This window comes from Vibrio sp. Vb0888 (assembly GCF_033338835.1).
In the GTDB taxonomy this organism is placed as follows: Bacteria; Pseudomonadota; Gammaproteobacteria; order Enterobacterales; family Vibrionaceae; genus Vibrio; species Vibrio alginolyticus.
In genome coordinates, this window is record NZ_JAWOTL010000024.1 from 1 (window position 1) to 51,764 (window position 51,764).

47 protein-coding genes and 1 pseudogene are annotated in these 51,764 nt (G+C 45.0%); 12 read left to right on the forward strand and 36 right to left on the reverse strand.

Annotation, left to right across the window (positions count from 1 at the left end; all coding sequences use genetic code 11):
- Window positions 1–656: 656 nt before the first annotated feature.
- The 7 genes from R7P72_RS21170 to dusA all read right to left on the reverse strand — a co-directional run bounded on the left by R7P72_RS21170 (window position 657) and on the right by dusA (window position 7,659).
- On the reverse strand, window positions 657–1,436 hold the full coding sequence (locus R7P72_RS21170; protein WP_213907452.1) for a phosphoadenylyl-sulfate reductase: 780 nt from the start codon (window positions 1,434–1,436) through the stop codon (window positions 657–659).
- Entirely contained in the window at window positions 1,429–3,165 is a 1,737-nt protein-coding gene (gene cysI, locus R7P72_RS21175) for an assimilatory sulfite reductase (NADPH) hemoprotein subunit (RefSeq protein ID WP_318110758.1), read from the reverse strand. The genes R7P72_RS21170 and cysI overlap by 8 nt, the downstream gene beginning before the upstream one ends.
- Window positions 3,165–5,036, reverse strand: a complete 1,872-nt coding sequence (locus R7P72_RS21180; protein WP_213900089.1) for an assimilatory sulfite reductase (NADPH) flavoprotein subunit — start codon at window positions 5,034–5,036, stop codon at window positions 3,165–3,167. The genes cysI and R7P72_RS21180 overlap by 1 nt, the downstream gene beginning before the upstream one ends.
- A gap of 117 nt (window positions 5,037–5,153) precedes the next feature.
- Window positions 5,154–5,384 (reverse strand): hypothetical protein, encoded by a 231-nt coding sequence (locus R7P72_RS21185; RefSeq protein ID WP_005381264.1) that lies wholly within the window; start codon window positions 5,382–5,384, stop codon window positions 5,154–5,156.
- 157 nt (window positions 5,385–5,541) lie between these two features.
- Window positions 5,542–6,201, reverse strand: coding sequence for a TIGR04219 family outer membrane beta-barrel protein (locus R7P72_RS21190; protein WP_005381265.1), 660 nt, complete (start codon window positions 6,199–6,201; stop codon window positions 5,542–5,544).
- 98 nt (window positions 6,202–6,299) lie between these two features.
- A complete protein-coding gene (gene pspG, locus R7P72_RS21195; protein WP_005381266.1) occupies window positions 6,300–6,515 on the reverse strand; it encodes an envelope stress response protein PspG in 216 nt (71 codons plus the stop codon).
- A gap of 163 nt (window positions 6,516–6,678) precedes the next feature.
- Window positions 6,679–7,659, reverse strand: a complete 981-nt coding sequence (gene dusA, locus R7P72_RS21200; protein ID WP_017821727.1) for a tRNA dihydrouridine(20/20a) synthase DusA — start codon at window positions 7,657–7,659, stop codon at window positions 6,679–6,681.
- A 321-nt stretch (window positions 7,660–7,980) separates the two neighbouring features.
- Here dusA and zur point away from each other — a divergent pair, with 321 nt between their 5' ends.
- Both zur and R7P72_RS21210 read left to right on the forward strand, forming a co-directional pair.
- On the forward strand, window positions 7,981–8,445 hold the full coding sequence (zur, locus tag R7P72_RS21205) for a zinc uptake transcriptional repressor Zur (RefSeq protein ID WP_005381268.1): 465 nt from the start codon (window positions 7,981–7,983) through the stop codon (window positions 8,443–8,445).
- Window positions 8,446–8,454: 9 nt separating this feature from the next.
- Entirely contained in the window at window positions 8,455–8,916 is a 462-nt protein-coding gene (locus R7P72_RS21210; RefSeq protein ID WP_005381269.1) for a chemotaxis protein CheX, read from the forward strand.
- A gap of 99 nt (window positions 8,917–9,015) precedes the next feature.
- Here the strand turns inward: R7P72_RS21210 and pgi are convergent, their stop codons facing one another.
- Window positions 9,016–10,668: a glucose-6-phosphate isomerase gene (gene pgi / locus R7P72_RS21215; RefSeq protein WP_005381270.1), complete on the reverse strand. Its 1,653-nt coding sequence runs from the start codon at window positions 10,666–10,668 to the stop codon at window positions 9,016–9,018.
- Window positions 10,669–10,973: 305 nt separating this feature from the next.
- On the opposite strand from pgi, the gene R7P72_RS21220 reads away from it, so the two are divergent.
- Window positions 10,974–11,393 carry a secondary thiamine-phosphate synthase enzyme YjbQ gene (locus tag R7P72_RS21220; protein ID WP_005381271.1) on the forward strand — a complete coding sequence of 140 codons (420 nt, stop codon included), beginning with the start codon at window positions 10,974–10,976 and terminating at the stop codon, window positions 11,391–11,393.
- A gap of 38 nt (window positions 11,394–11,431) precedes the next feature.
- Here the strand turns inward: R7P72_RS21220 and alr are convergent, their stop codons facing one another.
- Together alr and R7P72_RS21230 are read right to left on the reverse strand one after the other, a co-directional pair.
- Complete coding sequence (alr, locus tag R7P72_RS21225; RefSeq protein ID WP_005381272.1) at window positions 11,432–12,508, reverse strand: alanine racemase; 1,077 nt, start codon at window positions 12,506–12,508, stop codon at window positions 11,432–11,434.
- Between the two features lie 13 nt (window positions 12,509–12,521).
- Complete coding sequence (locus R7P72_RS21230) at window positions 12,522–13,922, reverse strand: replicative DNA helicase (RefSeq protein ID WP_005382759.1); 1,401 nt, start codon at window positions 13,920–13,922, stop codon at window positions 12,522–12,524.
- Between the two features lie 221 nt (window positions 13,923–14,143).
- On the opposite strand from R7P72_RS21230, the gene R7P72_RS21235 reads away from it, so the two are divergent.
- Window positions 14,144–14,908 carry a DUF481 domain-containing protein gene (locus R7P72_RS21235; protein WP_005381276.1) on the forward strand — a complete coding sequence of 255 codons (765 nt, stop codon included), beginning with the start codon at window positions 14,144–14,146 and terminating at the stop codon, window positions 14,906–14,908.
- Between the two features lie 77 nt (window positions 14,909–14,985).
- Here R7P72_RS21235 and rplI read toward each other — a convergent pair whose 3' ends face one another.
- From rplI to pilM, 14 genes are all read right to left on the reverse strand, one after another.
- Entirely contained in the window at window positions 14,986–15,438 is a 453-nt protein-coding gene (rplI, locus tag R7P72_RS21240; protein WP_005381278.1) for a 50S ribosomal protein L9, read from the reverse strand.
- A gap of 33 nt (window positions 15,439–15,471) precedes the next feature.
- Window positions 15,472–15,699 (reverse strand): 30S ribosomal protein S18, encoded by a 228-nt coding sequence (gene rpsR, locus R7P72_RS21245; protein WP_000090472.1) that lies wholly within the window; start codon window positions 15,697–15,699, stop codon window positions 15,472–15,474.
- 16 nt (window positions 15,700–15,715) lie between these two features.
- Window positions 15,716–16,018, reverse strand: coding sequence for a primosomal replication protein N (priB, locus tag R7P72_RS21250; RefSeq protein WP_005381298.1), 303 nt, complete (start codon window positions 16,016–16,018; stop codon window positions 15,716–15,718).
- Window positions 16,019–16,026: 8 nt separating this feature from the next.
- Window positions 16,027–16,416, reverse strand: a complete 390-nt coding sequence (rpsF, locus tag R7P72_RS21255) for a 30S ribosomal protein S6 (RefSeq protein ID WP_005381299.1) — start codon at window positions 16,414–16,416, stop codon at window positions 16,027–16,029.
- Between the two features lie 244 nt (window positions 16,417–16,660).
- Window positions 16,661–17,332, reverse strand: coding sequence for a ribulose-phosphate 3-epimerase (gene rpe / locus R7P72_RS21260; protein ID WP_005381300.1), 672 nt, complete (start codon window positions 17,330–17,332; stop codon window positions 16,661–16,663).
- Window positions 17,333–17,424: 92 nt separating this feature from the next.
- Window positions 17,425–18,264, reverse strand: coding sequence for a Dam family site-specific DNA-(adenine-N6)-methyltransferase (locus R7P72_RS21265; RefSeq protein WP_005381301.1), 840 nt, complete (start codon window positions 18,262–18,264; stop codon window positions 17,425–17,427).
- A gap of 69 nt (window positions 18,265–18,333) precedes the next feature.
- Window positions 18,334–19,845, reverse strand: a complete 1,512-nt coding sequence (locus R7P72_RS21270) for an SPOR domain-containing protein (RefSeq protein ID WP_053307552.1) — start codon at window positions 19,843–19,845, stop codon at window positions 18,334–18,336.
- Between the two features lie 52 nt (window positions 19,846–19,897).
- The gene (gene aroB, locus R7P72_RS21275) at window positions 19,898–20,998 is read right to left on the reverse strand and encodes a 3-dehydroquinate synthase (protein ID WP_005381318.1); all 1,101 of its coding nucleotides are present in this window, start codon (window positions 20,996–20,998) and stop codon (window positions 19,898–19,900) included.
- Window positions 20,999–21,030: 32 nt separating this feature from the next.
- Entirely contained in the window at window positions 21,031–21,549 is a 519-nt protein-coding gene (gene aroK, locus R7P72_RS21280) for a shikimate kinase AroK (protein WP_005381319.1), read from the reverse strand.
- 187 nt (window positions 21,550–21,736) lie between these two features.
- Window positions 21,737–23,482: a type IV pilus secretin PilQ gene (locus R7P72_RS21285; RefSeq protein ID WP_031779065.1), complete on the reverse strand. Its 1,746-nt coding sequence runs from the start codon at window positions 23,480–23,482 to the stop codon at window positions 21,737–21,739.
- 25 nt (window positions 23,483–23,507) lie between these two features.
- On the reverse strand, window positions 23,508–24,023 hold the full coding sequence (locus R7P72_RS21290; protein ID WP_005381321.1) for a pilus assembly protein PilP: 516 nt from the start codon (window positions 24,021–24,023) through the stop codon (window positions 23,508–23,510).
- A complete protein-coding gene (locus R7P72_RS21295) occupies window positions 24,013–24,606 on the reverse strand; it encodes a type 4a pilus biogenesis protein PilO (RefSeq protein ID WP_005381322.1) in 594 nt (197 codons plus the stop codon). The genes R7P72_RS21290 and R7P72_RS21295 overlap by 11 nt, the downstream gene beginning before the upstream one ends.
- The gene (locus R7P72_RS21300) at window positions 24,599–25,174 is read right to left on the reverse strand and encodes a PilN domain-containing protein (RefSeq protein ID WP_005381323.1); all 576 of its coding nucleotides are present in this window, start codon (window positions 25,172–25,174) and stop codon (window positions 24,599–24,601) included. The genes R7P72_RS21295 and R7P72_RS21300 overlap by 8 nt, the downstream gene beginning before the upstream one ends.
- Window positions 25,158–26,174, reverse strand: coding sequence for a type IV pilus biogenesis protein PilM (gene pilM, locus R7P72_RS21305; RefSeq protein WP_005381324.1), 1,017 nt, complete (start codon window positions 26,172–26,174; stop codon window positions 25,158–25,160). The genes R7P72_RS21300 and pilM overlap by 17 nt, the downstream gene beginning before the upstream one ends.
- A gap of 144 nt (window positions 26,175–26,318) precedes the next feature.
- Here pilM and R7P72_RS21310 point away from each other — a divergent pair, with 144 nt between their 5' ends.
- Window positions 26,319–28,880, forward strand: a complete 2,562-nt coding sequence (locus tag R7P72_RS21310) for a penicillin-binding protein 1A (RefSeq protein ID WP_005381325.1) — start codon at window positions 26,319–26,321, stop codon at window positions 28,878–28,880.
- Window positions 28,881–28,933: 53 nt separating this feature from the next.
- On the opposite strand, the gene oxyR is transcribed toward R7P72_RS21310, so the two are convergent.
- The gene (gene oxyR, locus R7P72_RS21315) at window positions 28,934–29,845 is read right to left on the reverse strand and encodes a DNA-binding transcriptional regulator OxyR (protein ID WP_005381326.1); all 912 of its coding nucleotides are present in this window, start codon (window positions 29,843–29,845) and stop codon (window positions 28,934–28,936) included.
- 169 nt (window positions 29,846–30,014) lie between these two features.
- Here oxyR and R7P72_RS21320 point away from each other — a divergent pair, with 169 nt between their 5' ends.
- The 3 genes from R7P72_RS21320 (at window position 30,015) to R7P72_RS21330 (ending at window position 33,061) form a co-directional block, all read left to right on the forward strand.
- The gene (locus tag R7P72_RS21320; RefSeq protein WP_005382781.1) at window positions 30,015–30,743 is read left to right on the forward strand and encodes a redoxin family protein; all 729 of its coding nucleotides are present in this window, start codon (window positions 30,015–30,017) and stop codon (window positions 30,741–30,743) included.
- A 191-nt stretch (window positions 30,744–30,934) separates the two neighbouring features.
- On the forward strand, window positions 30,935–32,407 hold the full coding sequence (locus R7P72_RS21325; RefSeq protein WP_005381328.1) for a dihydrolipoyl dehydrogenase: 1,473 nt from the start codon (window positions 30,935–30,937) through the stop codon (window positions 32,405–32,407).
- Between the two features lie 372 nt (window positions 32,408–32,779).
- The gene (locus R7P72_RS21330; RefSeq protein ID WP_005381330.1) at window positions 32,780–33,061 is read left to right on the forward strand and encodes a DUF3624 domain-containing protein; all 282 of its coding nucleotides are present in this window, start codon (window positions 32,780–32,782) and stop codon (window positions 33,059–33,061) included.
- 194 nt (window positions 33,062–33,255) lie between these two features.
- On the opposite strand, the gene argH is transcribed toward R7P72_RS21330, so the two are convergent.
- The 4 genes from argH to argC form a co-directional block, all read right to left on the reverse strand.
- Window positions 33,256–35,130, reverse strand: coding sequence for an argininosuccinate lyase (gene argH, locus R7P72_RS21335; RefSeq protein WP_005381331.1), 1,875 nt, complete (start codon window positions 35,128–35,130; stop codon window positions 33,256–33,258).
- A 242-nt stretch (window positions 35,131–35,372) separates the two neighbouring features.
- Complete coding sequence (locus R7P72_RS21340; protein WP_005381332.1) at window positions 35,373–36,587, reverse strand: argininosuccinate synthase; 1,215 nt, start codon at window positions 36,585–36,587, stop codon at window positions 35,373–35,375.
- An 84-nt stretch (window positions 36,588–36,671) separates the two neighbouring features.
- Window positions 36,672–37,463 carry an acetylglutamate kinase gene (gene argB / locus R7P72_RS21345; RefSeq protein WP_005381333.1) on the reverse strand — a complete coding sequence of 264 codons (792 nt, stop codon included), beginning with the start codon at window positions 37,461–37,463 and terminating at the stop codon, window positions 36,672–36,674.
- A 21-nt stretch (window positions 37,464–37,484) separates the two neighbouring features.
- Entirely contained in the window at window positions 37,485–38,489 is a 1,005-nt protein-coding gene (gene argC, locus R7P72_RS21350) for an N-acetyl-gamma-glutamyl-phosphate reductase (RefSeq protein ID WP_017633525.1), read from the reverse strand.
- A 144-nt stretch (window positions 38,490–38,633) separates the two neighbouring features.
- Here argC and argE point away from each other — a divergent pair, with 144 nt between their 5' ends.
- From argE to R7P72_RS21365, 3 genes are all read left to right on the forward strand, one after another.
- Window positions 38,634–39,770, forward strand: coding sequence for an acetylornithine deacetylase (gene argE / locus R7P72_RS21355; RefSeq protein WP_017821739.1), 1,137 nt, complete (start codon window positions 38,634–38,636; stop codon window positions 39,768–39,770).
- Between the two features lie 272 nt (window positions 39,771–40,042).
- Window positions 40,043–42,676, forward strand: coding sequence for a phosphoenolpyruvate carboxylase (gene ppc / locus R7P72_RS21360; protein ID WP_005381336.1), 2,634 nt, complete (start codon window positions 40,043–40,045; stop codon window positions 42,674–42,676).
- Window positions 42,677–43,101: 425 nt separating this feature from the next.
- A complete protein-coding gene (locus tag R7P72_RS21365; RefSeq protein ID WP_005382791.1) occupies window positions 43,102–43,641 on the forward strand; it encodes a PadR family transcriptional regulator in 540 nt (179 codons plus the stop codon).
- Between the two features lie 70 nt (window positions 43,642–43,711).
- On the opposite strand, the gene metF is transcribed toward R7P72_RS21365, so the two are convergent.
- The 3 genes from metF to R7P72_RS21380 all read right to left on the reverse strand — a co-directional run bounded on the left by metF (window position 43,712) and on the right by R7P72_RS21380 (window position 48,461).
- Window positions 43,712–44,614, reverse strand: coding sequence for a methylenetetrahydrofolate reductase (gene metF / locus R7P72_RS21370; protein WP_005381345.1), 903 nt, complete (start codon window positions 44,612–44,614; stop codon window positions 43,712–43,714).
- 262 nt (window positions 44,615–44,876) lie between these two features.
- Window positions 44,877–47,285, reverse strand: a complete 2,409-nt coding sequence (locus R7P72_RS21375) for a bifunctional aspartate kinase/homoserine dehydrogenase II (protein WP_005381348.1) — start codon at window positions 47,283–47,285, stop codon at window positions 44,877–44,879.
- A gap of 15 nt (window positions 47,286–47,300) precedes the next feature.
- Window positions 47,301–48,461 carry an O-succinylhomoserine (thiol)-lyase gene (locus tag R7P72_RS21380; RefSeq protein ID WP_005381350.1) on the reverse strand — a complete coding sequence of 387 codons (1,161 nt, stop codon included), beginning with the start codon at window positions 48,459–48,461 and terminating at the stop codon, window positions 47,301–47,303.
- Between the two features lie 225 nt (window positions 48,462–48,686).
- On the opposite strand from R7P72_RS21380, the gene metJ reads away from it, so the two are divergent.
- Entirely contained in the window at window positions 48,687–49,007 is a 321-nt protein-coding gene (metJ, locus tag R7P72_RS21385; protein ID WP_005381353.1) for a met regulon transcriptional regulator MetJ, read from the forward strand.
- Window positions 49,008–49,119: 112 nt separating this feature from the next.
- On the opposite strand, the gene R7P72_RS21390 is transcribed toward metJ, so the two are convergent.
- The 4 genes and pseudogenes from R7P72_RS21390 to R7P72_RS21405 all read right to left on the reverse strand — a co-directional run.
- Complete coding sequence (locus R7P72_RS21390; protein WP_005381358.1) at window positions 49,120–50,397, reverse strand: malic enzyme-like NAD(P)-binding protein; 1,278 nt, start codon at window positions 50,395–50,397, stop codon at window positions 49,120–49,122.
- Window positions 50,398–50,603: 206 nt separating this feature from the next.
- A complete protein-coding gene (gene bfr / locus R7P72_RS21395) occupies window positions 50,604–51,080 on the reverse strand; it encodes a bacterioferritin (RefSeq protein WP_005381359.1) in 477 nt (158 codons plus the stop codon).
- A 93-nt stretch (window positions 51,081–51,173) separates the two neighbouring features.
- Window positions 51,174–51,362, reverse strand: a complete 189-nt coding sequence (locus R7P72_RS21400) for a (2Fe-2S)-binding protein (protein WP_005381360.1) — start codon at window positions 51,360–51,362, stop codon at window positions 51,174–51,176.
- Between the two features lie 331 nt (window positions 51,363–51,693).
- Window positions 51,694–51,764, reverse strand: a pseudogene (locus tag R7P72_RS21405) (elongation factor Tu); the annotation flags it as partial.

Sequence of the window (51,764 nt, forward strand, 5' to 3'; positions counted from 1 at the left end):
GCATGTGTTAGGCCTGCCGCCAGCGTTCAATCTGAGCCATGATCAAACTCTTCAATTTAAGATTTTGTTCGGCTCAACGAATACTGAACATTCCTTTCGCTAATAAATAGCAGAAGTAATGTTTGAATTGACTGTGCTGAATCCGAAAATTCAATGGTCACTTCGTATCATTGAAACCTAATTTGATACCGAGGTATCCAATTGGATTATCATCAACGAGTGCCCACACAGATTGATAGGTCTATATTGTTAAAGAGCAACTCTTCTTTGTGATTGACATCACTTCGGAAGAGGCGGCCATTCTAGCGAGATAATTTATTGTGTCAAACACTTTCTTCAAATTATTTCGTTTTTCTTTTCAGCCTTATCAACTTCGCTTAAACCCTTGTGAGCCCTTGCCCTGTCGACGAGGAGGCATTATAGAGATCGCGCTCACATTGGCAAGTGTTATTTTTCAAAAATTGCAAAAATAATGGTTAAACGATGAGTTTTCGATCAAACCTTTATTTATTCAACTTTACCCCAAACTCTCACACAACTTATCCACAGAGTTGTTCTTTGAGACGTATTTTTCAAGTACCATAAATAAAGAAAGCTGCTTTATTGCAGCTATCTTTATTAATCTTAACCTAAACTCTATTTAAAGAGCATTATGGCTATATGCCAGACCCATCTTGTTCAGAGCCATCATCTTCGTGTAGGCCACATTCTCGCTTTAAGCCAAAGAATCGAGTTTCTTCCTCTGACATTCCCGGCTCCCATTTACGAGTGGTATGTGTATCACCAACTGAAAGGTAACCTTCATCCCATAATGGGTGGTATTTAAGGCCGTGTTGTTCTAAGTAGTAATGAACGTCTTTATTAGTCCAATCAATTACTGGTAGAAATTTAAACACACCGTTCTGAATGGATAGAATCGGTAAACCTGCACGAGATTTACTTTGCTCTCGACGCAATCCAGAGAACCACGTTCCAACATTAAGATCTTTTAACGCTCGACGCATCGGCTCAACTTTATTGAGCTTGTTGTATTTTTCAATTCCCTCTACGCCCTGCTCCCATAATTTTCCATATCGAGCTTCTTGCCAATTCGCACTTTCTTTGGCTCGATAAACTTTTAAATTTAGGTTGAGAGCATCTGTCAGCTCATCGATAAATCGGTACGTCTCAGCAAACAGGTAACCAGTATCGGTTAGAATGACGGGGATGTCCGTTTTGGCGCGAGTAACTAAATGAAGCATAACCGCGGCTTGAATACCAAAACTAGAAGAAACCGCGAACTCGCCTTCTAGATTATCTAAAGCCCACGCAACTCTCTCTTGTGCTGAAAGCTTTTCGAGCTCGACATTAATTTGAGCAAGACGGAGGATTTGCTCCGTCTTTGTTAATGTCAGTAACTCTGTGAGCTCCAGCTTGGATGCTACAGAATCAAGCATGAAAGTCCCTCTTTGATACGAGCACTTCTTGGATAATGCCAGCACGAATAGTGAAATCGCCAAAGGCTTCGCCTTCTTCACGCTCTTTCGACCATCGAGCCACCAGCAGATCAATCTCTTCTAAGATTTGCTTATCCGTGATGTTCTCTTTATACATTTTTGGTACTCGAGTACCGGCACGGTTACCACCTAGGTGCAAGTTGTAACGACCCGGCGCTTTGCCAACTAGACCAATTTCAGCCAACATTGCGCGACCACAACCATTTGGACACCCAGTTACACGCAAAATGATGTTGTCATTTTCTGGTAGGTTGTGCTTCTCCAGAATCCCCTCCACATCAGTAACAAACTGAGGAAGGAAACGTTCAGCTTCTGCCATCGCTAGCGGACAAGTCGGAAAAGCAACACAAGCCATTGAGTTCTTACGCTGTTCACTAACGCCGTCATCCATTAAGCCATGTTCACGAGCGATCTTTTCAATCTTCGCTTTTTCGTTTTTAGGTACACCCGCAACAATTAGGTTTTGGTTTGCTGTCATGCGGAAATCGCCTTTGTGGATTTTGGCAATTTCAGCAACACCCGTCTTAAGTGGTTTACCTGGAAAGTCTAATAAGCGACCGTTTTCGATGAAAAGCGCTAAATGATATTTACCATCAATTCCTTCTACCCAGCCAATACGGTCACCACGTTCTGTTAATTCATATGGACGGCTTTGCTCAAACTTAACACCAGCACGTTTCTCGACTTCCGCTTTAAAGACATCGCTACCTACACGATCCAATGTGTATTTGGTTTTTGCGTTCTTACGGTTTGAACGGTTACCCCAGTCGCGCTGAGTTGTTACTACAGCTGCGGCAACATCAAGTGTCTTGTCCAGCGGAATAAAGCCAAAGTCGTCAGCGCGGCGCGGATAAGTTGATGTATCGCCATGCGTCATCGCTAAGCCGCCGCCGACCAGGACGTTAAAGCCTACCAGCTTACCGTTATCTGCAATCGCTACGAAGTTGAGATCGTTAGCGTGTACATCTACGTCATTTTGCGGTGGGATAACCACTGTGGTTTTAAACTTACGTGGTAAGTAGTTCTTGCCTAGAATCGGTTCGTCTTCTTCCGTGCTTTCTACTTTTTCACCGTCTAGCCAAATCTCTGCATAAGCGCGTGTTTTCGGAAGCAGGTGTTCACTGATTCTCTTCGCCCATTCGTAAGCTTCTTGGTGTAACTCTGACTCCACTGGATTAGTGGTACACAACACGTTACGGTTTACATCACCCGCGGTTGCAATCGAATCAATGCCAATACTGTTGAGCGTTTGATGCATCAACTTAATATTCGGTTTTAATACCCCATGAAACTGGAACGTTTGGCGAGTCGTCAGACGAATACTTCCATATAAAGAGTGCTCCGTTGCGAACTTGTCGATCGCTAACCATTGCGTTGGCGTGATGATGCCTCCAGGCATACGAGCACGAAGCATCACATTATGTAATGGTTCCAGTTTTTGCTTTGTGCGTTCATTACGGATATCACGATCGTCTTGTTGATACATACCGTGGAAACGAATTAACTGGAAGTTGTCGGCAGTAAAGCCACCTGTAATACGGTCCTGTAAATCTTGCTCAATAGTGCCACGTAATAAGTTGCTTTCTCGCTTCAGGCGCTCGTTATCAGATAGCGGCCCTAACTCTTCACCTAATACAACCTGCTTATTATTGTCCGTAGAAAAAGTCATTAGTACACATCCCTCTGATAACGTTTCGCTTTACGTAGATCATTAATAAATTGTTCTGCATCGTCACGCGGCATCTTGCCTTCTTGTTCAGCAACGATAACCAATGCGTCGTGCACATCTTTTGCCATACGCGTTGCATCACCGCAGACATAGATATAAGCGCCTTCTTGGATCCACTGCCACACTTGAGTTGCGTTTTCTAAGATGCGATGTTGTACGTAAACCTTTTCTACTTGGTCACGACTAAAGGCAACATCCAATCGGCTTAGTACTCCTGACTTGAGATACTTTTGCCATTCCACTTGGTACAAGAAGTCTTGAGTGAACGTGCGATCACCAAAGAACAACCAGTTTTTGCCTTCAGCATCGCGGTTTTCACGTTCCTGAATAAAGCTACGGAATGGTGCGATCCCTGTGCCAGGACCAACCATGATAATTGGAGTGCTATCATCTTCCGGCAGTTTGAAGTTGTTGTTATGCTCAACAAATACTTTAACTTCATCCCCCTCTTCGAGACGCTGTGCTAAGAAACTAGACGCACCACCATATCGTTTTTCGTCGTTTTGTTCGTACTCAACCAAAGCAACCGTTAGGTGTACTTCTTCATCGACCTCTTCTTGGCTTGATGCAATAGAGTAAAGGCGTGGAGTCAGACGACGAAGCAAACCAATCAATTCATCTGCGGTTAACTTGGTTTTCTTTTCTGCCAGTACATCAACGATTTGAGTATTTGCAGAGTACTCGCGAAGCTTATCTTTATCTTCAACTAACTTTTGTAGCTTCTTGCTACCGGATAACTCGGCAAACTTTGTGATGAGCTGTGGGTTAGATGTTGTGATTTCATATTTACTCACAAGAGCACTGTGGATTGACAAGCTTTCACCATCAACGTCAACAGTCTCAACCCCAGACAAACCGACCTTACCAAGAATGGCATTTGCAAGTTCCGAGCTATTTTCAAACCACACACCTAGTGCATCACCAGGCTGATACGTTAAGCCCGAGCCTTCTAAGTCGATTTCTATATGACGAACGTCTTTTCCAGAGTCACGGCCCGTGATTTTTTGACTGGTCAGTAACGTCGCAGTGTACGGATTTTGTTTATTGTAAGGAGAGTGCGCAGTCGCAGCTTGACCCACAGGAAGTTGAACCACATCCGCTTCAGAGCCAGAAGACAGTGTATCTTTTACCTTGTCTAACGCATTCTTACGCCATTCAGTTGCAGGAGCCTCATAATCCACATCGCAATCAAGACGCTCGATAAATGGAGTCGCGCCTAGCTTTGATAGGTAAGTGTCGAAGTCTTTACCGGTCTGACAGAAGAATTCGTAGCTAGAATCTCCCAATGCAATAACACCATATTGCAGGTTTGGCAGCTTAGGGGCCTTCTTCGATTGCAAAAACTCATGTAGCTCAATGGCATTGTCTGGCGCTTCGCCTTCGCCGTTAGTCGATGCCACAATAATGACATGCGTTTCTTTGGCTAAGTTTTTACCTTTGTAATCGCTTGCATCAAAAAGTTCGACTGCAATTCCTTCTGCTTTTGCTTCCTGCTCCAGAGCTTCAGCAACACCTTTAGCATTGCCCGTTTGGGAAGCAAAAATAATACTCAACTTACCTGCTGGCTTCGCTGATACGGCTGCCGTTGCTTGTGCAATTGGCGTTACCGCTGTGTTTGGTTGATTTTGAGCTAATCCCCAAAAATACCCACTGACCCAAGCAAGTTGCTGTGAAGACAACTCAGAGACAGTTTGTTGGAGTGAGCTAATTTGTTGGTCATTCAGAGGGCTTGCGATTGGAGGATTTCCTCCTTGCCCATTATTATCTTCAGACACATTCTTGTGAGAATACTCATTCTTTTGAAAAGACATTATCACGACATCCCTATTCATTGCGTGACGATAGAGTACCCACTCTCCTTAATAACAAGAAAGAATAGAAGTGAATGTTTTATAACTTTTTGGAAGTAAGAACGGCTTACTTTTTGCTCATCGATCTTCAATGCGGACTTGTTGAAAGCCTACTGCCATTGCCGATTTTGACGCAGTATCCAAATCTTCATAAAGACATTCTTCGCCGTGACTGTCCGTTAGAAAAACAAAACCACCGCGCGCATGTCTGAACTCTACAACCCAACCACCCTCTTGGATTGCAGGCTCAATAATCGCTTCGATAAGCTGATTTTCACGGAATAGATGTCTTAGTTCATTTATTGTCATCGCTATCCCTGCTTTAACTTTCACATTGCTCCTAGGTAAGCATGGTCTAAGTCAGCCAAATAGGGAGAAATTTCGATTGGATATAATGAAGTGATATAAAAAAACGCCGCTTATAAAGCGACGTTTTAAGTAAATCGAATATCTAATATGGCTGAGTTTAGAACGCGTATTCCGCACTCACAAAGAAGCCGTTAGCAAAAATAAACTCTTTCCCTAGATCCGACATGAATTTATCGGACTCTAAATCAATCACACGGTAACCTCCACGAAAAGCCAGTCGAGCTTTTTCGAGCGGTACATTGTATTGAACACCTGCCATGAAATCGGTGCTTTTGATGCCTTTGTTGTCACCAAAGTTTATCTCACCAATCACATCAAAGTTTGTATCCGGAACTTGAATTTCTGCGTAACCATACCAAGCCCAAATCAGCTCATCAAATTCTTCTACACGCCTGCTTGAGCCAGCATCAATGTATTTAGTGTCACTTAAATTACTGAACGTGAGACCCGCATCAAAGTGCAATAAATCATGCTCTAGAACGTGGTAATACAAGGTTAAATCGAGCTTATCGAACCCCATGTAATCCGCATCAACACTTGAGTAACGAAGGCGCGCATTAGGGACATATTTAACATCATGTTCAATCGCCGCGTAAAAAGTGCCTGCGGTACTGCTATCTCGTCTCACTTCATTAACTTTAGTGTCGGCAGCCCATACCTCTGCGCCGACTTTTGTCGATACAGAGTACTCTGCAAAAACAGGAAAAGATACTGCCAACGATAATGCCGTTAAAGCGATGTTCGCTTTATTTGTCATGTAGTATTTACTCCGAGATAGCTGATATTCACGTAGAGGACGTGAGAGGAAATATACCATATTCTCACGCCTCTCCATCAACTAAATGATGTTACTCATTATTTATAGCGGGGCTGAGCAACGTAATTCTTGAAGAACCAAATACCCAATGCAATCACGATTAACCATGGTAATAGTTTGAGTACCGCTCCAACCATTCCCAGTAAAAACATCACAACTAACGCAATACCAGTTGCTGCGAATACGGTCATCATTGTGATACCCGTAACCAACAAGGTCGCCGCAAATACTAAAATAAAGATTAGCTCCAACATAATCACTTCTCCATTTGTTTTCAATAAACAGAGCAGTTTCCATACCAACTTACAGAAACGAAGTTAAGATTATGATTTTTAATAAAAAACAAAGCCATAGGCATTTCTGCACTCTGGCTTTATCATTCTTTAGTTGGTAATTTTAGCCATTCACTGGCGAATTTTACACATTCAATTCTTTTGGAATCTTAGCTAGCGCGTCTTGCAATACTTCTAGACCAGAACCTGGTTTGTGCGCATTTTCACTGATATGACGACGCCATTGACGAGCACCGGGCATGCTTTGGAACAAACCTAACATGTGACGGGTAATGTGACCAAGGTACGCACCTTTCGCTAATTGCGCTTCAATGTATGGGTACATCTCTTCAACAATTTCGCTGCGTTTCTTCACTGGAGCATTAGAGCCAAACAACTCTTGGTCTACCGATGCCAGTAGATATGGGCTTTGGTATGCTTCACGACCAATCATCACACCGTCAAGATGCTGAAGATGTGCTTTTGCTTCTTCTAATGATTTCACGCCACCGTTAATCGCAATCGTTAGGTGTGAGAAGTCTTGCTTCAATTGGTAAGCGCGTGGGTAATCCAATGGTGGGATCTCGCGGTTTTCTTTTGGGCTTAAACCACTTAACCAAGCTTTACGAGCATGGATAGTGAACTGCTCACAGCCACCCTTTTCTGAAACAATAGAAACGAAATCCGTTAGGAACTCGTAAGAGTCTTGATCATCAATACCAATGCGAGTCTTGACTGTTACAGGGATATCGACCACGTCTTTCATTGCTGCGACACAATCCGCAACTAACTGCGGTTCAGCCATTAGGCAAGCACCAAATCGACCGTTTTGTACGCGGTCAGATGGACACCCCACATTTAGGTTAATCTCATCGTAGCCACGCTCTTGCGCTAGCTTGGCACACGTAGCCAAATCTGCTGGGTTTGAACCACCAAGTTGAAGGGCTAACGGATGCTCTTCTTCGTTATAAGCCAGGAAGTCTCCTTTTCCATGAATGATCGCACCTGTCGTCACCATTTCAGTGTACAGCAGGGTTTCTTTGGTCATTAAGCGATGGAAGTAGCGACAATGACGATCAGTCCAATCTAACATTGGTGCTACGGAGAGCCTGCAAGAATGAGTCATGATATAAACACCCGTTTTTATGTTGCCAAGGTCGAGCGCAGCAGTACGCTCAAAAAATAAGTCGGGTATTGTATACCCAAGCACCTCTGGGTGCTAGTTTCAGCGAGAATGATTTGGTTGGCTGACTAGCCAAGTGCTTAGGAATACGCAGAAGTAATACGAATCTGTCATTCGTTGATTCATTCTGTGATGATTATTCCGCCTTCACACCACCACCGACTTGCTTTAATTCATGATTTTCGTTCTGATAGTGGGTAAAATGAAGCATTTCTAAACGAACTTCGTATAGAAATGATTTATCATAGAGCACGTCCGATAGTTATGGTGAAAGGTTTGAATCCAACAATCATTGAACAAATTGAAAGTATCTGCGCAGAGCGTGGAGTACGACTGACTCCGCAACGCCGACGCGTATTTGAACTCATTTGTTCTAATCGCCGCGCCTCAAGTGCGTATGAGCTATTGGAGCAACTAAAAGAGAGTGAGCCTCAGGCTAAGCCGCCCACTGTTTATCGAGCATTAGATTTTCTCCTAGAACAAGGCTTCATCCACCGAGTGGAATCGACAAATAGCTTTATTACTTGTTGTTCTTTCAATACTCAGCAGCACTTTTTCCAATTACTAATTTGCGATAAATGTGGTGATGTCGTTGAACTCGAAGATGAGACGCTGATATCCTTGTTAGCCGAAAACGCCGAGAAGCATGGATTCAAACTGACCAACCAAGTTATTGAAACTCATGGTGAATGCCAGGCCTGTTCCTCCGAGACGAAAGAAAAAGTATAGAAGAACGTTATGCGCGCTGAATTTGTAAACCCGTTTTTAGCTTCTTTAATGAACGTGCTAAAAACTATGGCTTCTCTTGAGCTGAAGCCACAAAAACCGCGAATCAAAAAAGATGAGATCGCACGAGGTGACGTTTCTGGTCTGATTGGTATGGTAGGCCCACAAACTCGTGGTTCAATGTCGATCACCTTTGATGAAGCACTCGCCCTAGAAATCATGCAGAACATGCTTGGTGAACGTCCAAATGGGCTCAATGAAGAAGTGACCGATATGGTGGGTGAGATCACCAACATGGTTACTGGTGGTGCGAAACGCATTCTGGCGGAAAGTGGTTTTGACTTTGATATGGCAACACCGGTTGTGGTTTCGGGCCGAGGTCATACGATTCGCCACAAGTGTGAAGGCTCAATTATTATCATGCCTTTCTCTTCCCAATGGGGAAATGCCTTTATCGAAATTTGCTTCGAATAAAAGAGAAAAAATAGGTTGGCACTGGCCAACCTATTTTGTTTTTGCCTCAGGCAATAAAAAGGTCAGCATTTGCTGACCTTTTCTTTATCTATTCAAACATTAAGCTTTGAACGCTTTAAATGCGTTGATTAGACCGTTTGTTGAGCTGTCATGCGAGCTGATTTGAGACTCGTCTGCAAGCTCAGGTAGGATTTGGTTAGCCAGTTGTTTACCTAGCTCCACGCCCCACTGGTCAAAGCTGAAGATATTCCAGATAACACCTTGTACGAAAATTTTGTGTTCGTACATTGCGATCAAGTTACCTAGCGTACGAGGCGTGATTTGCTTCACTAGAATAGAGTTTGTTGGACGGTTACCTTCAAACACTTTGAATGGCGCAATCGCTGCCACTTCTTCAGCATTCTTACCTACTTTCACCAACTCTTCTTTCACGGTTTCTTCATTTTTACCAAACGCTAGAGCTTCAGTTTGCGCGAAGAAGTTAGACATCAGTTTTTGGTGATGATCGCTAGCTGGGTTGTGGCTAATTGCAGGTGCAATGAAGTCACATGGGATAAGCTTAGTACCTTGGTGAATTAGCTGGTAGAACGCGTGCTGACCGTTGGTACCTGGTTCACCCCAAATGATTGGGCCTGTTTGGTAAGTTACAGCATTGCCGTCACGGTCAACGTATTTACCGTTTGATTCCATGTTGCCTTGCTGGAAGTACGCCGCGAAACGGTGCATGTACTGATCGTAAGGCAGAATAGCTTCTGATTCCGCACCGTGGAAGTTGTTGTACCAAATACCGATAAGCGCAAGGATCACAGGGATGTTGCTTTCTAGATCTGTTGATACAAAGTGCTTGTCCATCTCGTGAGCGCCATCAAGCAGCTCAACGAAGTTATCGAAACCTACTGCTAGTGCAATTGATAGACCGATCGCAGACCATAGTGAGTAACGGCCACCAACCCAGTCCCAGAATTCAAACATGTTCGCTGTATCGATACCAAATTCAGACACGGCTGTCGCGTTTGTTGAAAGCGCAGCAAAGTGCTTAGCCACATGAGCCTGATCACCCGCCGATTCTAGGAACCAATCACGAGCAGTGTGCGCGTTAGTCATGGTTTCTTGTGTTGTAAACGTCTTAGACGCGATCAAGAATAACGTCGTTTCTGGGTTAACTTTCTTCAACGTTTCAACGATGTGTGTACCATCAACGTTAGATACGAAGTGAAGGTTTAGATGATTTTTGTATGGCGCTAGAGCTTCCGTCACCATGTAAGGGCCAAGGTCAGAACCGCCGATACCGATGTTCACAATATCGGTAATTGCTTTGCCTGTGTAACCTTTCCATTCACCGCCGATAACGCGCTCAGTGAATGATTTCATTTTTTCTAGAACCGCGTTCACTGCTGGCATTACGTCTTCGCCATCTACCATAACTGGAGTATTAGCGCGGTTACGTAGTGCAGTGTGAAGAACAGCGCGACCTTCTGTTTGGTTGATCGCTTCACCACTGAACATCGCTTCAATTGCAGATTTCAGCTCGGTCTCTTTCGCAAGAGCAAACAGGTGCTTCAGAGTTTCCTCATTGATGAGGTTCTTTGAGTAATCGACTAGGATGTCTGAGCCGAAACGTGCAGAGTATTTGTCGAAACGCGCTGCGTCTTGAGCAAACAGCTCTTTAAGATCCATATCTTGTGCAGATTCGAAATGCGCCGTTAGCGCTTTCCAAGCTTGTGTTTGCGTTGGATTGATATTTTTCAACATGGTCTTTATCCCGATGTTACAGTAGGTTCCATTCCTTACAGTCTAGCGAAAACTGTGGAATCCCCGATTTAGCAAATAGAATATAAATTAGATGTTTGGGCAAATTGCCACAAAACAAGTCTTTGTAATTTTTTTTCAGGCGCCAATTATGACCGAGAGCTTTTACACTCACATTGAGTTAGGTCACGTTCCCTGCCCTGAAATTGAACATTCATTTACGATGACAAGAATCATATCATTTACTAATGACAGGCTCTAATTGGAATAGGATAGACGCCAATTTATAAATTTCCAAAGGAACACGTATGTGGGCACAAAAAACACTGCAATTAAAAGCGAGAAGCCGCGGTTTTCACCTGATAACTGATGAAATTGAACAACAATTACCACAAATAAACGAACTTTCAGTAGGTTTATTACACTTATTTATTCAGCACACCTCCGCCAGTTTGACCTTAAATGAGAATGCTGATCCAACCGTGCGTATGGACATGGAAGCGCACTTCAATAAGTTTGTGCCAGAGCGTGCTCCTTATTATCAGCACACCTATGAAGGTGACGACGACATGCCGGCACATATTAAAGCATCACTGCTTGGCAGTAGTGTGACGGTACCAATCCAAAATGGTCGATTAGCTTTAGGAACATGGCAAGGTATTTACTTGGGTGAGCATCGAGACTTTGGTGGCGGCCGCCGCGTTATTGCTACGATTAACGGTGAGTAGATAAAACAAAGGCTAACCTTGGGTTAGCCTTTCGTTGTTTATTTGGAGTATTCCATCTCGACGCGAGGCGTTAGCTTAGTCACGAGTTCATACGCAATCGTACCAATGTGACCCGCCACTTCTTCTACTGGGAGCTCTTTCCCCCAAAGAATCGCTTCGTCGCTGACTTTATCCGTTGCGTCTGGTCCCAAATCGACCGTCAGCATATCCATGGAAACTCGACCTGCAATAGGTACTTTACGGCCATTAACCCACACCGGCGTACCGTTTGGAGCACTTCTTGGGTAACCGTCGCCATACCCTACAGCGATGACCCCAACTTTTGTATCTCGCTCACTGGTCCAAATACCACCATAGCCAACACTTTCGCCCTTCTTCACTTCACGTACCGCAATAAGGTGGGATTTAAGTGTCATGACAGGCTGATACCCAAGATCTTGCGCCGTTTTGTCATCGAATGGCGACACACCATACATGATAATACCCGGACGAACCCAATCTAAATGGCTTTGAGGCCATGCCAATAACCCCGCAGATGCCGCCAGTGAACGTTCCCCTTGGCAACCAGAAGTCAACGATTTAAACAGCTCAATCTGTTGTGGGGTAATATCGCTATCCAGCTCATCTGCACAGCCAAAGTGGCTCATGTAACGCAACGGTTTCGCTACATTTGGACACTCCTTCAGCCGCGTTACAAAGTCGTCATATTGTTCAGGACGAACCCCAAGGCGGTGCATGCCACTGTCAATCTTCAGCCACACGACAACCGGAGTTTCAAGGTCTGCTTGCTCCAAGGCGATAAGCTGCTCTTCACAGTGCACCACGGTTTGGATGTTGTTCGTCACAAGAACAGGTAAATCACCAGGAGAGTAAAAACCTTCTAGCAATAGAATCGGCTTTACTACTCCACAAGCGCGCAGTTGCAATGCTTCTTCAATGCGAGCCACGCCAAACGCATCCGCATGGTTAGCATGTTTTGCGACATGACGTAATCCGTGACCATAACCATTGGCCTTGACGACAGCCATCACTTTACTTTGTGGCGCTTGAGCTTTTACGCGCTGTAAGTTGTGCTGCAACGCAGACAAATCAATGCACGCCTTGGCCGCTTTCATATAGCTCATGGAATTACTCATCATCAATATCGAATGCAGGACCCGCGTAGTTGTCGAAACGCGAATGTTGACCTTGGAAAGTGAGGCGAACAGAGCCGATAGGACCGTTACGCTGTTTACCAATAATGATTTCGGCCGTACCTTTGTACGGACTATCTGGGTGATAAACCTCATCACGGTAGATGAACATGATCAAGTCGGCATCCTGCTCGATGGAACCGGATTCACGCAAGTCCGAGTTTACTGGTCGTTTATCCGCACGTTGCTCTAGGGAACGGTTTAGCTGCGACAGTGCCACAACAGGCACATTTAGCTCTTTTGCCAGCGCCTTAAGAGAGCGAGAGATCTCAGCAATCTCAAGAGTACGGTTATCGGTTAACGAAGGCACGCGCATCAACTGAAGGTAGTCGACCATGATCATCGATAGACCGCCATGTTCACGAGCGATACGGCGAGCGCGCGAACGCACTTCGGTCGGAGTTAGACCAGAGCTATCATCAATGTACATATTTTTCTTCTGCATCAGGATACCCATAGTAGAAGAAATACGCGCCCAATCTTCGTCATCTAGCTGACCCGTACGGATCTTGGTTTGGTCTACACGAGACAAAGAGGCCAACATACGCATCATCAACTGTTCAGCTGGCATCTCTAACGAGAAAATAAGTACGGGCTTTTCTTGTTGCATGGCCGCATTTTCACACAAGTTCATCGCAAAGGTCGTTTTACCCATCGATGGACGCGCTGCGACAATCACCAAATCAGAGCCTTGCAAACCTGCGGTTTTCTTATTGAGATCTGTGAAACCGGTATCGACCCCCGTAACACCATCTTGTGGCGTTTTATACAACAACTCGATACGTTCTAACGTCTTTTCGAGGATGTTGTCGACGTTTTGTGGTCCTTCGTTTTCACTAGTTCGAGACTCGGCGATAGCAAAAACTTTACTCTCCGCCATGTCTATTAAATCTTCAGAACTGCGACCTTGAGGGTCATAGCCCGCGTCCGCAATTTCATTCGCGACACCAATAAGGCCACGAACAATCGCACGCTCAGCGACAATATCAGCATACGCATTGATGTTAGCTGCACTTGGCGTATTCTTCGCCAAGTCAGCGAGGTAAGCAAAACCGCCTACATCTTCTAACAACTCGTGACGCTCTAGATACTCCGATAAAGTAATAAGATCGAGAGGTTTACCCGCTTCAAGAATGGTTTTTACACCTTCAAAAATCAGGCGGTGTGGACGACTATAGAAATCACTGCTCACAACACGTTCGGCAACGGTGTCCCAACGTTCATTATCCAGTAAAAGACCACCAATTACTGATTGCTCGGCTTCTAGTGAGTGAGGTGGCACTTTGATTGCGTCGACCTGACTGTCTGAAGGTTTGCGATTTCTGTTTTCCGCCATGACTTTGCTCGATAACTACTATTGACCCACGATTATAACCTTAACCTAACTGAGATGCTTCCCCGAAGCGACAATTACTTGTTAAGAAATCATCATGTGAACCACCCAGGTAATAGCCTGGTTCTTCCGCCTAGCTCTAATAAAAATTAACCTACCATTGACCCAACCAAATATCTGTATCAGTATCATGCCCCTCCTTTTTGATTACGTTCGAGGTTGATGTGTCCCGATACTGGTTACTTAGCTTTAGCCTACTGTGCGCTAGTGCATCGTATGCTGACGAATCAGTACAGCCAGAGCAAAATATTGATGTACCCGACCCACTAAAAACCGAGGTGGAGTTCGGCTATCAAGCTCACACAGGTAACACGGACTCTCGTTCCCTGAATGCTCGTTTGAGTGCTGAATATACGTCAGGTCGACACCGTTCTAATGGTGAATGGAAGTACTACAACTTGTACAAAGACGGTGAAGAAGACAAACGCTCATCCACCTACTCCCTACAGAGTGACTACAAGTTAGGCCCTAAGACATATTTGTATGGCAGCTTTAAAGGGGTGGATTCTCGCTACAGTGCTTATTTTAAAGACTATACGTTGTCAGGTGGTTTGGGTTACCAGTTCTCCTACACTGAGAACTTCATTTTAGAGGTAGAGGTAGGCCCTGGTTTTCGCTATCAAGAGCCAAACTTAGACGAAATAGATGATGACGATATTGTCTTTCCCGATATCGTTAGAGAAGGCATTTTTCGAGGAAATATCAACACAACTTGGCATGCGTTGGATAATTTAAGTTTCGCAGCTGATATTACGTTGGTAACAGGTAGAAGTAACACACGTACTGATAGTGAACTCAGTGTAACCAATGATATTACTGAAGATATTGCACTGAAACTGGCGCACTCTCGTCAGTATCACGATAAAGTGCCTGAAGGCTTAAGCAAAGCAGACAGCGTATTTTCCGTTAATTTACTTTTCGCTTTTTAACCCTTTTTCTCTCAGTTTTAGAAATAAAAAAAGCACCTCCAAGGAGGTGCTTTTTAGTATTTCGTCTTGATACTGAATTACTCAGCAGCAACAACTTGTAGGTTCACAGTTGCGAAAACTTCAGAGTGAAGTTGAACGCTGATCTCGAACTCACCAGTTGTACGTAGAGCACCTTCAGGAAGGCGAACTTCGCTCTTAGCAACTTCAACGCCTGCAGCTGTGATAGCGTCAGCGATGTCACGAGTACCGATAGAACCGAATAGTTTGCCTTCGTCACCAGCTTTAGAAGCGATAACTACAGCTTCTAGAGCGTTAACTTTCTCTGCGCGAGCTTCTGCAGCAGCTAGTTGCTCAGCAACTTTAGCTTCTAGTTCAGCACGACGAGCTTCAAACATTTCAACGTTAGCTTTAGTTGCCATAACTGCTTTACCTTGTGGGATAAGGAAGTTACGAGCGTAGCCAGATTTAACGTTTGCAGTATCGCCAAGACCACCTAGGTTACCAATTTTATCAAGTAGAATAACTTGCATTGCTTAATCCTCTTTCTTAATAAAATGAACCGATTACTGATGCTTGTCAGTGTACGGTAGTAGAGCTAGGTAGCGTGAACGCTTGATAGCACGTGCTAGTTGACGCTGGTACTTAGCGCTTGTACCAGTGATACGGCTAGGTACGATTTTACCAGCTTCAGTGATGTAGTTTTTAAGAGTTGCTACGTCTTTGTAATCAATCTCTTGTACGCCTTCTGCAGTGAAACGGCAGAATTTACGACGACGGAAGAAACGAGCCATGGGCTATCTCCTGATCTTAAATTTGAGTAATGTTGTCGGCGTGTAACACTAATTTTCCCACGCCATTTCGGCCGGTTTGATAAGTGACAAAACCACTTACCTTAATGTTACTGCCTTGAACTAAATTCTGAGTTAGTGCTTGTGACCCAAGCCCGCTGACGACTACCGGCATACGACAATAAACTTGTCGAGGTAAGTCAGCTTCGATAATAGTAGAGCGATGCTCCAGCCAAAACCGACAGTGTTCAATGCCACCAGGGCTTTTACTACGAATGGGCGGTTTGGCAATGGTGCCGCTCAGCTCCATTCGATTGGCCATAAGAAAACTTACTCAGCAGCTTCTGACTTAGCTTCAGGCTTAGCTTCAGAACGCTCTTCACGACGTGGAGCACGCTCTTCTTTTTGCTTAAGCATGATAGATTGCTCAGTGATCGCTGCTTTAGTACGCATGATCATGTTACGTAGAACTGCATCGTTGAAACGGAAAGCAGTTTCTAGCTCATCAATTACAGCTTGGTCAGCTTCAACGTTCATAAGAACGTAGTGAGCTTTGTGAAGCTTGTTGATTGGGTAAGCCAGTTGACGACGGCCCCAGTCTTCTAGACGGTGGATTTTACCGCCAGCTTCAGTGATTGAACCAGTGTAACGCTCGATCATGCCAGCAACTTGCTCGCTTTGATCTGGGTGCACCATGAATACGATTTCGTAATGACGCATTGGTTGCTCCTTACGGATTATTCAGCTTCCACAAATGGCTCAGTCGTCCAGAGGAAGCAAGGAACTAAAGATAATTGACTGAGTTTAAGGAGCACGAATAGTACAGAAAGGGCGTAAAATAGGCAAGTGATTATTTGCTCATCGCAGCGGATATTTAATTTCTTCTAATACTAGAAAACACAAAGGCTGCCAACAACATGGCAGCCTTTAAAATCAGTGTGTTATTGCGCTGGCTTATCGGTGCTTATTTAACTTCAGCCAGTTCAGCGCGCATTTGATCGATCACTTGTTTGTAATCTGGCTCACCGAAAATCGCCGAGCCTGCGACAAACATGTCTGCGCCCGCTTCTGCAATTTCACGAATGTTGTCAACCTTTACACCGCCATCGATTTCTAAGCGGATATCACGACCAGACTCGTCAATCATCTTACGAACGGCACGCAGTTTATCTAGTGTATGAGGAATGAATGATTGACCACCAAAACCAGGGTTTACCGACATCAGTAGAATCATGTCGACTTTATCCATAATAAACTCAAGACTTGCAAGTGGCGTTGCTGGGTTTAGTACCACACCAGCCTGACAGCCGTGCTCTTTAATTAACTGCAGTGTACGGTCTACATGATCAGAAGCTTCTACATGGAACGTAATCATCGACGCACCCGCTTTTGCGAAATCAGGAATAATACGGTCAACGGGTTTCACCATTAGGTGAACATCGATTGGCGCCGTGATGCCATAATCGCGTAGTGCTTTACACACAGGCGCACCAAAAGTCAGGTTTGGTACATAGTGGTTATCCATAACGTCGAAATGCACCACATCCGCACCCGCTGCGAGTACTTTTTCTACATCTTCACCGAGACGAGCAAAATCTGCCGATAAAATGGATGGAGCAATAAGAAAATCTTTCATACCTGACCTCAGTAGTAATGAGCAAACAATCTGCGCGCAATTCTACCGAAGCCAGTGGGGAGATCCACTATTTAGATATAATAGTGTGAGAATTAAGAGTTTGATTTATCCATGTCTGGGGCATGAAAAAGCGCAAGTAGCTCATCAACTTTATTACGACCGTTACCATTACGGCTAATGGTACGCTTTACTTTAACCACATTAAGATCCGCACCGTGATACAACCGACGTGTCAAGGTAGTGTCGTGGTTAGAAATCAACACAGGAATGCCACGTTCAGTCGCTGTTCTTTCAGCAATGTCGGCTAATGCAGCTTGGTCGTCCAACGTGAAACCATTACCTGCGTATGAGGTGAAATTTGCCGTATTTGAAAGCGGCGCATAAGGTGGATCGCAATACACGACGCTCCCTTTGCGCGCACGACGAAATGTTTCAGGATAACCTTCACAAACGAACGTAGCTTTTTTGGCTTTTTCTGCAAAAAACTCCAGTTCCGCCTCAGGGAAATACGGCTTTTTGTAAGAGCCAAACGGTACATTGAAGCCACCTTTTTTGTTGTAACGGCATAGGCCATTAAAACCAAAGCGGTTCATATACAAAAACGCTAAAGAGCGGTACATCACGTCATCGGTTTTATTAAATTCAGCGCGAATGTGTAGGTAGGCTTCTTTGCGGTTGTTCTCAGCGACAAACCAACGCTTCGCTTCAGAGATATACTCTTCAGGGCGTTCTTTCAGCAGGTTGTACAGATTGATCAAATCTGGATTGATATCTGCAAGTAGATAATGGTCATAATCGGTATTCAGAAACACTGAGCCCGCACCAACAAAAGGTTCAACTAGCTTTCGAGCCGGCGGCAAATGACGTTGGATGTCTTCAACCAGTCCGTATTTTCCTCCTGCCCATTTAAGAAAGGCTCGTTGCTTTTTCATCTACTGCTCTATCTATCGACCAAAAATTAAGGCTGCGGAATGTAACATATTTTTCAGGGAAGCTCAGGTTTATTTCACTCGTTCAATTTCACGGTGAACCTGACGGAGTGATTTTGCCCAAGGACTCACCGACTTAACCGAATCTGGCAAGCTTGCGACGGCATCACGAGCCATTTGAATTGTCGGATAATCTTGATATGTGATGATATACCACTCGGTGTCATTACGAACGGTAGGATAAATTCGCACTTGATTATTCAGTTGATGCTCATTGAGAAAGGATTGTACATCTTCCATTGAGGTCATAGCTGCGAGTTGTAAAGTGTAAGCTCTTGGCGATAGCGCTTTTAGTTCTTCACGAGCAAATGAAAACTTCACAACAGGTTGGTTTGCGTCACCCTCTTCTGACTGAGCAGGTGCTTGCGTCATATCTTGATTCGGTTTTACGACTTTAATCAAAGGGGAGCTAGTTTCATCGGCGGTTTCTGTCTTCTCAGTACCTACGACATCATCAATCGCTTTTGTGTCTGCTGAATCAGCTTTACCTTCAAGCAATGCATCGACCACATTCGACTCAATCACCACTCTTTGTTGATTGTCATCACTGCCTACGCTCGCTACTTCTTCTGTCACTGCTGGCGGTAATGAATCAGAATCATCAACCGCACCAGACTTATCAGGACTGCTAGAGCCATCGGTTACAGGTTGCAGTGAAGACTGCGCTGCACTGATTCCTGACTCTTCAAAAGTTGGAATAGCCGTTTGCTCTAAACTGCCAGCAATTTGCTGCGCTTTATCATCAGGACTTGGTTGACTAAGCATCCACCAATAGCCACCAGCAGCAAGCAACAGTAAGACTAATACCACCAACGCAATATTCAGGGGTGAACCGACAATCGAGCGGATAATGATCCTTTTTTCCACTTTCATCTCTCCTAACGCCATGATGTCACCCGGTACTGGGTCGACTTTTTTAAATGCATCTCGAACCCGTTTCTCAGACTCATCATCGACGTAGCGCGCAACAAGTGACTCAAAGAAACGACGAGCTTCCACTTCGGACAACATATCAATATCAAGCTCAACAGGCTTTATCTCTTGTCCATAACTGAGACGTGCTAGCAAACCGTCTAAACGTCCAGACTGTGTAAACAGTAAGACATTGATGGTCCAATTTGGCTTATGGTGCGCCTCTAAGACCAGCATCCAAAGCTCAGAGATAAGTGTCTCACTCAATAAATGCGCATCATCTACAACAATTGCAATGTCACACGGCTCATCACCTAAAAGCCTTTCAAGGCTATCAAGTAAAGGCTCTTGCTGATTAAACAATGCGTCTGAAACCAGTTGATTCAAAATAAGGACGCGATGCTGCACATCGTCTTGATTAGAATGACAAAGTAACAAACATTGATTCTTGTTACTGGCACCCACTTCAAGGTATCGCTGCGCTAACCAAGATTTCCCGTACCCATCATGACCATTAATCGCAATGAGATTGGAACCAAAGTTAGTCAGTAGACCTAATCTATCAAGCAACTCGATTTGAGAATCTAATTCCAGTACGTGAGCAACACTCATCTAATAACCTTAATACACTACAAGAATGACGCCCAAAGGCGCCATTACAAGGTTAAATATCGCGACCGAAGTCTATTGCCTGTTTGAGTACGTCTTGTGTCGTATCAGCAATTACCTCGGCAGTGCCAATGCCTGTAGGCAAAACCAATCGTAATTGACCAGAGAGGACTTTCTTATCTCGCATCATGTGCTTGATGAAGTCATCGAAATTCATACTGTCTGGAGTATGCACAGGCAGTTTTGCACGACGCAAAATCGCAACAATACGCTCAAATTGCTCTTCCGAGATCAGACCGCGTAGATGCGACGTTTTGGCCGCCATAACAGTGCCGGAAGATACCGCTTCACCATGCAGCCAATTGCCATAGCCAAGTTCCGCTTCAATCGCATGACCAAAGGTGTGACCTAAGTTAAGCAAAGCACGGATGCCCGATTCTTTCTCATCCTGAGCCACCACTTCCGCTTTTATTTCACAGCAACGTGCGATCGCATAAGTTAGTGCTTCTTCATCCAACGCATACAAGCGCTCAAGATTGTCTTCTAACCATACAAAAAAATCTGCATCGTAAATAATGCCGTACTTAATGACTTCGGCGATACCCGCAGCGAACTCACGTTCAGGCAACGTCGACAGGCAGTTGGTATCAATGATCACGGCTTTAGGTTGGTAAAACGCACCTATCATGTTCTTACCCAACGGATGGTTAACCGCGGTTTTTCCACCAACCGAAGAGTCCACTTGGGATAGTAATGTGGTCGGTATTTGAATAAAATCGACCCCACGCTGGTAACAGGCAGACGCAAAACCCACAAGGTCGCCAATAACACCACCACCTAACGCGATGATCACAACATCACGAGCATAACTCCCTTCCAGTAAGAAGTTCATTACTTGATTAAATACATCCAAGTTTTTGTACTGTTCACCGTCAGGCAATTCTAACAAGGATGCACTACAACCGAGCTGCTCGAGTTGCTTTAAAATTTTGTCTGCATACAAAGGCGCCACTGTGACATTACTGATCACAACAACTTTTTGTTTTGCATTTTTGTTTGAGAGAACTTGAGAGAGGTACGCCGGGTCCTCAAATAACCCGGCGCCAATAGAGATTGGGTAGCTACGCTCAGCTAGGTTGACCGTAATCCGTTCCATCGGTTTGCTCCAATTAAAAAAAAGATAAAGACTTATCTCTCTTCTAGCATTTTTACGATCTGGTTGGCTACCACTTTTGCACTTTGATCGTCAGTGCGAACAGTGTAATCCGCTACTTCTTCATATAAAGGATTACGTTCTTCAGCTAATTGCTCCAGTACTTCGCGAGGGTTATCCGTTTGAAGTAAAGGACGCTTCTTGTCGCGGTTTGTACGCGCAAGTTGCTTTTCAATCGTCGTTTCTAAGTAAACAACAACACCACGTGCCGAAAGACGATTGCGGTTTTCTTTGCTCTTAACAGAGCCACCGCCAGTCGCAAGCACGATGCCTTGCTCTTGTGTTAGGTCTTCAAGTACCGCTTCTTCACGCTTGCGGAAGCCTTCTTCACCTTCTACATCAAAAACCCAAGAGATGTCTGCACCAGTGCGTTCTTCGATCACTGTATCGGAGTCAACAAACTCCATATGCAGTTGCTGTGCTAGATGTCTACCAATTGTACTTTTGCCGGCGCCCATTGGGCCAACAAGGAAAATATTACGTTTCTCAGCCATGTTTAGCAGTAATTTACAACATTGATTCAATAAGATCGCCACAAGAAAACACAGCTAAACTGCTGTTCTACAAGGCTTGTGGCACCAGTTCCTCACAGATAATTCGTGATAAGACCCGAAATTATCCAAGCATGGTGCCACTATTGCAACTTTATTTTTGATTTAATCAGTTTTTCCCGAGACAGAACTACTGAATCACCACCTTAGGCGTGACGAAAATTAACAGCTCACTTTTGCCAACATTCTCATAACTTCGACGAAAAAGAGCACCTAATAGCGGCAGGTCGCCCAACAAAGGTACTTTGTCCACCGAGTTAGTAATGCTGTGCTGAAAAATACCACCAAGAACGACCGTTTCACCGTTATTCACTAACACTTGCGTCCCGATACGTTGAGTATCAATCGCAACAGCTTCACCAGTGCCTGTCTTCACGACTTGTCCAGGTCTATCTTGCGTGACACTTAAATCCAACACTAAGCGGTTATCCGGTGTGATTTGCGGGGTCACTTTCAAACTTAATACCGCCTTTTTGAACGTCACCGTCGTTGCACCACTTGATGATGACTCAAGATAAGGAATCTCTGTACCTTGTTCAATATAGGCAGGCTTCTTATTGGTAGTGATCAAACGTGGGCTCGAGATAATCTCAGCTTTAGACTCTTGTTGCAGAGCAGAAAGCTCAAGATCCAACAAGGTGTCTGAACCTAACTTCGCAACTTGGAAAGCAAGACTGGTCGCATTCGGACTGGTTGCAGCTAAGTTTACATTTAGGAAGTCATCGATCCCTACTCCATCACCGTCACCACCGTCATCACCCCCTTCTCCATTATAGAGACCGATCGTGGCAAGGTTGTTCTCAATAGAACCGCCCACTGTATTACTGCCATTAATAGACGTAAAACCCCAACGAATCCCTAACTCATCCATGTTACCTTCATTGATGGTCACAATACGCGCCTCAATTTGAACCTGTTTAACTGGAATATCCAAAGACTCAATAATTTCTCGAATCACCTCGATGTTTTCAGGTAACTCTCTAATCAATAACGAGTTAGTTCGCTCATCAATGGTCATACTGCCGCGCTCTGACAGCATGCTGATATTTCCTTCTCCATTGATCATCTCCGCAATGTCTGATGCTTTAGCAAAATTAACTTTGATGATTTCAGATGAAAGCTCTCCCATTTCTTCCGTCAGTTTTTGTTTTTCTAACTGCTGCTTCTCACGCAAGTCCAGCTCATCAGTCGGAGCAACTAAAATCACGTTGCCATCAACACGCTTATCTAACCCCTTAACTTGCAAAATAATATCCAGCACTTGCTGCCAAGGGACACCATCAAGACGAAGCGTGAGGTTGCCTTCTACAGAGTCGGAGACAACCAAATTGAATTGGTTGTAATCAGCAATAAGCTGCAAGACGTTTCGCACAGGAATATCTTGGAAGTTAATCGAAATAAGCTTACCTTCTCTTTCTAAAATGCTTTTATCTGGGGCTTTCTCATTGGGTTTGATCTTCGCTACTTTGATTTCCAAAAAACGCCCCGTTAAACGGTAATCATGCATGTATTCTTCATTGATGTGCGCAACCAAGCGCGTCGTCGAGGTGTCGCGAAACACTTCTACGCTCTCAACCACAGTCGAAAAGTCTTTCACGTCTAGGAGATACAATTGCTCGTCTTTTACTGAAGTGTTAAGCAAATCGATACTTAACCCTTCCTGTACACGCTTGATATCTACAATCGCGGCCGGTGACGCCAATTCGACGACAATCACGGCGTCTTTATCTTTATTAGTTCGAAAGTCGATACTTTTTAGGGCATTGGACGAAACTTCTTCTGCTGCAGCTAAAGGGGCTAAAAATACAAACAACCATAAGGAGAAGAGCCCAGTAAGTATCCTTGGTGTACGTGTTAATCCTTGTCTCATTTTCATTACTCAATATCAAAAATAAATGGGGCTATCTCAAAGCCAACTTAACTTTACGTTTTTGCCAACATCCTAAGCCGTCGGGCAACGTTTCATTAATCAACAAATAGGAGTGGCTGACATGGGTCACTTTGCCATTATTGCGTCCAAGGTATTGACCCGGCTTAACTTTATAGACGGTGCCATTGGGAGCCTGAACGAGGCCAGAAACCGTGTTATCCATGCCCATGACCCCTTTCAAACGTAATTGGCTTAATGGGAATCTTTCTAATTTTCCAGTTCGCCTTCTTGAGGGCGGTTGCCAACAATCTTTTCTTGCAACTGGCTGAGTCGCGATGGTGGCTTCTTTGGGTAATTCAAAGGGTGCACGCTGTACTTCCGGTGCGTACGTGACTGCAACATACTTGTCTACGGGCTTAAGCTTCTCGACCTCTCGACGCGCCTGTGTTTCCACTCCTCGAATAAAATCCGTCAATGATTCATCATTCGCCTGGCAACCCATCAATAGAGAACCCATCAGTACCAGCAACAAAGACTTACTTGTCATTTTTCGTCTCCTCCGGCTTAAACTGATAGGTGTTAGCGCGCACCCGAAAGTGCAGGGTTTCGCTTTCTTGGCTGACACGTTGCCAAGTCACATCTTTAAACGTGATGATTCGAGGTAGCGTCGCTATCGCCTGAGAAAAATGGCCGATGTCATGAAAGTCGCCCGTTAACTCTATGTTTAAAGGGAGACGATAAAGGAAGTGCTCTGATTGTTTTTCGCCCCAGTCGATTCGGGTGAAAGTCAGCTTATTGTCGATGCCAAGTTCATTCACTGAAGCGAGCATTGTAGCCAGCTCTTTTTGCGCAGGCAGTTGCTGCAGTAATAACTCGTAACGGGTGGTAAGTTCATCCAATTGAGATTGAAGCTGAGGCAACGCTGCCACTTTGTTCGCTTTGATCTTCAATGCCACCTTGAGTGTCTGCTCCTGCTGGATCAAGTGATTCAACTGTTCGTCTTTCGGTTTAAGGTAAAACCAATAACCTAAGCCTTGAATCACCATGATCAGAAGCGCGATTACTACAATCTGGGGCAACAATGGCCACTCGGCCATTTCATCTATTTCGAGATCCTGCCAATCAACCACGTTGAGCCTCCAATTTCTTCTCCGTTACTTTGAACATGAAAGACACTTTGAATGTTTGAAACTCTTTCCCAAAACGGGCTTTGCCGTGAACGATGGAATGCATTTCTACGTCGTTCAACTTGGCCGAGCGCTCCATGTTGTCTAGCATCGTGGCAAGTTTTGGAGTGCTATCTGAGATCCCAGAGATCTCAATTTCCAGATCATTCATTTTGATCTTGTCGACATATACACCTTCAGGGATAACGGCAGGCATTAAGTTCATGAACTCGGTCGTTTTGTTTCGTCCGTTTTGTAAACCTTCAACGACCTTTAGACGTTCGAGGATTTTGCTGTGCTCTTGCTCTGCAATTTTCATTGCTTCAATACGCTGGTCGAGTTCGGCAATGTAGTGAGTGAGGTAATCGAGCCGCTCCTGTTGTTGATCTTGTTGGTACTCAAAAAACTTTCCAATACCCCACTGGATGCCAACAGCGACCAACATACCTAATGCGACCAAACTGATGAAACGACGTCGGTGCTCTTCTCTTTGATTCTCTCGCCAAGGAAGTAAATTAATGCGATAAAGCACGGGCGCCTCCTAGCCAATGAATGCCACGAACGGCCAGTCCGGCTGCTGTTGAGAAATGCTGCCAATCCACAGCACGACGCTTACGCTTAGACACCTTCATCTCAAATAGCCCTAGCGGATTTAGCAATTCACACTCTAACGACAATTGTTGAGACAACTCCTCTGCGAGCATGGGAGTGGAGGCCCCTTCCCCTGATAACCAGATACCCTTGATGTTTTGTGAGCCATTGATTGAGGTATAGAGCTGCATCTGGCGCTTTACTCGCTCTACGATTTGACGGTTAAACAGCTCTGTTTTCTCCTGAGCATCATCGGACAAAAAATCGACTGGAGAAGCGCTGTTTGCTCCGCGTGTGCCGTAAGCAAACTCTTTGTGAAACAGTTCACCTTGTTCGGTAAACATGGTGAAGGAGCTCGATAAAGTGCCAATATCGAGTAAGCAGTATTTGTTTTTGTCAGGAAAGCGATCGGCGGTGAGCTTCCAGATATGACCAAGGCTTTGCGAATGCACGTCCACTAAAACAGGTTTTAGTCCGGACTTTTGTAATGCATCGACTCGGCCTTCTACCACATCTTTTCTTGTCGCAAACACTTGATAGCTATCACTGCCACTCTGCCCGCCCTCAGCGCGAAGACGAACGAAGTCTAAACTCAGCTCTTCGACAGGGAATGGCGATTGATGAGAAAAGGCTTGTATCACTGCAAACTCAACTTCACTCTCTTCAAGATTTTGTTCTATTTGCAGTTTCTTGCTAATTACCGAGTTATCAGGAACTGAGATCGCAACTTTTTTAGCACCAAAAGGCAGTTCTTTTTTTATCTGCTTGAGGGTCTTTACAATTTCTTGATGATTTATGGTGTTATTTTCAGCGACAATACCTTCCTTTAGTAATATTTCTTTGTAACCCAACAGAGCGTAATTGTTGCCTGTGGGTTTAAGTACTACGGCTTTGAGGCTGTTATGGCCTATATCGATGCCGGTAACGATTAGCTTATCCATCTCTTACTCTCGCTCCGAAATTTCTTCGTGCAAAGGTTGTTATTAGCATCCAAATAAGAGTTAATATCTCTTATGTGCTAAATTTTTGACCTAAGAGTACAAGGGTTTGCCGTTACACAGCCTCAACCAATCAGGGATTCTCCGGTGAAGTTCATAAAGCGTTTATTATTTTTAACATTGATTTGCATAATTCTTGGAGTCACCACAATATTTGGCTTCTATCAGTACGTGAAGCCTGAATTGCCAGATGTTGCAACTCTAAAAGACGTTGAATTACAAACACCTATGAAGGTGTTTAGTCAAGACGGGAAGCTGATCGCACAGTTCGGTGAAAAGCGTCGTATTCCTGTTACTTATGACGAAATTCCTCAAGACTTAATTCACGCGCTCATCGCAACCGAAGATAGTCGTTTCTATGAGCATCCTGGTATCGACCCTATCGGCATCACTCGTGCAGCGGTTGTTGTTGCGGTTTCAGGCTCGGCTAAACAGGGTGCAAGTACGATTACGCAACAGCTAGCTCGTAACTTCTTCTTATCTAATGAGAAGAAGATCATGCGTAAGATTAAAGAGATTTTTATTGCTATCCATATTGAGCAGCTTTTAAGTAAGCAAGAAATCATGGAGCTTTATGTCAATAAAATCTTCCTTGGTTACCGCTCATATGGCTTTGGTGCTGCCGCTCAAGTGTATTTTGGCAAGAGCCTTGATGAATTGACGTTAAGTGAGATTGCAACACTCGCTGGTATGCCAAAAGCGCCATCAACCATGAACCCAATTTACTCTCTTGAGCGCGCAACAAAACGCCGTAACGTTGTATTAATGCGAATGCTTGATGAGAAATACATTACACAAGAGCAGTATGACGAAGCACGCAATGAGCCTATTGTGGCGCGTTATCATAGCGCTGAGATTGAGCTTTCCGCACCTTACGTAGCAGAGTTGGCTCGTGCATGGGCAGTAAAAGAATACGGTGAAGAAGAAGCTTATACCTCTGGCTTGAATATTTACATGACTGTGGATTCTAAACTGCAAGATGCTGCAAATACGTCTGCGGTAAATAACCTCTTGTCATACGATGAACGTCATGGCTACCGTGGTGCAGAAAGTGTGCTTTGGAAAGAAGGGGAAGCGGCCTGGGACAATGAGCAAATAGAAAAGCACCTGAAGAAACAGCCAACTTATGGTGACCTTTACCCTGCGGTTGTGACGAAAGTCGATGATAAGACGGCACAAGTATGGGTTAAGAACCATGAAGAGCAAACCATCCCTTGGACTGGAATGCACTGGGCGCGTAAGTACATTACTGATAACCGCCAAGGCTCAACACCAAAGTCAGCGCATGATGTGCTAGCGACAGGTCAACAAGTTTGGGTTCGCGAAGTAAGTGAAACCGATGAAGATGACAACACAACACTGAGCTGGAAACTGAGCCAAGTGCCGACAGCAAACACCGCGTTTGTTGCGATGAACCCAGAAAATGGCGCGATATTGTCGCTGGTTGGTGGTTTCAACTTTGTTCACAGCAAGTTTAACCGTGCAACCATGTCAGTGCGTCAGGTTGGTTCAAGTATCAAGCCTTTCATCTACTCGGCAGCAATTGACAAAGGGCTGACTCTAGCCACTTTGATTAACGATGCGCCGATTAACAAGTGGGATGCAGGTTCTGGTTCAGCTTGGCGACCAAAAAACTCACCACCGACTTATGGTGGTCCAACGCGTCTTCGCCTCGGCTTAGCTCAATCAAAAAACGTCATGGCAGTGCGTACACTCCGTGAAGTTGGCCTCGAGGAGACACGTCAGTACCTTACTCGTTTCGGTTTTGATATTAACCAAGTACCACGCTCTGAGACCATCGCACTCGGAGCTGGCAGCTTAACACCAATGAAAGTGGCACAAGGTTACTCTGTGTTTGCGAACGGTGGTTATTACGTTGAACCATTCTATGTAGAACGCGTGGAAGATGCATTCGGTGAAGTACTGTTTAAAGCCAATCCAAAGAGTGTTTGTCATAAGGATTGCCCGCAAATGAGCGAGCAGCCAGAAAATCGCTACGCTGATGAATTTGGCGAACAAGACGTCGCAATTGATGGCCTAGCAACAGACAATGCCCTTGAAAATGATGAACCTCAATATGCACCGCAAGTTATCTCTGAACAGAATGCATTCTTAATGCGTGAGATGATGTACAGCAACATTTGGGGTGGCGGTAACTGGCGTGAAGGCACAGGTTGGAATGGTACAGGCTGGCGCGCGCAAAAACTTGGTCGTCGTGATATCGGGGGTAAAACGGGTACAACGAATGATTCCAAGGATGCTTGGTACAATGGCTATGGACCTGGTGTCGTTGCGATAGCTTGGGTTGGCTTTGATGATCACTCACGTGCACTTGGCCGCACCACTGTTAACAGCAACCTAGGGCAAGGCCAAATTTCTGGTGCCGAGTCGGGTGCGAAAACCGCAGAGCCTGCTTGGATTGACTTCATGCGTGTTGCGCTAGAAGGGACGCCGGAGCAAGGTAAAAATATTCCAGAGGATATTATTCGAGTTCGTATTGATCGCAACAGCGGTATGCTAACGCACAAGGTAGATAGCACATCAATGTTCGAATACTTTGAAAAAGGCACGGAGCCTACCGAATACGCTGGCGACCGTTTAGAAGATAGTATTTATTCTTCAGGCTCTGGCGCAGAAGAACTGTTCTAAATCACAAAAGCACAAGGGAGAGCATCAAGCTCTCCCTTTTTTATGTCTGCTTCTTATGCTGCAGCATTCAATGATGGATAAGAAGCCAACACCTCTTTAATCTTCGCTGCTAAAGCTTCAAACCTAGCTCGTAATGGTGAGCCCGGACGGTATACGAGAACGATATTACGCGAGGGGGTTGGGTTAACAGCTGGTACGTAGCATACGCCATCTTTTTGCTTCTCATTAGGGATAGAAAGCTGAGGCAATAACGTAATCCCCGCACCGGCAGCAACCATGTTGCGTAACGTCTCCAAGCTGGTGGCTTTAAAACGCTCATCGTCTTTTGCACCAGCGGCAAAACAAAAACCTAACGCTTGATCTCGCAGACAGTGGCCGTCTCCCAACGCTAAAACGGTTTTACCATTCAGCTCCAACATATCAACATGGTCGAGAGAGGCCCACTCGTGGTCACATGGCACTGCGACACTTAATGGCTCTTGATACACTTCGATCTCTTTAAATGGCGCAGTTTCATCAACCGAAGCTAAAACTAAGCAATCTAGTTTGCCTTCTTCCAATTGACGCACTAATTGATGTGTTTGAGCTTCGTGCAGAAATAGCTCCAGCTCAGGAAATGCTTCTTTTATCTGCGGCAGAATTTTGGGTAGTAGATAAGGCCCAACCGTCGGGATGAAACCAATATGCATCGGTCCAGTCATGGCTCCGCTTTGACCGCTTGCCATATCTCTGAAGGTTTTCACTTCACTTAAGATGCGCTTAGCCTGCTCCACCAGCTGTAACCCTGAATCGGTAAACAAAACACGTCGGCTGCTTCGCTCTAAAAGCGTGGTCCCGAGTTCGTCCTCTAGTTTACGAATTTGCCCACTCAATGTTGGCTGGCTAACAAAACATGCCTCTGCCGCTTTGCGAAAGTGCTTATGTTCCGCAAGTGCAACTAAGTACTCAAAATCTCGAATATTCATACTTCACGCTTCGCTTCTTTAACAATAGCTAATACCTATCAAAACCATAACACCAAACGATTAGAGCTATCAAAGGATTTTTACAATAATGGGCTCAACAAAACGAAACAGAGCGACGAAAAACGCTAAGCTCTATACGCATAATTTAAAATAGTTAAAGGAAATCATTATGTTTGTATCTAAAGAAGGTCAACAAGTCCCTCAAGTTACTTTTCCAGTTCGTCAAGGTGACTCTTGGGTGAATGTAACGACCGATGAGCTATTTAAAGGTAAGACCGTTATCGTATTTAGCTTACCGGGTGCATTTACTCCAACCTGTTCATCAAGCCATCTACCTCGTTACAACGAATTGTTCCCTGTATTTAAAGAGCACGGAGTGGATGAGATTATTTGTGTCTCGGTCAATGATACGTTCGTGATGAATGCATGGAAACAAGACCAAGAAGCAGAAAACATTACCTTCATCCCGGATGGTAATGGTGAATTCACCGATGGCATGGGTATGTTAGTGGATAAAAACGACATCGGCTTTGGCAAACGTTCATGGCGTTACAGCATGCTAGTAAAAGATGGCGTAGTGGAAAAAATGTTCATTGAGCCAAACGAACCAGGCGACCCATTCAAGGTGTCAGACGCAGATACGATGCTGAACTACATAGCGCCTGACTACAAAACGCAAGAATCCATCACGGTGTTCACTAAACCAGGCTGCCCTTTCTGTATGAAAGCGAAACAAAATCTGATTGACCACGGTCTTCAATATGAAGAAGTGATTCTGGGTAAAGACGCAACAACAGTTAGTCTACGAGCTATATCTGGTCGCACGACTGTTCCACAAGTCTTTATCGGTGGCAAGCATATCGGCGGTAGCGAAGAGCTAGAAGCGTATCTAGGCTAAGCTGTCCATAGCCTACACCCTCGGTCTCCGGTGCCTTTTGGCTCGGAGGCCAACCCTAAACCACTTCTTCTACTAGTCTAGATAAGTAGTTATCTGCCAATAAGGTGACTACTTATCCAGATTCAACTATCCAATTCACTCTCCAAGCTCAATGTAGCTAGCTTGGCTTAAAACAAAAGCGAGAGTTCACGATGAAACAAGTTAATGTCGACGTAGCGATTATTGGTGGCGGGACGGCTGGTCTTGGTGCTTATCGAGCAGCAAAAGCTCATACCAACAGCGTGGTAATCATTGAGGGCGGTCCCTACGGAACAACCTGTGCTCGTGTCGGATGCATGCCGTCTAAGCTGTTAATTGCGGCAGCAGAAAGTGTTCATCAAATCGAAAAAGCACCTGGATTTGGGATACACCCGCAAGGTGAAGTACGAATTAACGGACGAGAAGTTATGGATCGTGTAAAGCGCGAACGCGATCGTTTTGTTGGCTTTGTGCTTGAAAGTGTCGATGATATTCCCGCTGAAGACAAACTATCGGGCTACGCGAAGTTTGCCGATGACCACACTCTCATCATAGATGATCATACTCAGGTCACCGCACAGCGCATTGTTATTGCGACAGGATCTCGTCCAGCATATCCGGCAGCTTGGAATGAACTGGGTGATCGCCTAGTGATTAACGATGATGTATTTGACTGGGATGACTTACCAGAGTCCGTTGCAGTATTTGGCCCAGGAGTCATCGGCCTTGAATTGGGTCAGGCTTTACACCGCCTAGGAGTAAACGTGAAGCTCTTTGGCCTTGGAGGACAAGTGGGCCCACTGACAGACCCAGAGGTGATGGCTTATGCAGATAAAGCCTTTAAGGAAGAGTTCTACCTAGATGCAGATGTAAAAGTCGAAAGCATGAAACGCATTGCTTCGTCAGACAATGACGGCGAAGACAAGGTCGAAATCCAATTCATCAACCATGATGGTGAATTAGAAACTTTCGTTGTCGATTACGTATTGGCCGCAACGGGTCGTCGTCCAAACGTCGATAAGCTGGCGATCGAGAACACCAATGTGGCTCTCGATGAACGTGGCGTACCAACGGCGGATCACTACACATTGCAAACTTCGGTAGAGAGCATCTTCATCGCAGGTGATGCAAGTAACCAAATTCCACTGCTGCACGAAGCCGCTGACCAAGGCCGTATTGCTGGAGACAACGCAGGCCGTTTCCCAGATATTCGTGCGGGTCTGCGTCGCTCACCAATTTCAGCCGTGTTCTCCGACCCTCAAATTGCTATGGTTGGCGAAACATATAAACAACTAGAAACACGTCTAGGCACATGTGGATGTTTCGCAACCGGTGAAGTCTCGTTTGAAAATCAAGGACGTTCGCGCGTCATGCTTCGTAATAAAGGCATTCTGCATGTCTACGGAGAGCAAGGCACTGGACGTTTTTTAGGTGCAGAAATGATGGCCCCGAATGCAGAGCATCTTGCGCACCTTTTAGCGTGGGCGCACCAAAATAGGATGACGATTTCTGAGATGTTAGATATGCCCTTCTATCACCCAGTGATTGAAGAAGGCGTCCGCACCGCTCTACGTGATTTGAATGCAAAACTACACTTAGGGCCAGAAATGGTGAAACATTGTCTTGACTGCGGCCCTGGCTGCTAACGCTTTCAGGCTTCTATCTAAATATAAAGCAAAGCCTCGTCATCAACGAGGCTTTGCTTTGCTACTTCGGCGCAATAAAATCTCTCTTACGCTGCCATCATTGCATAGCGGCTGACCATATAAATCGCGACAACACCGATCATAAAGAACCCACCAGCGATACTCAGCGCAAGTTTCAACTCTGTCGACATCATTATATTTCCTGTTAAAGACTGACAGCACACCATACATCAATTACGTGCCACAAAGCTTTTACAAAGCTAACTTTCCATTTTTGGTTGTGTCATGGCGCTCTAAGCCCGTGTAAGAAACGCTTTCCACCATTTAGTTAGATATATAATCTGAAGCAACACTAATGGTTTGGAAAACACTATGACTTGTCGCCGCTGCGAGGAACATTGGTTTTGGAAAGAACTTGGACGTTGCCAACGATGCTTGGATCAATTGACGGTACTTTCTGTACTGTGTTGGATTGTGTGGTGGTTTACGCTCAAAGATGATCCACAAAGCATCGAGTCGATCGCTTTGATCTTTGCCGGCTTCGCTTTCAACGTTTTGTTGTTTCTACACTTATGGATGCGTTTTGTCATCTTGCCTTGGCAACGTCGAAAGGGACAAAAAAAGGCCAATAAAAAAGAGAAAAGTGACAGATAGAAAAAAGCCCCAAAACCAATGTCAGTTCTGGGGCTCTCTTAGATTCTTCTAAGAAAAAGCAGTGGTACTTTAATAGACCGGGCTTCCTCTCAAAGGTTCCAAATTTTTTCGATTTTTTTAGCGAATACTGATGTAAGTAAACAGGAAAATGACTATGTCATTGAATGCTAATAAAATCACTCCACAACTTCAGTTCATGCCACATGCGTTTTTTGGATCACTTGCTCCATTAAATTGATCTCAAGCGCTACCTCATCACATGCATGTTGACGTGGGCACTGATCGCAATCTTTCAGAACTTTCTCCGGCAGTAATGACTTCGATGTCGGTAAAAAGCTTTGCTTCATAAAGAACTCAGGCGTTCGCGTTAGAACAAAGACTTTCTTGATCGCCATCTGGCGCGCTTTCTCAACCAAATAGTTCACAATCGCACTGCCCTGCCCTTGGCCTTGCCAGCCCGCTTCGATACCAAGAGAGCGTATTTCTGCCAACCCTGAGTCATACACATATAGAGAAGCGCAACCCGTCACTTCACCATGATGCTCAGCCACCGCGAAAGAGCCAATATCTCTCACGAGCTCATTACGAGAGCGCGGAAGATTCTCACCAAGGTTCGCCCAGTAAGCAACCATACCTTCCAACGTTTCAATGTCCGTCAAACGTGCAGGACGCACTTTCACCGCCGAGCTGTCACGCTGGCTCAGGCGCTTATCCGCTTGTTCTACCGCGTAAGCGACCTGGTGAGGCGAAACACCACCCAAAGCACAACGCTTTTCCAAACACGAGTCGATAGTCAGAATGTCATACACATCCGCTTCAATGACTTCTGAGAAGGCTTTTAACTCTTCGATAGACAGCTCTTCTAGCGCACAACCTTTAGCAATAGCACCAACGACCGCGACACCGACGATGTGGTGAGCTTCACGGAATGGGATGCCTTTCGCCACTAGGTAATCAGCTAACTCCGTCGAGTTTGCGTAACCTTGTTTCGCCGCTTCTAGTGTGCGCTCGCCATTCACTTTAATACCGTCAAAACACAGAGCTGCCATTTCCATGCAGTCGTTCCATGTATCTAAAGCGTCAAACAACCCTTCTTTATCTTCCTGCATGTCTTTGTTGTACGCCAATGGCAAGGCTTTAACTGTCATCATCATGCTCGATAATGCGCCATAGACACGCCCTGTCTTACCACGGATCAACTCAAGTGCATCTGGGTTTTTCTTCTGTGGCATTAATGACGAACCAGATGTCACCGTATCAGCTAACTCAATGAAGTTTGACTCGCCTGAATTGTAGAAGATCATATCTTCTGCAAGACGAGAAAGGTGCAGCATAGAAATCGACGCCACCGACATCAGTTCCATCACATGATCACGATCTGAAACCGAATCGAGTGAATTACGCGTAGCACGGTGGAAACCGAGATTATGTGCTAATTGTTCGCGATCAATCGGATAAGCCGTTCCCGCTAAAGCACCCGAGCCAAGTGGACAAGTGTCGAGACGCTGTAAGGCATCATTCAGACGAGAGTAGTCACGCTCGAACATTTCAACATAAGCCAAGCACCAGTGAGCAAACGTTACAGGTTGAGCACGCTGAAGATGAGTATAGCCTGGCAATACGGTGCCTTGGTGCTGTTTAGCAACATGGACCATTTGTGCTTGTAGGCGATCTAAAGCAATCAATAATTGCTGACCTTGCTGACGACACCAAAGTTTCAAGTCTGTGGCGACTTGGTCATTCCGAGAACGCCCAGTGTGGAGTTTTTTACCTAAATCTCCCACTTTACTGATTAGCTGCTGTTCAACCCAAGAGTGGATATCTTCTGCATCAGAGCGAAGAATTTGGTGAGGGTCTTCCATCACTTCTAACTTCAGCTCATTTAAAGCAAGTTCCAGTTTTTGCTGTTCTTCTGCCGATAGCACATCAACAGAAAGCAGAGCTTTAGACCATGCGATTGAACCTACGATGTCTTGCTCAGCCAATCGGTAGTCAAAACGCAACGAATCATTGAACTCTTTAAATCTGGTGTCTGCCGCTTGGGTAAATCTTCCGCCCCATAATGCCATTGCGTCTCTCCTGATGACTATTGCTTACTCTAACGTTCTCGAATGAGTAGTAACCAATTTGATGGTCATTTGCTCACTTTTTCTTATGGGTCAACGTTACGGCAATTTCGATAAAAAATAAAGTATAAATTCAATATTTTTACATATATATTCAAACAAACTTTAGATACTCGCTTTTAGAAACCAAAAGACCCGCCTATAAATGGCGGGTCTTTATTCAATCCAAGATGGATGTTAATGGATTATTTCTTCTGGCTGTTCAATGCACGAATACGGCTTGATAGCGAGTAAAGACGGATGAACCCACCTGCATGGCTTTGGTCGTAAACTTCATCTTCACCAAAAGTCGCGAACTCTTCTGAATACAAGCTGTTGTCAGAACGTTTTTGCGTCACTGTCGCTTGACCTTTGTAGAGCTTAACAACCACTTCACCGTTAACGTCTTGCGCTAGCTCTTCTGAAGCGGCAAGGATCGATTTACATAGTGGCGTAAACCAACGGCCATCGTATACAAGGTGAGACGCTTTTAGACCTAGCTCCTCACGGAATTCGAATGATGATTTGTCTAGCACAAGCTGCTCTACAGCACGCAGCGCTTCCATCATGATGGTGCCTCCCGGTGTTTCATAACAACCACGAGACTTCATCCCAACAAGACGGTTTTCCACGATATCGATACGGCCAACACCGTGCTTAGCGCCCTTCTCGTTTAGGTAAACCAGTGCGTTATATGGTGTCATCACTTCACCATCAACTTCGACCACTTCACCTTTTTCTACTTTCAGCGTGACGTATTCCGCTTCATTTGGCGCTTGCTCTGGGTCGACAGTCCACACCCAGCAGTCTTCGTTTGGTGCGTTCCACGTATCTTCTAAAACGCCGCCTTCCGTCGAAATGTGCCATGCGTTTGCATCACGTGAATAGATCTTAGTAAGAGACGCAGAGCAAGGAATATTACGCTCAGCTAGGTAATCCAAACACTCTTCACGGCTCACTAGGTCCCACTCACGCCAAGGTGCAATCACTTGTAAGTCCGGTGCTAGTGCTGCAAATGCACCTTCGAAACGCACTTGGTCGTTACCTTTACCTGTACAGCCATGACACAGTGCGTCCGCGCCCACTTTACGTGCCACTTCAACCTGCGCTTTAGCAATGATTGGACGCGCCATTGATGTACCTAGCAGGTACTTACCTTCGTAGTACGCGCCGGTTTTTAGTGTCGGGTAAATGTAGTCTGCGACCATTTCTTCTTTCAAGTCCGCGATGTAACACTCAGAAGCACCAGAGGCTTTTGCTTTCGCTTCAATGCCTTCTAGCTCTTCGGCACCTTGACCAACATCGGCAACGAAAGCCACTACTTCACAGTCGTAGTTCTCTTTTAGCCACGGGATGATTACTGAAGTATCTAGACCGCCTGAGTATGCGACTACCACTTTATTTACGTTCACTTTGCTCATGTTTTTTCTCCAAACTTAACTGGCGCTGCGCTCGGCGGTCAGTGCCAACTACGACTTCCTAATATTGAATTCTTTTGCTGATGCTTATTGAGGCAAGAATTGAGTACCAATACTTTCACCAGCGAATAACTGTGCTAATTTTTCTGGGTAACGCCAGGTCGCGACTTCAATTGGACGGCCAAGATCATTGGCGGCCTCCAAAGCGGCTTTAACTTTGACGATCATGCCATCGGTGATCACATGTCCATCGATCAACGAGTTAGCTTGCTGCTCTGACAGGGTTTTGATCAAATGGCCTTTTCCATCTAATACACCACTCACGTCTGATAACAGGACTAACTCCGCATCTAATGCGCCCGCAACCGCGACTGCTGCTTGATCAGCATTCACATTCATCATCTGGCCATCTTTGGTTAAACCAATTGAACTGATGATCGGCAGTGCACCTGTGTTTAGCACCGCTTGTAATAGTGCTGAGTCACCCGGTGATGCTTTGCCTACCGCGCCGAGTTCTGGGTCAAGTTCTTCAACAAGACACAAACCACCATCCGCAAGGCTAAGGCCCACAGCGTTAAGACCGTCCGCAATCGCTTGACCTTGAAGTAACTTATTCGCAGTGCCTGCAAGCGCGCCTGCAATCACAGGAATTTGATCGTAAGGCGTTACGCGTAAACCGTTTTTCTTTACGGTTTCAAGCTGAAGCTTTGCCATCAACTCATCAACTAGGTAGCCACCGCCATGAACGATGGCGATTTGTCGCTGTGCCGATTTTTGGTAAGCCGCAATGGCACCAAACAGTTGGCTTAAGGTTTGAGTGCATGATAGAGCTGCACCACCTAGCTTAATGACTAAAGGAGCTTGATTGGTTTGCGTCATCGCATTTCCCTCTTTCAACGACTACAGCAACGCTGTCAGTTCTGGGTAACCGTAATGAATATTGAGACATTGCATCGCTTGACTCGATGCACCTTTAAGTAGGTTGTCGATAGCTGAAATCACAATGATGTGTTCGCCTTGTACCTTCCAGCCGATATCGCAGAAAGGGGTATTTTCGACATCCTGAATACGTGGAATACCGTCGCCTTTAAGACGCACCGCAGGCTTGCCTTGATAAGCTTGTTCAAACGCCTGTGCCACTTGTGCTTCTGTCACACCTTGCGCAAGCTTCATGGTGATAGTGGCAAGAATGCCGCGTTTAAAGTTGCCGAGGTGCGGAGTAAAAATCACATCGCAACCCAAGTGCTGAGCAATCTCTGGCTGGTGACGATGGTTAAATACACCATAAGGTTGCAAGCTCACTTCACAGAAGCTGTTAACCATGGAGGCTTTACGCCCTGCACCAGATACACCACTGGTTGCGTTGATCACTGGCCATTGGTTGGTATCAAGCAACGCATGTTCTAATAAAGGTTTGATTGCAAGCTGTGAAGCGGTTGGGTAGCAACCTGCTACTGCAATCAAAGGAGTGGTTTTTATTGATTCTTGGTTCCACTCTGCTAAGCCGTACGCTGCTTTATCTAGCCAGTTGTTATGTTGATGTGCGAAGCCATAAAAAGTGTCGTAAAAGCCTTCACTTTTCACACGGAATGCACCCGATAAATCGAATACCTGACAGCCTGCCTCCAAGAAAGTTGGGGCTAAATCATGGCTGACTTCGTGAGCCGTTGCCAAAAACACCACGTCCGATTCTTGAGCGATTTGCAGTGGATCCGTTAGTGGTAAAACTGGCATATCAATGATGCCCGCTAGCTTACCGTGCAGCTGCGCGATGCTCTTTCCCGCATCAACACTGTTGGCGGAAACGTATAAACCTGATAGCGTGAGTTGTGGGTGTTTATTAACCATTAACGCTAACTCTGCGCCGGTGTAACCGCTGGCTCCAATAATCGTGGTTTTTAGCATTGTGTGACATCCATATACTTAAAGGCTCAAATGACTATTCATATTTAATTTTTGCTTTATTTTGATTTTTTATTCATTAAATATGATTTAATATGTGTTTTACATTTTTGTGGTCTGTCTGTCAACAGGAGATTTGAAGAATCCATGCAATTACCAACTTTTCTAGAGGTCTATGAAGGACTCATCAGCACCTCTTCTATCAGCTCCACGGATCCGAGCTGGGATCAGGGCAATGCAAAAGTCATCGAAAAACTCGCATCTTGGTTTAAAGATCTGGGTTTTAGCGTTGAAGTGATCGAAGTCGAGCCAGGCAAGCACAATATGATCGCACGTATGGGTGAGGGTGAAGGTGGCCTTTTACTTGCTGGCCATAGTGATACCGTGCCATTCGATCAAGGGCGATGGAATTTTGATCCGCATAAACTGACGGAAAAAGGCAACCGCTTCTACGGTTTAGGCACAGCAGACATGAAAGGCTTTTTCGCCTTTATTTATGAAGCAGTGAAGAAAGTCGATTGGAGCAAGCAGAGCAAACCACTTTACGTATTAGCCACTTGTGACGAAGAGACCACCATGTTGGGCGCGCGACATTTCACAGCAAACGCCCCATTTAAGCCGGATTACTGCATCATTGGTGAACCCACCAGCCTTGTACCAATTCGAGGTCATAAAGGGCATGTGGCAAATGCCATTCGCGTAACAGGCAAGTCCGGTCACTCATCGGACCCAGCGCTTGGCGTTAACGCTATTGAGATCATGCATGAAGTCATGTTCGCCATGATGCAACTGCGTGACAAATTGATTAAAGAATATCACCATCCGGGTTTTGCCATTCCAAGCCCAACCCTAAACCTTGGACACATTCACGGTGGTGACAGCGCTAACCGTATTTGTGGTTGCTGTGAGCTGCATTACGACGTGCGTCCTCTTCCTGGCATTAGCCTTGATGGTTTAGAGAACATGTTGCGCGGAGCATTAAAAGAAGTCGAAGCGAAATGGCCAGGGAGACTGGAGATTATTCCATTGCATGAGCCTATTCCGGGTTACGAATGCCAACATGACCACCCATTTATTGGTGGTGTTGAAGAGATTTGCCAAACTAGTTCAGAAACCGTGAACTACTGTACTGAAGCACCATTTCTACAGCAGTTGTGTCCAACCTTGGTGCTCGGCCCTGGGTCAATCGACCAAGCCCATCAACCGGATGAGTTTCTATCCTTCGACTTTATCGACCCCACAATTGATGTGCTTTCAAAGGCGATGGTCAAGTACTGCTGTTAATACGCGTTTAAGCTCGAAAGTCTGTGCAGCTCGATTGAGCTGCATCTTTTTATCTTCACAATTTAGCGCTAGTCTTAACACTTATTTAACTTGTTATTTTGTAATTAATTTTCACTTCTTACTCTATGGCTGCCGTAAATTTGCTCTAAATCAGGAGACAGCGGAATAATTGCAAACTTAGTCTGCTTTATTTGACTATAACTGGTGCTTTTCGCTAGATTGGAGTCTTAACAAGGACAATGGATGTAGTTTTTTTACGAGGCAGGACGACAATGAACGAGAAATACGCCGCACTCAAAAGTAATGTGCGCATGTTAGGCCACTTATTGGGTAACACCATTCGCGATGCCCATGGCGAAGAAATCTTCGAGAAAGTGGAAACCATTCGTAAATTATCCAAATCAGCTCAAGCAGGGAATCAAGCAGACAGGGACAGCTTGATCGAAGAAATCAAACATCTACCTGATGAGCAGCTAACGCCCGTTACTCGCGCGTTTAACCAATTTCTAAACCTCACCAATATCGCTGAGCAATACCACACGATTTCACGCCATTGTGAAGAGCACATTTGCGAACCAGACGCGATTAACTCGCTGTTTTCTAAACTGGTACAAAACGATGTGAGCAAACTGGACACTGCCCAAGCGGTTCGTGATCTAAATATTGAATTGGTATTGACGGCTCACCCAACAGAAATTACGCGCCGTACGATGATCAACAAACTGGTCAAGATAAACGAGTGCTTATCAAAGTTGGAGCTAAGCGATCTTTCTTCTAAAGAGCGCAGAAAAACCGAACGCCGCCTAGAGCAACTGATTGCCCAAGGCTGGCATTCAGACGTGATTCGACAACAACGCCCAACTCCGTTGGATGAAGCAAAATGGGGCTTTGCGGTCGTTGAAAACTCGCTATGGGAAGCAGTACCGGACTTCCTACGTGAGATGAATGACCGTCTAAAATCTTACCTTGGAGAAGGTTTACCCATTGATGCTCGCCCAGTGCACTTCTCCTCTTGGATGGGCGGTGACCGTGACGGTAACCCGTTTGTTACTCACAACGTTACGCGTGAAGTCTTACTATTGTCTCGTTGGAAAGCCGCCGATCTTTATCTCAATGACATTAACGAGTTGATCAGCGAGCTGTCTATGACAGTTTCAAACGATCAAGTACGTGAACTTGCTGGCGAAGATCAGCACGAACCATACCGTGCGATCCTGAAGCAATTACGCACTCTGCTCAATGAAACCAAAGATATTCTCGATGCTAAGATCCACGGTCAAAAACTGGCCGTTAAAGCACCACTGCAAAAAGTCGAGCAACTTTGGGAACCGCTGTATGCCTGCTACCAGTCACTAAACGAATGTGGCATGGGTGTAATAGCCAACGGCTCACTACTGGATACACTACGCCGCGTAAAAGCATTTGGTATCCATCTTGTACGTCTTGATATCCGCCAAGAGAGCACGCGTCACTCAGACGTCTTGTCTGAACTAACTCGCTACTTAGGTATTGGTGATTACGAACAATGGAGTGAGCAAGATAAGATTGCTTTTCTAACTAACGAGCTGGCATCTAAACGTCCGCTTCTCCCTCGTGATTGGGAACCGTCTGAACCCGTCAAAGAGGTTTTGGATACCTGCAAGATTGTTGCAGCACAACCGCGTGAAGCGTTTGGCGCTTACGTTATTTCAATGGCACGTACCGCCTCTGACGTACTAGCCGTTCATCTACTGCTACAAGAAGCAGGTTGCCCTTACCGCATGGATGTGTGTCCTCTGTTCGAAACGCTAGACGATTTGAACAACGCAGAATCGGTCATTAAGCAGCTTATGGGGATTGACCTTTACCGTGGTTTTATCCAAAACCACCAGATGGTCATGATTGGTTACTCTGACTCAGCGAAAGATGCAGGTGTTATGTCTGCTGGTTGGGCTCAGTATCATGCGATGGAATCGTTAGTTAAAGTGGCTGAAGAAGAAGGCGTTGAGCTAACTCTATTCCATGGTCGTGGGGGCACAGTCGGTCGCGGTGGCGCACCTGCGCATGCTGCGCTTTTGTCGCAACCACCAAAAAGCTTGAAAGGCGGTTTACGTGTAACAGAGCAAGGCGAAATGATCCGCTTTAAACTGGGACTCCCAGATGTCGCAGTAAACAGCTTTAACCTATATGCAAGTGCGATTCTGGAAGCCAATTTGTTACCGCCACCGGAGCCAAAACAAGAATGGCGCGACTTGATGGAAGTGCTATCAGAAGTAAGCTGTGAGTCTTACCGAAATGTGGTTCGTGGCGAGCCAGATTTCGTGCCTTACTTCCGCCAAGCAACACCAGAACTCGAACTCGGCAAGTTGCCACTTGGTTCTCGTCCTGCAAAACGCAACCCTAAGGGCGGAGTAGAAAGCTTACGTGCAATCCCGTGGATCTTCTCATGGAGTCAAAACCGTTTGGTACTTCCTGCATGGCTAGGCGCAGGTGAAGCGATTCAATACTCGATCGATAAAGGCCACCAAGCATTGCTCGAAGAGATGTGCCGCGAATGGCCGTTTTTCTCTACTCGTCTCGGCATGCTAGAGATGGTGTACTCGAAGTGTAATATTGATATCTCTCGCTACTACGATGAGCGATTGGTGGATGAGTCGCTCCGTCCACTCGGTGAAAAACTTCGTGCTCAGCTTCAAGAAGACATCAAAGCGGTACTGAATGTAGAGAACAATGAAAACTTGATGCAGCATGACCCTTGGGGACTCGAGTCTATTCGCTTACGCAATATCTACGTTGAGCCATTGAATATGCTACAAGCAGAGCTGCTATACCGCACGCGTCAAACCGAAGAAGCCTCTGCAAACTTGGAAGAAGCGTTGATGGTGACGATTGCTGGTATTGCTGCTGGTATGCGCAACACAGGCTAATCGTTTCATTTTTAATAAAAAGCTGGGCAAATGCTCAGCTTTTTTTTATCACAGGATAATCGCACCAAAACAAAAGCAGTTAAATAAACCATAATAGACCCAAAAAATACCAAAATAAAAGAATAAAAAACCACAAGCTAACACTATTGATTATTATGTTAGTTTTTTAGGGTAATTTTGTCCTACTATTCCACTTCATGCTTATTATTTATATACTACTTGCCTGCTGAGAGCTCATAAATCCAATCATACCTGCTCCAGCCTTGATGGGACTCCCCATCGCTCTAGGTGATAAACGGCTTTAAGGTGACAGGACCAACATTGTTGGTGCTACTTATACATTAAAAAACTCAAGTGCCAGTAAGAGCGCAGCTGAAAGTATAAGTAGCTTGTTTACAAGTTTATTGACCATTTGGATTGAAGACATGTCATTACCACACGTAATCTTAACTGTTCTTAGCACTCGCGACGCAACCGGTTACGATATCACTAAAGAATTCTCTGCTAGCATCGGTTACTTCTGGAAAGCAAGCCACCAACAAGTGTACCGTGAACTCAACAAAATGGCTGAGAAAGAACTGGTTACTTGCGTATTAGAACCCCAAGAAGGCAAACCAGACCGCAAGGTTTACTCTATTACAGACGCTGGTCGCAGCGCTTTGGGAGAGTGGTTTGATCAACCAACTGCACACCCAACAGTTCGTGATGAGTTTTCAGCGAAATTGATGGCATGTGCCGTTCAACCTGCGGCTCCATTCCGTGACCAACTCGCCGAGCTAGTTGAAGAGTCTCGCAAACTGGTTTCTCACTACAAAGAAATTGAAGCGGCTTACTACGCAACGCCGTCAACTTTAGATAAACAAGCTCGCCTAGAACGTCTAACGCTTCGCCGTAACCTTCTGTTACGTGAAACTTGGATCACTTGGGCAGAAGAAGTTCTAACTGAACTTGAAGTGATTGGTTAAACTCCTTTTGCTTTGATAAAACGAAAAAGGCTTGCCACTTGGCAAGCCTTTTATCTTTTTGAAACCAGATTTACGCACCGACTACTGCGCGAGGACGAACACCCAACGTATGGCATAACGCGTAAGTCATCTCTGCACGGTTTAGTGTATAGAAGTGAAAATCCTTAACCCCTTCACGACTCAGCACACGCACCATATCAATAGCTTGGCTAGCTCCTACAAGCTGGCGAGTCACCGGATCATCATCCAAGCCATCGAATTGTTTGCTCATCCACCCTGGTACTTTCACGTTGTTCTGTGCCGCAAAGCGAGACGCTTGCTTAAAGTTCGATACAGGCAAAATTCCTGGCACAATTTCTACGTCAATTCCTGCTGCGACACAACGGTCACGGAATCGCAGGTAAGACTCAACGTCAAAAAAGAACTGAGTAATAGCACGGTTTGCACCTGCATCTACCTTACGTTTTAGGTTCAATAAGTCAGACTGTGCGCTTTTAGCTTCAGGGTGAACCTCAGGGAATGCAGCAACGGAGATATCGAAATCGTGGCGTGATTTCAGCAGCTCAACCAAATCCGAGGCATACATATCAGGCGCACCGCCACCTGGAGGAATATCACCACGCAGAGCGACGATATTTTCAATACCATTGTTCCAATAATCATCGGCAATATTAATCAACTCTTCACGAGTCGCATCAATACAAGTGAGATGGGGAGCGGCAACCAATCCGGTTGTTGCTTTAATTTCTTTAATGATGGAGTGTGTTCTGTCACGCTCGCCGGAGTTCGCACCGTAAGTCACAGAAACAAATTTAGGTTGAAGCGTTTTAAGACGGTGCACTGAATTCCAAAGTGTTTCTTCCATCTTAGCGCTGCTTGGCGGAAAAAACTCAAACGATACATTGATGTTATCTGATAACTCAGCAATATTCTGGTTCAAGGCGTCGATATGGCCTGCGTGCGTATATCCCATCTTACTCTCCCTGCGGCACTCCGCCACGAAAACAAATCCTTAAAATCGACGTTTAGACGTCTATATGTCTACAGAATGTATTGAATACGATTTAATGTCAACCTTGTAATTATGAATTTTTCTCAAGTTAATAATGAAGATAGTTCAAGTTTCTACTTGAGCATCATCTCGCCATTTTGCACGGGTTATGACTTCAGTATGGCACTGATAGGGGAATAAAAAACCCTGGATTAATTCCAGGGTTTTTAGGTCAATCGCAACTTTAAAATAAACCAGCCAATCGGTTGAGGTCGGATTGAATAGCGCCGGCTGTCACTTCTCTGCCTGCGCCTGGTCCTCGAATGACCAGAGGGTTATCTTTGTACCACTTGCTCTCTATGGCAAAAATGTTATCGCATGGCAATAAGTTGGCGAGCGCGTGCTCACGAGACAACGCTTCGACTCCCACCGTTGCTTTACCATTTTTTTCTAAACGCGCCACATAGCGAAGCACTTGATCGTTTCTCTGTGCTTTTGTCAGACGCTCTTGAAGTATTTCACTCAACAACGCTCCATTATCGAAGAAATCATCTAAGCTCAGTTCTCTTAATTCTTCTGGCACCAAAGACTCAACTTTAACGCTGTCTGGTTCTATATCTAGGCCCGACTCTCGAGCCAAGATGACTAACTTGCGCATTACATCGGAGCCATCTAAATCAGAACGAGGATCAGGTTCGGTTAAACCTTGCTGCCAAGCAAGATCGACTAAATCATTAAATGGCACAGAACCATCAAACTGTTGGAACAGCCATGATAGCGTCCCCGAGAAAATACCCGATAGAGCGACGATTTCATCCCCACTTTCACGAAGATCTCGCACGGTATGGTTTATCGGTAACCCAGCACCAACCGTTGCGTTGTATAGCCAATGACGACCAATTTTAGCGAATGCATCTTGAACCTGATGGTAGTACTGACTATCTGCGGAACCGGCCACTTTGTTAGCGGAAATCAAATGAATGCCTTGCTGTGCGATTTCTACGTAGCGCTGAGCTAACTCTTTACTCGCGGTAACATCAAGCACGACGGCTTCATCATAGCTTTTAAGCGCTCCCAAACGTGCCAGCCAATCCCCATTGTTGGCTATGCTTTCATCATCAAATCGTTCAGCAACACTCGCCGCCTCAATACCTTGCTCATCGAACCAATAGGTTTGGCTATCCACAACCGCGACAAGATCAAAGCTCATACCATGACGTTTTTCGAGCTCACTTTTTTGCGTCGCAAATAAATTTAACCAACTAGAACCAATATTACCCTTGCCACATAAAGCCACTGCCACGCGTTTTTGCGCTTGGAACAACTGGCTATGAATCGTTTGAACCAACGTCTCGGTATCAGTACGGCGCAAAACAGCGACTAGGCTCAGCCCTGAGTCTGTTTCAGAGATAAATTCTACCGGAGAGTGCTTTAGCTTCTGATAAAAGCCAAAGCAATGATTGGCGTTTTTCGTAACGCCTGCACCTACCGCAGCTAAGAGCGAGTAACCTTCTTTTAGCTTAATTTCTGCCTCTACCGCAAGCTCTTGCAAGTGTTTCAATGCACCACCGGCGATTTCTGCGGTGTAAGCCAAGCGTAGCGTGTGCTGATCGGATTGAGCTTCAAATGCCAGTGGCTCTAATTGCGCGCGCTGCAACGCTTGTAATACATCACTCTGTGTTTTTTCGAAGTCGTGCCCATGCATGAAAGACAACTGCACCAATAAAACATCATCCAGTGAAGTAATAATTTTAGCGCCACGACCAGATGCCAATACACGCTCAATACGAGTAGAACCCGACTCTGGCAGATAGCTACACTTGAGATTAAGGTCCATGGTACTTTGCGCCACAGGCTGAAGCGTACGACTGTGTAGCACTGGGGCAGCTAAGCGAGCAAGTTCACTGGCTTCATCCAATCGAAGTAACGGTAATAAACAAGCATCAGACACCAAACGTGGATCGGCACTATAAACACCAGCAACATCACTCCAAATCGTGACAGTACTGACTTCAGCAAGCGCGCCTATGACCGTTGCAGAATAGTCAGAGCCGTTACGACCAAGTAGAATGGTTTCTCCTGCCTCGTTCTGAGCCATAAAGCCAGTAATTACCACACGTTTATGGTTATGCTGCGCGAGGATCTCTTTAATTAAAGGGTATGAACGAGCGCGATCAACCTCTGGTTGAGTTCCCGCTTCTGCACGTAAAAACGCTCGTGCATCTTGTGCAACCGCAGGGATAGAACGTTGAGATAATAACGCGGCCAATAGGCGAGCAGACCATACTTCTCCGTGTCCCAGTACCGCAGCTTTTTGCGCATTAGTGAGTGGTGCAGTCAGCTCCGAGAGAGTACTGAACTCATCATGTAATAAAGCTAACAGCTCTTCTTTTGCTTCACTCTCCAACAAGCTTTCTATTAGCTCAGTTTGGAACTGTCTCAAGCTTTGAAGCGCTTCATGCGCAATTCGGCCATCTTTATTTAACCCTTCCAAAAACTCAATCAAGCGATTAGTGGTTTTTCCTGCAGCAGAGACGACCACAAGATCATTTTCTGTCGAATACTCTTTGAGAATACCCACAACGCGTAAGTAGCATTCTGGGTTTGCTAAGCTACTGCCACCAAACTTATGCAGCTGACGTTGTACAGTCATTGTTATCGTCTCCTATTACTGGGTAGCTTTAGCGAACGCTTGTTCTAAATCTGTGATGAGGTCTTGTGCATCTTCCAAACCGACAGACAAACGCAATAGTTGATGAGAGACCCCAGCCTCCGCCAGTGCCTCCTCACCCATTGCACGGTGAGTCATGGATGCCGGGTGGCAAATCAAACTTTCTACACCACCTAATGATTCAGCTAATGAAAACAGTTGGAGCTCTTTCACAAACACCTTTAGCTGCTCAAACGAACCAGCAAACTCAAAACTCAACATAGAGCCAAAGCCCGTTTGCTGCTTTTTAGCAATGTCGTGACCTGGATGTTCCGGCAGGCTTGGATGATAGATAGTTTTAACTAACGCTTGTTTCTGTAGGTAAGCCAGTACCTGCTGTGAGCTCTCTTCATGTACTTTCATACGAGCACCAAGCGTACGAATACCTCGCAGTGTCATGTAACTATCGAAAGGTGTGCCCGTTGCACCAATACAATTGCCCCACCATGCAAGCTCTTCTGCATGCGCTTCTGTGTTGGTGATGATTACCCCACCAATTACGTCCGAATGACCGTTGATGTACTTTGTTGTGGAGTGGATAACAAAATCCGCACCTAGCTCTAAAGGTTTTTGGTACACGGGTGTCAAAAAGGTATTGTCCACCGCAACTAACGCGCCGACTTGTTTCGCTTTTTCACAAGTAGCTGCAATATCCACTACGCGAACCAGAGGGTTTGACGGAGTTTCTAGCAAAATGAGTTTTGGTTTTTGTGCCAATGCAGCATCTAAAGCCTGTTCGTCTGATTGATCGACAAACTGAACCTTAAAGTCGCCTTTGTTAGCTCGGGTATTAAAAAGACGATAGGTACCACCATAACAATCGTGAGGAGCAATAATGAGATCATCTGGGCCGAGAAAAGCGGAAACCCATAAATTTAATGCCGACGTACCGCAGTTAGTAACAACCGCTCCTTTTCCAGACTCGAGTTCAGATAGCGCACTTTCCAACAGTCCGCGGTTTGGATTACCAGATCGTGTGTAATCATACTTGGGCACTTCACCAAAAGCAGGAAAACCATAGTTAGTGGAAAGATAAATAGGTGGAACGACAGCATGATATTGGCTGTCTGATTCAATACCAGTGCGTACTGCAATGGTCGCAGGTTTGCGAGTGCTCATGGGTGTATCCTTTCACGGGTAATGACTTCTAAATAGGAATGCGCTATATCTAATGAGTAACATAAAGTGATCAACACGCTTCCTTTGCTGTTATGTTCACTTTACTCGTCAAAAAATGAGACGTCAACACTTCTAGACGTCTATATGTCTTTGCTTATGGCGGTAAATGCAGCTAAAATCAGCACCTAAATTATTTTTAACCGATTACATAAATGAAGGTGTGCAATGGCTGACTGGAATGGCGAATACATTAGCCCATATGCAGAGCACGGCAAAAAAAGCGAACAAGTAAAAAAAATTACCGTCTCTATCCCGCTAAAAGTTTTAAAGGTGCTAACTGATGAGCGTACTCGCCGTCAGATCAATAACTTACGCCATGCAACCAATAGTGAATTGCTATGCGAGGCATTTTTGCACGCGTACACAGGTCAGCCACTTCCGACAGATGAAGACCTTCGTAAAGACCGTCCTGATGATATTCCAACAGAAGTAAAAGCGCTGATGACGGAAATGGGCATCGAATTTGAGTCATTCGACGAAGAATAAAAAAGCCTGATAAGAGGTTTCAGGTAATAACTCTTGCCTCGAGCCAAATGAACGACATAAAAAATGGGACGCAATAGCGTCCCATTTTTGTGTATCACATCTGAAAGATATATTACTCTGCCATGTAGTTTTCAGGCATCTCGATACGAGCTACACCTGAATTAACCGCCGCCTGAGCAACCGCTTTTGCAACACGTGGTAGCAAACGTGAATCCATTGGTTTTGGAATAATATAGTCCGCACCAAACTCTAGCTTATCAACACCTGCAGCCTTCAATACGGCTTCAGGTACAGGCTCTTTTGCTAGCTCACGAATCGCCTCAACGGCTGCAAGTTTCATTTCATCATTGATTTCACTTGCACGCACATCAAGAGCACCGCGGAAAATGAATGGGAAACACAATACGTTGTTAACTTGGTTAGGATAATCACTACGGCCAGTACCCATGATCAAGTCATCACGAACTGCGTGAGCAAGTTCCGGCTTGATTTCAGGATCCGGGTTAGAACATGCGAATACGATTGGCTTATCTGCCATCAACTTCAACGCTTCCGCTGGCAATAGGTTTGGACCAGATACACCTAGGAACAGATCTGCACCTTCAATCACGTCTTCTAGTGTGCGCTTATCTGTATTGTTCGCAAATAGCTGCTTATATTCATTAAGATCATCACGACGAGTGTGAATCACACCTTTGCGATCTAGCATGTAGATTTTTTCGCGCATTGCGCCGCATTTGATCAGAAGCTCCATACACGCTACAGCGGCAGCGCCAGCGCCAAGACAAACAATTGTTGAATCTTCAAGTTTCTTACCTTGAAGTTCGATTGCATTCAGCATACCCGCTGCCGTTACAATAGCAGTACCATGTTGATCATCGTGGAATACTGGTACATCACAACGTTCAATCAGACGCTTTTCAATCTCAAAACAGTCTGGTGCTTTAATATCTTCAAGGTTGATACCGCCAAAAGTGTCTGCAATGCTCGCAACAGTATCAACAAATTCATCGATCGTGCGGTGCTTAACTTCAATATCAATAGAGTCAAGACCTGCAAAACGCTTAAACAGTAACGCTTTACCTTCCATCACTGGCTTAGATGCAAGTGGACCTAGGTTACCTAGACCTAGAATAGCGGTACCGTTAGAAATAACAGCAACCATGTTCCCTTTTGCAGTGTACTTGTACACGTTATCCGGGTTTTGTGCGATTTCACGCACTGGCTCTGCAACACCAGGGCTGTAAGCAAGGGCAAGATCACCCGCCGTTTCCGCAGGCTTTGTAAGTTCGACAGCAATCTTTCCTGGAGTTGGATAAGCATGGTAATCCAATGCTTTTTGGCGATGTTCTTCTTCTGGAGTGGCTGCTTGGTGGTTGTCTTCAGACATGGACGTTTCTCTTTTTTATTTTTAGGTAAGGGGGCATAAATTCTATCGGATAGAAATCAAACTTCATAGGCAAGATTGCGAGCAATATCCTTAAAAAGCCGATAATAAAAGAGATTAGACCAGATAACGGGGTTAAGCACCTGATTTTCGAGTCAGGTGCTCTTTCTTCTTACTATTATTGGAGTATGCAAACTCAGAAAGTATCGTTACTCTTCGTCCACGTATTGCGCTTGGAGATAATTCTCAATACCAGACATTTCAATCAAGCCAAGTTGCGTCTCTAGCCAATCAACATGTTCTTCTTCATCTTCAAGAATATCTTGGAAGAGATCTCGAGACACATAATCTCGAATGTCTTCAGCGTAGGCAATCGCATCTTTTAAATCTGGAATAGCCGCCATTTCAAGCTTTAAGTCACACTCGAGCATTTCCTTGGTATCTTCACCAATCATCAACTTACCTAAATCTTGTAGGTTCGGTAGGCCTTCAAGGAACAAAATACGCTCAATTAGATGATCGGCATGCTTCATCTCATCGATAGATTCGTGATATTCCTTGTCTGCTAGGTGCTTTAAGCCCCAGTCTTTATACATTCGGGCGTGAAGAAAATACTGATTAATAGCGACGAGCTCGTTACCGAGCACTTTATTGAGATGTTGAATGATGATTGGATCGCCTTTCATGACAAAACCCTCCTCTTTGGCTTCATTTAAATGTAGAAGCAAATGAGAAGGTGTCAAAATGTAAGGCAAATAATTACTGCATACTTACAGCAATTAGCTGGCTTGTTTAAATTCCGTGTAACTAGTTTCCGCTAAAATTTCCTTGGCCTGTCTGATGCACTTACCACATTGGCTGCCCAATGCCGTGCACTTTTTGATTCCTTTAATATCTGTTACGCCTTCATCTATCGCCAACTTCCTAATTTTTTTGTCGGAGACACCATGGCAAAGACAAACGTACATACTCAAAAAACCTATAAAACTAATCTGTGACAAACAATATAAACAAGAATAGTTCTTGTTACCAGTCTCATTATGTTGTCCGCTCAGAATATTTGGTTATAACGATTTTACCGCTGCAGGAAAAGATCAAAGGGTTAAGAGGGGTGAGTAAAAGCGTTAAGAAACAAAGTCGGTAAAACTCTGTTTTTAAATCGAAAAAGTGACGTCTTTTATTTCAACACTTATAACTAAATGTAATCTAGAAATGAAAAAGGGAAGCCTAAGCTTCCCTTTTCGATGCGCTTTCTTCAAAAAGAAGAACAGTGCAAGATTTCGTTTAATTCGTTATGAATTAGTCGAAGATCTTAGCAACAACACCAGCACCTACTGTACGGCCACCTTCACGGATCGCGAAACGTAGAC

What these genes read in the sequence shown, in the direction of transcription:
- R7P72_RS21170 (WP_213907452.1), bottom strand. Translation starts at nt 1,436, where the DNA reads ATGCTTGATTCTGTAGCATCCAAGCTGGAGCTCACAGAGTTACTGACA.
- cysI (WP_318110758.1), bottom strand. Translation starts at nt 3,165, where the DNA reads ATGACTTTTTCTACGGACAATAATAAGCAGGTTGTATTAGGTGAAGAG.
- R7P72_RS21180 (WP_213900089.1), bottom strand. Translation starts at nt 5,036, where the DNA reads ATGTCTTTTCAAAAGAATGAGTATTCTCACAAGAATGTGTCTGAAGAT.
- R7P72_RS21185 (WP_005381264.1), bottom strand. Translation starts at nt 5,384, where the DNA reads ATGACAATAAATGAACTAAGACATCTATTCCGTGAAAATCAGCTTATC.
- R7P72_RS21190 (WP_005381265.1), bottom strand. Translation starts at nt 6,201, where the DNA reads ATGACAAATAAAGCGAACATCGCTTTAACGGCATTATCGTTGGCAGTA.
- pspG (WP_005381266.1), bottom strand. Translation starts at nt 6,515, where the DNA reads ATGTTGGAGCTAATCTTTATTTTAGTATTTGCGGCGACCTTGTTGGTT.
- dusA (WP_017821727.1), bottom strand. Translation starts at nt 7,659, where the DNA reads ATGACTCATTCTTGCAGGCTCTCCGTAGCACCAATGTTAGATTGGACT.
- zur (WP_005381268.1), top strand. Translation starts at nt 7,981, where the DNA reads ATGGTGAAAGGTTTGAATCCAACAATCATTGAACAAATTGAAAGTATC.
- R7P72_RS21210 (WP_005381269.1), top strand. Translation starts at nt 8,455, where the DNA reads ATGCGCGCTGAATTTGTAAACCCGTTTTTAGCTTCTTTAATGAACGTG.
- pgi (WP_005381270.1), bottom strand. Translation starts at nt 10,668, where the DNA reads ATGTTGAAAAATATCAATCCAACGCAAACACAAGCTTGGAAAGCGCTA.
- R7P72_RS21220 (WP_005381271.1), top strand. Translation starts at nt 10,974, where the DNA reads ATGTGGGCACAAAAAACACTGCAATTAAAAGCGAGAAGCCGCGGTTTT.
- alr (WP_005381272.1), bottom strand. Translation starts at nt 12,508, where the DNA reads ATGAAAGCGGCCAAGGCGTGCATTGATTTGTCTGCGTTGCAGCACAAC.
- R7P72_RS21230 (WP_005382759.1), bottom strand. Translation starts at nt 13,922, where the DNA reads ATGGCGGAAAACAGAAATCGCAAACCTTCAGACAGTCAGGTCGACGCA.
- rplI (WP_005381278.1), bottom strand. Translation starts at nt 15,438, where the DNA reads ATGCAAGTTATTCTACTTGATAAAATTGGTAACCTAGGTGGTCTTGGC.
- rpsR (WP_000090472.1), bottom strand. Translation starts at nt 15,699, where the DNA reads ATGGCTCGTTTCTTCCGTCGTCGTAAATTCTGCCGTTTCACTGCAGAA.
- priB (WP_005381298.1), bottom strand. Translation starts at nt 16,018, where the DNA reads ATGGCCAATCGAATGGAGCTGAGCGGCACCATTGCCAAACCGCCCATT.
- rpsF (WP_005381299.1), bottom strand. Translation starts at nt 16,416, where the DNA reads ATGCGTCATTACGAAATCGTATTCATGGTGCACCCAGATCAAAGCGAG.
- rpe (WP_005381300.1), bottom strand. Translation starts at nt 17,332, where the DNA reads ATGAAAGATTTTCTTATTGCTCCATCCATTTTATCGGCAGATTTTGCT.
- R7P72_RS21265 (WP_005381301.1), bottom strand. Translation starts at nt 18,264, where the DNA reads ATGAAAAAGCAACGAGCCTTTCTTAAATGGGCAGGAGGAAAATACGGA.
- R7P72_RS21270 (WP_053307552.1), bottom strand. Translation starts at nt 19,845, where the DNA reads ATGAGTGTTGCTCACGTACTGGAATTAGATTCTCAAATCGAGTTGCTT.
- aroB (WP_005381318.1), bottom strand. Translation starts at nt 20,998, where the DNA reads ATGGAACGGATTACGGTCAACCTAGCTGAGCGTAGCTACCCAATCTCT.
- aroK (WP_005381319.1), bottom strand. Translation starts at nt 21,549, where the DNA reads ATGGCTGAGAAACGTAATATTTTCCTTGTTGGCCCAATGGGCGCCGGC.
- R7P72_RS21285 (WP_031779065.1), bottom strand. Translation starts at nt 23,482, where the DNA reads ATGAAAATGAGACAAGGATTAACACGTACACCAAGGATACTTACTGGG.
- R7P72_RS21290 (WP_005381321.1), bottom strand. Translation starts at nt 24,023, where the DNA reads ATGACAAGTAAGTCTTTGTTGCTGGTACTGATGGGTTCTCTATTGATG.
- pilM (WP_005381324.1), bottom strand. Translation starts at nt 26,174, where the DNA reads ATGGATAAGCTAATCGTTACCGGCATCGATATAGGCCATAACAGCCTC.
- oxyR (WP_005381326.1), bottom strand. Translation starts at nt 29,845, where the DNA reads ATGAATATTCGAGATTTTGAGTACTTAGTTGCACTTGCGGAACATAAG.
- R7P72_RS21320 (WP_005382781.1), top strand. Translation starts at nt 30,015, where the DNA reads ATGTTTGTATCTAAAGAAGGTCAACAAGTCCCTCAAGTTACTTTTCCA.
- R7P72_RS21325 (WP_005381328.1), top strand. Translation starts at nt 30,935, where the DNA reads ATGAAACAAGTTAATGTCGACGTAGCGATTATTGGTGGCGGGACGGCT.
- R7P72_RS21330 (WP_005381330.1), top strand. Translation starts at nt 32,780, where the DNA reads ATGACTTGTCGCCGCTGCGAGGAACATTGGTTTTGGAAAGAACTTGGA.
- argH (WP_005381331.1), bottom strand. Translation starts at nt 35,130, where the DNA reads ATGGCATTATGGGGCGGAAGATTTACCCAAGCGGCAGACACCAGATTT.
- R7P72_RS21340 (WP_005381332.1), bottom strand. Translation starts at nt 36,587, where the DNA reads ATGAGCAAAGTGAACGTAAATAAAGTGGTAGTCGCATACTCAGGCGGT.
- argB (WP_005381333.1), bottom strand. Translation starts at nt 37,463, where the DNA reads ATGACGCAAACCAATCAAGCTCCTTTAGTCATTAAGCTAGGTGGTGCA.
- argC (WP_017633525.1), bottom strand. Translation starts at nt 38,489, where the DNA reads ATGCTAAAAACCACGATTATTGGAGCCAGCGGTTACACCGGCGCAGAG.
- argE (WP_017821739.1), top strand. Translation starts at nt 38,634, where the DNA reads ATGCAATTACCAACTTTTCTAGAGGTCTATGAAGGACTCATCAGCACC.
- ppc (WP_005381336.1), top strand. Translation starts at nt 40,043, where the DNA reads ATGAACGAGAAATACGCCGCACTCAAAAGTAATGTGCGCATGTTAGGC.
- R7P72_RS21365 (WP_005382791.1), top strand. Translation starts at nt 43,102, where the DNA reads ATGTCATTACCACACGTAATCTTAACTGTTCTTAGCACTCGCGACGCA.
- metF (WP_005381345.1), bottom strand. Translation starts at nt 44,614, where the DNA reads ATGGGATATACGCACGCAGGCCATATCGACGCCTTGAACCAGAATATT.
- R7P72_RS21375 (WP_005381348.1), bottom strand. Translation starts at nt 47,285, where the DNA reads ATGACTGTACAACGTCAGCTGCATAAGTTTGGTGGCAGTAGCTTAGCA.
- R7P72_RS21380 (WP_005381350.1), bottom strand. Translation starts at nt 48,461, where the DNA reads ATGAGCACTCGCAAACCTGCGACCATTGCAGTACGCACTGGTATTGAA.
- metJ (WP_005381353.1), top strand. Translation starts at nt 48,687, where the DNA reads ATGGCTGACTGGAATGGCGAATACATTAGCCCATATGCAGAGCACGGC.
- R7P72_RS21390 (WP_005381358.1), bottom strand. Translation starts at nt 50,397, where the DNA reads ATGTCTGAAGACAACCACCAAGCAGCCACTCCAGAAGAAGAACATCGC.
- bfr (WP_005381359.1), bottom strand. Translation starts at nt 51,080, where the DNA reads ATGAAAGGCGATCCAATCATCATTCAACATCTCAATAAAGTGCTCGGT.
- R7P72_RS21400 (WP_005381360.1), bottom strand. Translation starts at nt 51,362, where the DNA reads ATGTACGTTTGTCTTTGCCATGGTGTCTCCGACAAAAAAATTAGGAAG.